Origin of the sequence: Novosphingobium rosa NBRC 15208 (assembly GCF_001598555.1) — a bacterium.
In the GTDB taxonomy this organism is placed as follows: Bacteria; Pseudomonadota; Alphaproteobacteria; order Sphingomonadales; family Sphingomonadaceae; genus Novosphingobium; species Novosphingobium rosa.
Map to the genome: position 1 here is coordinate 1 of NZ_BCZE01000067.1, position 44,562 is coordinate 44,562.

Genomic DNA, 44,562 nt, shown 5'->3' on the forward strand with positions numbered 1-44,562 from the left:
GAGCCACTGGCGGTCGGGTGTGGCGGGCAGGGCGAGCAGACGGTTGCGCTCGGTCAGGGCGCGCTCAAGGTGCGAGGAGGCGCGGGCATGCGCCGGTTCCACCGCCAGCACCATGCGGTCGAGGAAGCGGCGGCGGGCCGAAGGGCTGTCGGTGAACAGGCGGTCCATCGCCGGGGTCAGCCAGAAGATCGAGAGGTGTTCGCTCAGCGCGACGGCGGGCGTGTCCGCGCCGTTGACGCGCAGGATGCGGCGGCCCGGCTTGTCGGGACTGGTGCCGGTGCCGATGCGCAGGGGCTCGCCGCCCGGCAGCACCAGATCGGCCGCGACCGCAAAGGAGCCATCGCCCCCCTGACCGGCCATCTCCGGCAAAGCGGCCCGGCGCAGGCCTCGGCCCGGCGCGAAGAGGCTGATGGCCTCCAGAACATTGGTCTTGCCCGCGCCATTCTCGCCCAGCAGCAGGTTGAACGCCCGCGCGCCGCTCAAGGCGGTGTTGCGGTGGTTGCGGAACCAGGCGAGGCGGATGCGGTCAAGCATGGGCGGGCTGTAACGGGGTTGGCGAGCCGGCGCTATGGTGGAATTTTTGCCAAGCTTTGGGAAAATGCGCGCCGTGTCGTGATGCTGCGCCCCGGATTTGCGCGGTTTTCGGCATTTGGCACAGCTGTTGCGATGCAGGCTGTATCGCCGGGCGGAGATGGTTCGCCCGGCTTCAGATCGTCTCAAGGGGATATCATCATGGCTCTTCCGCAGCGCAAGTCTTTCGCCCTCAGCCGTTCCAACCGCAAGCTGCTGGGCGTTTGCTCGGGACTTTCCGAGTATTTCGATGTCGATGTCATGCTGGTGCGGATCGTCTTCGTGCTGGCTACCCTGCTGGGCGTCGGCGCGCCAGTGTTGATCTATCTGGCGGCGGCTTTGATCGCGGATTGATTGGAAGAAAAGAGGACATGCGAGGGTGTTACACCCTCGCGCTCCCATTATTGTCTGCGTGGCGCCCCGGTTCGGCCTTGCGCAAGGTCTCCGCGCCGCAGGTCAATGCAAGCCCGGGGATGCAGGGGGCGATGGCCCCCTGCTTCATCTCTTTATACTTTAGCGCTGAACGGCGTGAAATTCGTGTGCGTGTCGAACACCTCCACGCCTTCTGCGCGCTTCAGGAAGCCGACCACGGCGTAAGTCACCGGCGTCAGGATCACCTCCCAGCTCACTTTCAGCGCCCAGTTGGTCACCAGCACCTTCACCACCAGAGCGGGCGTCCAGCCCGAGGCCCCCAGAAAGGCCAGCGGATAGAACACGATGCTGTCCACCGCCTGGCCCACCACGGTGGAACCGATGGTGCGCGTCCACAGCTTCTCGCCCCTGGTCCAGACCTTCATGCGGGCGAGGACGAAGCTGTTGGCGAATTCACCGAACCAGAAGGCGCAGACGCTGGCGAAGACGATGCGCGGCACCTGGCCGAAGACGGCGTCATAGGCCGATTGCCCGGTCCAGTCCGGCGCGGGGGGCAGGGTGACGACCACCCACGACATGAACGCCATGAACAGCAGCGCCACAAAGCCCACCCACACGCAGCGGCGGGCGCGGGCGTAGCCGTAAACCTCGGTGAGGATGTCGCCGATGAGGTAGCCCAGCGGGAAGAACAGGATGCCCGCGCCAAAGGGCCAGTCGCCGATGACGGGCAGGTCGACTTTCGCCACCTTGCCCGCGCCCAGCACGTTGGAGAGCAGCAGGATCGCCACGAAGGCGGCCATCACAAAGTCGAAATAGCGCATGGGTTTGTGGGCCAGATCGCTCGCCTCTACGGTGCGGAGGTGGGTCTGGTCGGTCATGCGGGGCTCCGGGTGGGGCAAGGGAATGCGATGGCGGTGAAAAACCACAGTAACCACCTTTGCGCCGGGGGCAAGACATGGCTATGGGAGGGCTTGCCGGATGCTTCGTTCGGCAGGCATGGTGTGCGCCCGTAGCTCAGTTGGATAGAGCACGAGCCTTCTAAGCTTGGGGCCACTGGTTCGAATCCAGTCGGGCGCACCATAAAATCAAAGGTTTAGGCCTTGATGATGATTGGAATTCCAACATTTCCAATGTTGGAATTCCAACATCCCCCAGCCAGATTAGGCCAGAAGTCGGTCAGCAAATACGGTCGGCGTCACCACTTCCAGCGTGCCCGCCTGATGCAGGCCGCCGATATAATCCATCATCGTATTGAATTCCGAAAGCAGCATGTTGGTGCTGGATCCGGCAGCATTGTTCACGCCATGGCCATAGAGATAGAGGTGCGATCCCGAAGCCACCGCCTCATCCACCCAGGCTTGCACCTGCGCGGCCGTCCTGTTGTCGATGTCGCCGGCGCCGGTTGAAAGCAGATCGATGGTGCCCGTGGTGTTGTAGGGCACGCGCTGATTGCCCAGCACGGTACGGCCCAGGCGCACGCCCTTGGCCCGAAGGATCGCATCGCATTGAGCGTTCCGACTGTTGTAGGGATAGGCGAACTGGTCAAGGCTTCGCGTAAAGCCCAGCCCGGTCAGGATACCCACCGCCGTGTCATAGTCGGCCGACAGGTTGCCCGGATTGGCGCCATAATCCAGATGGTTCATCCCCTGGGTGACGACATCCCACCCGCGATCATAGAACTGATGCAGGATCGAGGCGGAGGCCACTGCGCTGTCACCATCGCCCGCGACATAGCCCAGGATGCCATACTGATCGAACTTGGCCAGCTTGTTGGCCACGCTGGTGGCGTTGTCGCCATAACCGTCGAAGCCGATCACCACCATCGGCTTAGCCTTGCCGCCCACCTCGGCATTGTCGATATAGAGATACCGTTCGGCCGCCGGGGTAGCTGCATTCCAGGACACGATCAGATCCAGCTGTTTGATGGTGCCAGCAGCCGGCGCGCCATTGGTGATGACCGCCGTGCCATTAGGCGTGGAAGATCCGAAGATTTTGCCCGTTGGCCCCGAGACCGACAGGAAAGACCAGCATCCACGCTGCTGCCCCTCCGCCGTGAAGTCCATCTCATAGGAGTTTACGGGCGAAACAAGCGGCGGGTTGGCCGCCGGCGTATCGGTGGACCAGCGCAGATTGGTACTCAGGCCACCCGCGCTGTTGACCGGAGACCACAACCACAGCCCTATCGGCCCGGCGCTGTTGATCGCATTGGTGGCGATGCGCATAGACTTGAACACACCACCCGTAGTGCCCGTGCCATCCAGCTTCGTCACATCATAACCAGGGCGACGGCGCATCGTGCTGTCGAGAGAAAGCACCCCCATGCTGGCATCATTCACGCGCCATCCACCTGCGGCGCCAGGCGTGACGTTGCCCTGGGCAAGGATCAGCGAGCGCGAGGATATCAGCGCGGGCTTGCTGATGGCGGTATTCGCGCGGGCCCTTAGCGCCGCCGACCTGGCACTTGCCCCAGCTGCAGCGGCCATGCCCTCGGCCATGATATCCAACGGCATATCAGGACACTCCGCAGATGCTGAAGCTACCGCCAGCGGCGTTCAGCAGCGACAGATAAGATCCGCCCGGCAGCGTATAGCGGCCAGGCGCGGAAATGGTGGAGGTGGTGGCCATCCCCGCAGCCGTGTTGCTTACCGCCGACTGCGCGATCATGTTGGTGCCATCACCAGCCATGATCGTTGCCGGCGCAGTGGGCGCCACCCAGCACCAGATCACCACCGTGGGGAAGGCGGCCATGGGGATCAGCGTACCATCCCATTGCGTGATCGCCGTAAACGCCCCCGGTTTTCCCGGCAGAGCCTGCAATGCATTCGCCATTGATCGTTCCCTTCAAAACAGGCCAAGGATCTTGCGCCGCGCCACCTTGCGCACCGCCGCCGCATCACGCGCCTCGCAGCGCTCCATAATGCCCATGGCATCGACGGTGCGCCCGTTGGCGGCTTCCACATTCGCCGCCTCGGCCATGCCGAAGCCCACCCATGCCTTCAGCTGGGCGAGGGGATCACTCTCCTGCGCCGGCGCCGGTGCATGCTTCACCCCATCCTTCCACGAGGAAGGCACCAGGCTGCTGCAGTCAGGAGGCGGCGCAGAAACTGGCGGAGATGGAACACAGCCCGGCACGGCCAGCAGCGTCAGCGCCAGCACCATCGCTCGCGGCCCGCACAGCAGATTGCGCATTGGTCACCTTTATGTTGAGGTTGGTTTCGGAGGCGGCGCGCTCTTGCACCACGGTGACGGCATCGGCCGCATTGGAGACAGCCGCGCCGGCCACTGCGCTATCCAGCTTGCCCTTGACCTGCGCCGCCTTGCCGCCCGTCAGCGTGGCAACCGCATACCAGGCTCCGCCGATCAGCAGCAGCACGCCGATCACGATGGCCACCGTGCGCAGGGAAGGCGTGGGGATCTTGATCATGCCGCATCCTTCATGCAGATCGCCCGCTCGCGCTGGCGACGGGCGGTCAGACCGGAAACCACGCGGCCACCGGCCCTGTTGAAGGAAAGCAGGGCATCGCAGGCCTCGCGGATATGGCCGGTGTTGATCTTGCCCGGGATGCTGGACCGGCAATAAGCGCCGGTGCCCACATTGTACCCCAGCGAAACCATGGCGGTCCGCACATTGTCACGTCGATAGGCGCCCAGCTTCAGCCCGGGCGTGCAGGCCATCACCCCCTGGGCATGCTGGATCAGGGCATCCTGCAGGCGCGCCGTGCATTGCGCCGGCGTGAAGCGCATGCCCGCCTTGATGTCGGGCCCGGTCAGCCCATCGCAGGCGGTGGGCACCTTCACCATATCGAGATAGGCCACCAGATATTGCGGCCCGCTGACGTTCTGGATCTGGGCCGTGCCATCCTGCGCGATCGAGACCGAAACCTTGCGCCCGCTTTCCTCCGCCGGGATGAGGGTGAACACACCCAGGGCAGAGGCCGCGCCGATCAGCGCCACCAGCGTGCCTTTCCTGGCGCTCTTGGGCGCCGGTTCATTCTGCGCAGGATCAGCCATCGGATTTACCCCCTTGCTTGAGCAGGCGCGCCACGGTGGGCATGCCGAACACCACGATGCCCGCGAAGGATCCGGCCAGCGGCCGCCAAGGATCGGGCACGTAATAGACCAGGCCGGTCAGGATATGCGGATCGCTCACCACGGCGCCCACGCACAGCGCGATCAGCGCGTGAACCCGAACCGACCACAGGCGCCAGAACTGGCGCGCATCATCGACCAAGCGCATCGTCATCCCTCCGGCTGAAAGACGTGCGCAGCCGAAGCACCAGGGCCTGCACCGTCGGCTTCTCCCAAACCGTCAGCAGCAGCACCACCACGCCCAGGATCTGGGCAATCGTCGGCAGCGCATTGATAATTCCAGTCACCAACACCACCCCAAAAGCGGAAAGAAGATCGAGGACGGGGCGCTGCACCGGCAGGCTCAGATCGGAGAGCGGAGCGGACATCAGGCCGTCACCCCGCTGCCCGCCAGCTTCAGCCGCTCGCGCTGTTCATAGGCCATGCGCAGCGCCCAAAATTCATGCATGCGCACCGACCAGATCAGAGCAGGCTTTCCATCCGCATCGGTCTTTTGCCGGGATACCTTGCGCTTGAGCGTGACGGGTTCCATGCGCGGCACGGGATATGTGAGCGGCGCATCCTGCGTGGCCGGGATTTCGCGCCCCACAAAGGTGCCGTCCGGATTGAGCAGGATCTGCCCCGAAGCATCCGTGGCGGCGACAGTGCGGGCGGGAAGGCCCGGAATGATCACAGGGTTTCCGCTTTCATCCAGCACGTCCATCCGGTCATACACCGGCTTGTCGTACGGTACGGAAACCACCTTCTGCACCGGCTTGCCATCCTCGATGACAACCTGCTTTTCCTCCCGCGTGGCCGCCTCTGTGACCTGACGTTCGGTCTGATAGTCTTCCTCGATATCTTCCATATCGGGATCGGTGCCGAGAACGCCCCACTCGAACCCATCGAGGCCATGAGCCTGAAAGCGCTCCTGCACCTGCTGGGCACCGATGCCGGCATGCTTGCGCGCTTCGGCCTCACCCTTCGCCACGATCGCATCGTTGAACTTGAAGGCGATCAGATCGACCTCGCCAATCGCATCCAGCACCGAGGAAAACTGCGCATCGGACAGCTTGCCCAGCACCGTCTTGCGGGTGAGGTCGGAGGTATTGATCGCCGTGGTGGCCGCGTAGACCTGGTCCCAGAGCTTGCTGGGGGCACCAAGGGATGCATAGTTGGTCTGACCGGGCTGGAAAGCAGAGCAATCCACCGAAATACCGCCCTGGCCTTGCGTACCGCCGCCGCCAAAGCCCGTGATGGCTGAGTCGTACAGCCCCGCAGTGGCACCAGAGGATTTGAACTGAAGCCCCACCGAACTGGCCGTGCCAGAGGCGCCCAGGCGGATCAGCGCGCCAGCCGCTGGCTGGATGATGTTACCAACCGTCATCCCGCCCGAGCCATCGACCGCGAAGCCGTTCGATAGAAAGGCGTTCTGGCTGAAGGTGACGCCGTTGAAATTCAGCCCCGTTGCGCAAGATGGAAAATCAAGCGCGGCAATCAGCGTGCCGCCGGTCGAAACACTTTGCTGGCCATTGGCATTGCTGGACACCAGCAGGCCAACGCCAAAGCCCACCGCACCGGCCTGGTTGGAAAGGCTGATGGCAGCATCGTAAACGGTGCCCTGCGCCTTGTCATCCGGCATGCCGACGACCTGCAGGCCGCTCTTATAGGCCACCGTCGCACCGGCACTCGCCTGCACATTGATCTCGGCCGCCGTCAGATTGCGGAGATTTGTCGCCCCCGGGTAGGCCACCGCCAGAGACCCAAAGCCGAAGAACTGGCCTTTGCTGTCAGCCATCGTCAGGGCTGTGCCACCCATGTTGGCGGTGACGCTGGTGAAGAACTGCCGCGAGACATAGTTCTGGTTTTCGCTGGAGACAGCCGGCGCGCCGCGAACCTGCAGATAGTCGATCGCCAGCTGAACGCCGCCCACATGCCCGGCGCCGATATAGGCGTAGGCATTCTTCAGGGTGGTGAAGGATGTGGGATAGGCAGAAATCGGCACCAGCGGAGCCAGCACCGTGCCGAACGGCTCCTGATCACCCACCAGATCCTGAAAAGGGTATGTCGTGCCGGCCAGCTGAGTGAGGAACGTGGTGCCCGCCAGCTGGCGCTTGATGGCCTCAACATTGCCAAGCGTGCTGTTGGCGGCCCCGCCCACCAGATTGACGCCGGTTCCTTGCGCCAGATCCACACGCAGCGCAGCATCCGCCCCGGTGCCGGAGAGCGGCGTCAGCGCGCCCGAGGCATCGCCACCATAGAATTTTCCGGCGAAGACCTCGCGCGCCACGCGGGAGAGCACACCGCCCCGCATCTGCAGCAGATCACCATCGATCAGCCCGGAAATATCAAGGCCCGGAGCCGTTTGCCCCGGCGCCGCCGCCACGGCGGCCGCCCGGGCCACAACCTGCTCCTGCGCCACACGGGTCAGGCGATCGAGCTGCTTTTCAAAGCTGGCCGAAGGGAAGGCTCCGGATGAGGGAAAGCCCGCATCCTGCTCGACCGGCGTGGTCCGCATCATGGTGATTTTCGCGCCGGCCGGCGGAGCTGCATCGAACACGCAACTGCCGCCGATGATGGCATAGGCCATCGCCAGCGGGCTGCCGTTCAGCATGACGGACACAGCCACATCGCCCACGGCACCATAGGTGAAGCCCAGCAGGAAACTGGTGCTGACACCGTCACCTTCATCAAACGTGACAGGGGTTTCGACCGTTACGGTCATAAGGGCCCTCGCTCATGGATCGGTTGAGCGAAGGGCTAGGCCGCGCTGCGGGGCCACTTCTGGCGCTTAACGGCCGCTCGCCGGGTGGACCTCACCAAGGATGCCGGGGCGCATGCGCTAGGCCAGCGCGTGCTATTTCCCATAAGGCGGGTTTGGCGTCAAGGCTGCGGCTCTGGCGCTTTTGTCGCATTGGCAAGATCCGGTGCACGCGCGGGCCCAGCCTCTCCAGGTGCCCAATAGAATTGCGTGCCCTGCTGCTGCGCCGTCTGCTGCATACGTGCCCAGCTCTGCGCATAATTGGGATCTGCCCATTGCTGCAGATGATCGGCCCACAGCCGATTGAAGGCCAGGCGCGTGTACCACAGGTTGCTACCCGGCACCGCACCCCGAAACATGCGCACCGCTTCAGATCCCACGGAGGTTGTCTTGTCTTCGGATGCCCGGGTAAGGTTGCCGGCGACCAGGCTGACAGCAGGATCAAAAATCGAACCCAAGGTAGGCCCAGCCAGAAAACCCGTGACGGGGCCGGTGGTGCTACGCTTGTCAGTCATCCCGGCCGAAAGCAAATCGCCCACGATGCCCAGCCCACCACCGCGCGCGATCGCACGGCCCAGCGATAGCTTCGTCGCCACCGGCGAGGGATCCTTGCCCTGGGCAACATCCAGCATGCCATTCGCCAGAAAGCCGCCCAGCGTCAGGAAGGTGGGCAGCGCCAGCGCATAGGCCACGCGACCCATGCCGCCATTGCCATACATGGCCCGCTGCAGATGGGTCATCATCATGATGACGCTATAGGTTTTGAACTGGTTCATGCTGGTTAGAACTTCGCCCAAAGCAGTGCCCCTGCGGATCCGCGTGGCATTGCCAAACGTCGCCACCGCCGATTGCGCACGCAGGCTTTCGCCCGGCACGCCAAAGCGCGTTTCACTGTCGATCAGGCTCATGAATTTGGTGGCCGTGGCCAGCCCTTCCGCCCCGCCATCGCGCGCCAGATCGCTGGGGCGCAGGATCTTGGCGCCGCCCTGTTCGAAGATCGGCACGGCGCGCAGCGCGTCCCAATCCTGCGCCGTGATGCCATAGCGCTCCAGGCTCTGGCGCTTGGGTGCGGCCAGCTTGTCAAAGCGCTGCCCGGCATGCTCCGCCCAATCCATCATGAAGGACAGGCCCAGCGATTGCTTGGCGGCCACCGTATGGGGCGAAAGCAGGCTGGCGCGCATCAGCGCATCGGCGCCCCGCCGCGTCATCTCATGCACGTTCACATTGCGCCCCTCGCGCCAGATCGCCTCGGCACGCTGGGTCATTTCACCAAAGATCAGCCCCGCGCGCTCCGCCAGCTCGCGGTGGCCGGCATCGAGCGGGTTGAACAGCTTGAGCCAGTTGCCCATCTCGCGCATCACCGGCAGGCCATTGAACCGCGCCGTCATGCCCATGAAGGTGGGGTCGGTCATCACGGCACTGATCGCGGCGCTGCCCAGCTTCGTCATCACATTCCAGTTGCGAAAGCTGCTGAAAAAGCGGGCCGTGCCCCGGAACTCCGGTGGGATCGCGGTCAGCGCGCCGCTGTAGTAATCCCACATGTCGCCCAGCACATTGGCCGCCTTGGTCGCCTTGGCCTCAAGACGGATTTCCTTGCCCTCCGCCATGGTCGGCAGCGCGTTCTGGCGCAGCATGTCAGACACCCATTTCACCGTCTGGGCCGGGTTGGGGCCCAGCACCTGCATCGCCGCGATATCGCGCGTCATGCTGTCGACATGCGCCACGATGGCATCGAAGGGATCGCTGCGCCCGAAACGGTCATTGTATTTCAGCCAGGCATCAGCATCCTTGTAGACGAAAAAGCGGTGATCGCCCCGGCGATTGGCCACCTTGCCGGCACCGCGGAACTGGCCCGGGGTCTGGCCTTCCATCCCCTCGCTGGCGATGTTGCGCCAGGCGTACTCCCCGGCGTCACGCAAGGCCGTCTCGCTGGCGAAGGGCTTGCCCGTCATCGGGTCGATCATCCGCTCGGGATCGAGCAACGGGCGATGAAACTCCCACCAGCTTTCAAACTTGGCCTGGGCAACCGCCAGCGCGTCATGGCTCTGGGGCAAGCCCCAGCCTTCCAGGTGGGCGATATCGCCGCCGGCCAGATTGAACTGCTGGCGCAGCCATTCGAAGGTGTCACCCACGGCCTTGGCCATCTCGCGCGCGCTGGTGTTTTGCGTCGGCTCACCGCGCAGCGCTCGCACCAGCTCGCGCAGCTCGTCACCATGGCGGATGCGCCCCAGCAGATCCCGCTCGAACCGGCCGAGGAAACCACCCATGCGCGACCAGGCCAGGCGATAGAGCGCCCCGCGCGTGTTTTCCACGGCGGGATGCCCGGTGGCCCCTTCATGATGCTCCATGATGGAGGTGGCGACATGCGCCACTTTGCCGCCGCCCTCGATCTGGCCGCGCATGCGCTTCAGCAGCTCCACCTGCTTGCCCACCTGCAGCAGCGCCTGGCGCGATTGCACCAGCGCCTGGCGCTCCAGCGCATCCATCGTATCGCGGCTTGCCGCCTCCGCCGCTTCCACGCGGCCCATCGTCTTGCTGTATTCGCGCGCCAGGCGTTCATACTCGTCTGTCCAGCGCCGGGCGCGCTCGCCATCGATCTTGCCCTCTGCCCGCAGGCGCACCAGACATGCCGTGATACTCATGGATCTTCCTTACATGCAGTCGCGCAGGGCTTTCAGCGCCTCGGCATCGCCCTCGATGCGGGCCAGCAGCTCGGCGGCGGAGATCTGCGCGCCATCGCCAATATCGAAGGTCACACCGTCCAGATCCCCGGCATCCACCATGCCGCGTACATCGTGCATCATGCCGTCGAGCTGGTCGCGCGCGCCGGCGCCGACAGGATCGGACATTTCTCGGACGGCAGGCGGCGGGGCCAAATCCGGTGGAACAAGCCCAGCCTCTGCAGCTGCTGCAGCCGTCGTGTCTTTCGTCGGGGCCGCCGCCTCGGAACCAGCCTCGGCCGGGGCTGCTTCACGCGCGCGGGCCGCCACATGCTCCGGCGATGCATGCTGCAGCATGGTGATCTCATTGCCGAAGTGAACCCGGGCGCCATCCTTCCAGGTCTCGACCGGATAGAGGCCGATATCGGGCCGCGTCGAGATCGGCGCCACCGTGCCCTTGACGATCTTCCCGGCATTCGGGCCATCCGTATACTGCAGGGCCGCATGGCCGCGATCGACCACCACCCGCATGGGATCGCCGCCATGCGCCTGGAAGACGGAAAAGCGCTGCAGATCATCCTTGCCGACATAGAAGGTCTGTTCGGAAGTCGGTTGCCAGCCCCGCTCATGCTCGCCCGGATGCTCCGGCCGGGGCGCCTTGTTGCGCGTGGTGCTGCCGTCCGCTTCGACGCGATAGGTCGAGCCCTTGGAGGTGCTGAAGCCGATCGGCTCGCTGGCTGCAGACTGCTGTTGCGTGGGCTCGCCATCGAGCCCCAGCGCGTCGCGATCGGCCTGCGCCTGGGCAGCCTGATGCGCCTCGGGGATATCGAACAGATCCTCGCGCAGCGGCGGCAGATCCTGCGAGGGATGCCGGTCGGCCATGCCCCCATCGATGCGCGGCGCCAGATCGTCATCCATCGGCGCCGATCGGCGCGCGCCGGCGCCATCGTCGAGCCGGTCGATATCCGCCGTCGCGTCGCGCACCTCGGCATCGGCCGCCAGCACGTCGGTATCCACGGCCGTGCCATCCGGCGCCATGGGCATCTCATCCGCCGAGGCCACCACGGGGGCATCCTCGCCGCGACCCAGCGCCGCCATACCTCGCCGCAGATCGCTGTCGGTCTCCATCCCCGCCTTGGGGCGCATAAAGCGGCGCACATAGGCGTCCAGCGCTTCGGCCTCACCCTTGGCACCCAGCACATGCTTGCCGCCCGGGTCACCGCCCTTCAGCTCTTCCCACAGGAAATCGAGCTGCTGCGCCTTGGTGGGCGCCTGGCCGCCGGTGCGCTCCATCAGCCGGGCCTTGCGCGCGCCCAGCCACTGGCCCAGCCCGGTGGCCCCGCTGGAGGGATTGACGATGCGCGGGTTGCTGCCGCTTTCCGCCGCGATGCCGGCAGCGATGCCGCGCGCCACCTCCGGCGATGCACCCTTGCCGATGAAGTAGCTGACGATTTCCGGATCCAGCCCGCGCACCAGCACGGGCGATCGGGCAGGGCCACCCAGCAAACGCTGCCCGGCCGCCGCCAGGCGCCGCTGATGCATATCCTGCCCGGCATGGGTGTTGGCGTAGGGATTGGCCCCATCCACCTCGACATTGCGCCAGGTGATGTTCAGCGCCGCCGCCTCGTCCGGCGTGCGATATTCCGGCTTCACACCACCCGCGAAGGCAGAGGCTGCCTCGGCATCGCTCATGGGTTCCAGCGGGCGATAATTCCGCACCGTGGGGCCGTTGGCCTGATCGGGCGAGAAGGCGCCGGCGATATCGGCATTGGGCGCCCCGGGCAGATCCATGCCGCCCAGCGCCTGCCCTTCGCGAAAACCGGGCGCAAAGCGATCGAGCGCCGCCGGCACACCCCGGGCCACCGCCACATGCGCACCCGTCAGCAACGCGCCACCGGCGAAGCCCGTGAGCAGATCCTGATCCAGATCCTCGCGCGTGGTGCCAACACCCATCTTTTCGCGGGTAGCCGCCACCGTGGGCGCCATCAGGCCCGAGGCGATGGCATTGCCCAGCCCCTGGCGCAGCACCAGTCCCGCCACCGATTGCGCGCCACCGCCATAGGCGAACAGCGCGGCATGCTCCGGATTTTCAAACAGGTCGGTAAAGCCATGCACAAGCCCGGGCGCGATCGCGGAGCCGATGCCACCTTTCGCGGCGGCGGCCAGATCTGCCGCGCGGCCGCCCTGCCGCCCGCGCACCCATTGCTCAAAGCCGCCCTGATCCTGCGGATAATCCTTGAAGAGGGTCGGATCCTTGCGGCGCGCGGCGGCGATATCGGCCCACACCTGCGCGCGCCGTTCCTCCGGCACGTCATAGGTATTGCCCAGGATCGTATGGCCTGCCGGGCGATAGCGATCGGCCGCATAGCCCAGCGACACCAGCGCATCAGCAGCGGTGTTGTAACCGTCGACCAGATTGCCCAGATTATGCGCCGGATCATCATCATCGGCCACGCGCCAGTTGGCCGCTGCCGCCTGCCACCAGGGCGTGGGCTTGGCGTCGCTATCGCTGGCCTGGCCTTTGGGGGCCACGCCCCATTGATCCACGCGCGGCTGCATCGCGCCAATCACGCCGCCCATCAGTGCTGCCCCAGGCGCGTGATAAAGGGCTGCTTATCCTTGCCCATCACCACGCCGCTGGTGGTTTCCCAACGATAAAGCCCGTCACCGATCAGCACAGGATGCGCGCCGTTGAGATCGAAGGGCGATCCATCAGGGTTCACCGGCCCCTTGCCAAGGCTATCCTGCACCCTGCGGTTGCCGATGATGGCCCGCGCGAAGTCACTCGGCCGCATCGTCTCCGGCACCACCACGAAGGAGCCATCGGCGCCCCAGCGCCCGACACCACCGAACTGCTGACCATCCTTGATCCGGCCACCCAGCGCATAGGTGGTGGCCTCTTTCAGATCTTCTGTCGTGATCGCGTGCGCATTACTGCGCCCTGCCGCCGCGAACTTGCCAGAGAGGTAATCGCGCATGGTCTGTTTTGCCGCCTGTCCCTCTTCCGGCGCCATGGCCCGCAAGGCATAGGAAAGCACATTGTCATAGTTGGAGAGCTGCTGCGCGGAGTAGGCCTGTTTGGCGTCGCGCGGGGAAGGCGAGGGCCAATAGCCCTGGTTTCCCTTCTGCGCCTCGCGCCCATGGTGGATCATCGCGCGCACATCAGCATCCACCTGCGCCTCATGCTGAAACAGCTTGTCATTCGGCATCAGCTGGCGGGCGGCCATCACGCGATCGGTAGGCGAAAGTGCATCGAGCGTGCCCAGCGCCTGCATGCGCCCGGCATCCCCCTTGGCCACCGCCTGGCGCAGCGGCACCAGCTCGGCATCGGAAAACATCGCGGCATCGGGCATCCCGCTGGCCTGGGCAATGTTGGCGCGCCAGCTGGCCCGCGCCTGCAGCGTCTGCGGCTGATCGAAATTGATCGGCGGGGGCTGTGTGCCAGGCGCGCCGAACTTGGCCATATAGCCCACCGGATCGCCCGTGAAGTTGGAGACCAGGCCGCCCGGATGCTCACGCGCCCAGGCCAGCTCATGCTGATCGGCCGCGCTGGGATTGGCCTTGGCCGCCAAAGCCGCCACATGCTGCTGCAGCGCCACCGGATTGGTGGCCATGGTGCGATAGACCTTAACATAGGCCTGATCCTCCTGCAGCTTGCCCAGCTCCTGTGCCTTCACCGGCTCACCCAGCGCCAGCGCCTGTTTCGCCAGCCCGGAAAGCGTGGGCATGTCGATATCCTCACCAGCGGCAGCGCGGCCCTTCACCAGCTCCACCTGCTGGTTGAAGGCCGCCTTGGCCACCGCTGCCTGCTGGCGCGCCTGCGCCTCCTGCATGCGGATCTGCGCCTGCGCGGCCCGCTCGATCGCGTGCATGTCCTGCCCGGGCAGCCCCAGCTTGGCGAAGGTGCCATCCTGCAGCCACGTCATCGCCTGGTGGCCGTCACGCTGGGCAACGCCCTGGGCGAAGATCTGCGCCTTGCCCTGCACATCCTCGATCGCGGCGGCATGGCGCGTGGCCACCGGCAGATCCTGCATCGAATGATAGTAATCGGCCGATTGCGCCTGGATGGCCGCCAGCGCTTCTGGCGTCTGTGCGGCATAGGCCTGCTGGTCGCTCAGCGATTTGAAGGTCTGGGCATTTGTGGCAGCGATCTTGCCAAGGTTCATCGTCTGCCAGTTGCGCGCGCCCTCGGAGGTTTCCGCGCGCATCTGCCCCAGCTGCGCCATCAGCTGGCGCTGCACCACCGTGCTTTGCGCGCTGCCCGCGATATTTTGTGAGAGCTGATCGAATTGCCCCATCACCGCATCGTGGTACTGGCGCGGATCCGCATTCCCATCACTCTGGATCGCTTGCTGCGCCGCCGCCAGCTTGTCGCGCAGTTGGGCGATCTGCACCTGGCCATTGGCGTTTTCCGCATCCATGGCATTTTTCAGGTCGATGCGGTGGCGCGCCTCCATGGCATTGCCCACCGTATCGGCCAGTCCGGCGGCGGCCTGCGCGATATCACCACCAAAGCCCGATGGCGTGGCCACCATCGGCATGGCGGGTGTGGCCTGCGGCCCGGGCTCCGGCGCGATGCTCATATCAGCCATGGCAAATCCCCCTTAAAGATCGATGGCGCCTGCGGTGCCCCACAGGTTGCCCATGCCCATGCCGATCTGCCGATCCAGCGCGTCGCCGGTGCCCATCGCCGTGGCCGTGATCGCGCCGCTGGCATCGTTCGGATCGCCATAGCCGGCGCCCGCATTGGCATTGGCGTAATCCATCTTCCGCCCCAGAAAGGCGCTGGTGCCGTTGATGATGCCGCCGATCAGCTTGCCGGTCGCCGATGCTCGCGCGGCGGAGGCCTCATTGCCATAGGCCAGCGACCGGTTCTGCGCCTGCTGGCTGATCTGCATCGCCGCGAAGGTCTGGTTGATGCGGCTCTGGTTGATGGCGTCCAGCATGGATCCGGTGCCCATCTGGAAGCCGCTGCCGCCCTGTGTCGCCAGCTGCTCCCCGATCGCCGCACGATAGCGGGCATTGCTGCTGGCCTGCGCCTGCGCGCCATCCACCAGCGCGATATGGGCGTTCTGATCCGCGATCTGGGCATTGGCCATGCCCGCGCGATAGGCGGTAACGCCCTGCGCCACCTGGCCCAGGCCGCTTGTAAAGGCGCCAAGCCCGCTTCCACTACCGAGGCTCTGCATGCTTCACCACCTCAAACAAAACCATCGTTTCGCAGGATGGCCCGTGGTTGCGCAGCACCGCGGCTTGCGAAAAACCACAGGCCCGCGCAAAGCGCCCCTGATGCGGGCAGGCCGCCCGCGTCACCGCCTCGATGCGCAGCCACGGCGCCACCGCCATCTGCCAGCGCACAAAGCTGATGATCGCCCGGGCATGCTCGCCCAGGCCATTGCCCATCAGGGCCCAGGCCGAAGCCTGCGTTTCGAAGATCCGGCTGAACCCCGCCGCGCCCACCACCTGGCCGCGCGCACTGATCCCGGCCCAGCATGGCCCGGTGCTGATCAGCTCGGCCGCATAGGCCTGCGTCAACTGCGGCGTCCAGACGCCGAAGGCCCCGGCCTGATCGGGGTTCAGATCGATGCGCGGGACGTGATGGGGCCGCAGGGGCACGAAGGTGATCAATCCTTGTCCTCCGGCTGAAAGAAGCTGCGCACCATGCTGATGGTGGCGGGCAGGGGGGCGCGGCTTTCCAGGCGCCATTGGCCATCCCGATCGGTGTTGCCACCGGCCGTGATTTCATCGGAGGAACCCTGCGCCAGCGGCGATGCCGTATCCATCGGCGTCGAGGCCTGCCGGCGGAAAATCTCTTCCAGGCGCGACGCCCCCTGCGATCCGAACCAGACGGCGCCCGCATCCACCACGCGCATCACCACCGCCTTCATGCGGCGCTTCAGCAGCTCCAGAAAGCCGCCGCTACGCGCGGGCAGCTTCGAAGGCAGGCCCACCATCCAGGAGAGATAGAACAGACCCAGCACCACGTTCGATGCCGCAAAGGGCAAGGTGACGCTGCCATCGCTGGCGATCACCAGCCCAGTCGCATACTGGCCATCCAGCAGCCCCGCCACGCTCTGCCCTGCCCAGCTGGTGGGGAAGCCCGTGCCCCCGGTGCCGATCACCGTGGCCTGTGCCCCCGAATAGATGATCGAGCCATCCAGAAAGCGCGCATCGGTGATGGGCGCTTCATCGGTCCACCAGTCGGCCAGATACTCCACGGTTTTCAGATTGCCGCGCTGCACCAGCATCCACAGCATATCGGGCGCGCCTGCAGGGGCCGGGATGCAGCAGATATCCAGCACCACCGCATCGGCCCCGGCAAAGCCCGCGATGTTGGCCTGGGCAAAGCCCTTCACCTGCTGATCGGCGCTTTCCGCATGCATCAGCAGCCGGCCATCGGTGCGCAGTGCCCAGAGCGTTTCCTCGCTTTCCTGCTGATAGGCCAGGCGCTGGATGCCCACCTGCACCAGGTTGCGGCACCACACGGCCAGGTTGGGCGCGGTGTAGCGGTTTTGCGTATACTCATACCCGGCGGAGCGCAGCTTGCGCCCGCCGCGCTGCACGAAGATGGTGCGCAAGCCGATCTGCATCGGGCGGATCTGGACCGAGCCATAGGTGCTTTGCCGCGTGATCTGCATGTTGGTGGCAGATGGGCCGGTCTGCGCGTTGAGCGAGCCCATGGTCCATTCCGCCCGATCGGTGGACAGCAGAAGCTGCAGATCCACTACCGCCCAATTGATCGGATTGGCGCCCGTGATGCGGAAGCGGAAAGCCAGATCGGCATCCTGCCGCCCCGTGTCGTCAAAAGCCGAATAGTTGTAATAATCCCCGACAACCGATCCCATCACCTCGAAATCGGTGAACAGCACGATGCGGTTGTTCCAGATCTTGACGAGCTTGGGATAGCCGTTCTGCGCCGAAAAGCGCCCGAAGCTCCATCGCCAGGTCGCGCGATCCGGCGTTGTCATATCCGGGGTAAGCGCCCGCACGATGGTAGCGGTGGCCGTGTTCGATGCGCCGCTGGCATTGCCCGTGGCCGTGATCTGCAGCTGCCCATATTGATCGCACAGATACTTCCAGGCCACGCCATAGGCATTGCCGTTGACATCGGTGGTCCGTGATCCGTCCTGGGCAATGCCATAGGTGTGGGTGGGCGGGGTCTGCCCGGTGATCGTGCCATCCACATTCTGATAGATCTGGCCTTCCCACCGCCAGGCATTCCCGGTGCCCGAATGCATGCCCGGCTCCCAAAGCGGGAACGGTTCGAAATCCACGGCCTGGAGCTGGATGAGGCCGCCGATATGGCCCGGCAGGAAGATGGGACTGCTGGCCGTCAGCGTCACCACATTGCCAACAACGGTTCCGCCCTCGGAAGCAATCGTGATGGTGCGGTCTGAATTCTGATCCTGGAATGGGCCGCCACTCAGCGTCACCGTCTCATAGGTGAAGGCCGCAGCCCCCACGCGGGAGATCTTCGCGAAGGGATAATTGGGATGCGCCAAGTAAAGCACATCGGCCGATTGCTGGTAATCGATTTGCGGCACATCGGCCAAGGCATAGGGCACAGCCAGAACGATCGGCGCGCCGACCCCATCCACGATCAGCGCACCGGAGTTGCTGTAGAACCGCACCTGCCCATTGCCAAATTCCAGCACATAGGCCTGTTTCGAATTGAATTCGAAAGGCATCAGGTTGGATGCCGTGGGTGCTGCCTCCGCCGCGATGATCGAGCCGCTGCGCTTGAGTGCGGGCCCTTCCACCGTGGGCGCGAAATTGACCATTTCCGAAAGGGCGATGTCATAGATCGCAGCATCGGTACGGCCATGCAGGCGCTTTGAGACGGCGCCGCCATTGAAATTCTGGATCAGGTTGTGGGTGGGCATGCCTTACCGCCCGTGGAAGCCGTAGGCCAGCGGGCCACCGCCGCCGCCCATCCAGCGAGCATTCAGCCAGCTATCCGTGTCGAACTCCTGCGGAGGGTTCTCCACCGCATCGATCGCCTGTGCCTCGCCGGATCCGCCCTGGAATTTCTTCTCGCACCATTCGGCCACATTGGCGTCGCCGGTGATGTTGATGGCGATCTGCGCCGCCAGCTTCCAAGACATGTTCTCGGCGAAACTGTCATCCCACAGGGCGACATTGGTTTCATCGCGCACATAGAGGATATCGAGCGGCGCGCGATTGGCCATCAGCACGCCGCCCTGCAGCACCCAATCCCGACTGTCGGCCATGCTGCCCACCACATCCACCAGGCGCACGAAGTCGTCCGGCAGAATGAACTTGTGGCGCCAGGTGTGCAGGGGGGCTTCATTCATCGGGGCCAGCCGCCCCTGATGCACCGCGAAATTCCAGTTGTTGCCGCGCAGGGCGGCGCGGCGCGCCATATCCCACACCACTTTGCAGGCGCGGATCAGTTTGGTGTCATCATCGGGATCGAGGATTTCCTCATCCTGCCCCAGGTGCTGGGCGACCAGCTGGAAGATCGTCAGGCGCGAAGCCATAGCGCGCCCCTTACGCCGGCGGGAAGTTGTGCGAGATGATGTACTGGCGCAGCCGCTCGATGATCACCTCCATATCGCCCCGCCGGATCGGCAGCGCGGGATCGAAGGTCAGCGCCACATCGCCCGATGCGATCGCGGGCGCGCCGGTGCCCGTGGTGAAATCCTTGGGCTGCATGCCCAGCGATGCTTTGACATAGATCTGGGCCATGACAGGCTCCTGTGCAGGGGAGGGTGCTGCCCCGCCCGATCAGGCAGGGCAGCGAAATGCCGCGCCGGTCAGTTGACCGACTGGAACGACAGCTCCATTTCGGCATTGAAGGCAGCCGGCACCGCCGCACCCGTCACGGTGACGACGATGATTTCCTCGGCCGCGTACTGCCCGGCCATGCGCACCGCCACGGGCCGCAGCGTGTAGAGCGTGTTCGCCGCCGGCGCCGCGATCGAGCCGTACTTCGTCGGATTGGAGGCGGTGCCGAACTGCAGCGTGCAGCCGGTGAAGACCGTATCCGACTGGAAGCTGATGCTGTTGAACAGCGCGCCGCGCGGGAAGGAGCCCAGCACGATCGTGTCATTGACGGCGCCCACGGCCTGCGACACCAACGAGGCCCCGGTGATGAACATGCTGGACCGGCGCGCGCGCGAACCAGTGATGGCGCCGTCACCCATAAGGACAGGAACCGTGCCATCGAACACCCCCAGCGCCTGAAGCGAATAACCCTTTGCCATTGTAAAATCTCCCGATTGTGTGGGACTTGCAGGGCGGCGCGCGGATGCCGCGCGCCGTCAGGTCAGCCTTCGCGACACTCGATATAGCCGCTGTAACCGTCCTGGGTGCGGGTCACGCCCACGCAGCTGCGCGCATAGACCTGCTGCTCGTAATGCAGGTCGGCACGCACAGAGATGTCCGTGAACAGGCGCTCCCACCAGCCCGCAGCCACGCCTTCCTTCACCCAGAAAGGCAGGCGGCGCGACGTGCCTCCGCCGGCATCGGCCCCGGTGGTGGGAGCCTTGTTGGCATAGAGCGGATCGCCCAGGTTCTTCTTCACCATTTCGAAGCCCAGGAAGGAGACCAGGTGCTTGTTGTCTTTCGACATGCGACCGCCCATCGCGGTGAACTCGCTGCTGGTCACCTGCACTTCGCGCAGCAGATCCGTTTCCTGCTTGGGCGTGATCATCATGCAGGCCAGCGTGTCGGAATAATCGACGTTGCCCAGGCCAAGGATCTCGCGCGCGATCAGGCACTTTTCCACGCTGTGGCGATAGGTGCCGCCGGCGCCGAAACCGGTGTTGTAAGGCACCACCTGGCCGCTGGGGAACGGCACCACGATGGTGCCCTTCTTGCCGGTCTGGCGCGGCCCGAAGAAGCCGTTGATCCACTGCCGATCCCAGTAGCGCCGGATCGCCGCGCTGCCCTGCATCACATAACCGCCGGTCAGCTGCACGCGCGCCATCAGCTTGTCCTGGCTGTTGACGGGGCGGTCATAATAATCGGGATCGGGCTTGCCCAACCAGAGGCGGTCCTGCGGCGCCTCGGTCGGCGTGATGGGCACATGGCGGTCGCGGATGGTTTCGGTATCCGCCGCGCCGAAAATATCGTCCAGTTCGGCTAGCTCGCCTTCGAGATCCTGCTCCAGGCACAGACCCATCAGGTCTCCGCCCTGGGGCTGGAGAGCCATGCGCATATTGCTTTCATACGTGACAACTGCGGTCGTATTGACCTGATCGACCATAACGGCCTCCCGACATGATGAGGAACATCAGATCGAAAGGCTAGGCCGCAGCAACGCGGGGCCGTTTCTAGCGCTTATCGTCCGCTCGACGGGTGATCCCACCACGGGGCGCCGGGGCCGCTTATGGGGCGGCTAGGCCAGCTGTTGACGGGCGCCTTATCCCATCGGGAACCGGCGCCCGTCAAGCCCATCATCAACCGCCTTTGCGCTTGGCGTCACGCGCGGCGGCAAGCTGCTGGATCAGGCGCTGTTGCTCCGCCTTGACCGAGGCGTCACCATTGCGCAGCAGCCGGACCTTATCGGGGTTCTTGCTGAAGGCATCCATCTGCGCCTGGGCGTCGCCTTCCGACAGGGTAAAGCCCTGGCCGCCGCCAGCGCCCACCCCGCGCAGCATATCTTCGCTGGTCATGCTGCCCAGCTTGTGCAGGGCCTTGATGGTGGTGTCGATGCCCGCACCGCGCCCCCAGGCATCCAGCACCGCATTGTCGATCCCCAGAACCGTCATGCCGCGCCGCGCCACCTCCATCTTGGCGTTGAACTCACCGCCCCATTCGCTGCGCAGGGCGGCCTTTTGCGCGGTCTGTGCCTGTGCTTCCCCGTGCAGGCTGCTGATCGTTTCGCTGTTGTACCAATCCACCAGGGCGCTGGCCTGCTTGCCGCTGGCCCCGATCTCGAACAGCTTGTCGCGGAAGCGCCCGGTGAAGGCGTCATTCACCTCGAAACCTTCGGGCGCCTTGATCTCGTAACCGGCGGCGGTTTCCGGGCGCCCCATCTTCGTCCAGAACTGCGCCCACTTTTCCGGCGGATCGGTTTCGGCCGGGAAAGCGGTGCGCAGCGATCGCTGCGCCTCGCGCGCAGAATGCACCACCGCGTCCAGATCCTTGAAACCGGCTTTGGCGACCCAATCGCGTGGGCTCAAGCCGCCATCCTCGCCAGCCTTGTCCGAAAAGGACATCATCCAGTCGGCATAGGTCAGCGCCTCACCACCGCCCTGGCCGCCAGCACCGCCATCGCCACCACCAGCGCCACCACCAGCGCCGCTGCCTGCAGCAGCAGCACCGCCATCACCGGCGCCGGCGCCGCCACCCGCACCAGCATCCGCGAACAGCGACGAAGCCCCGCCGCTATCGCCGCCGTCCTGGCCACCATGGCTGCCCGCACCACCATCATTCCCCGAAGTATTCATCATGCGTCTCCAAAAAATCCCTGTATTGCGTTTCGTCGAAATTCAGATTGGCCTGGATGAATAGCCACACATCGCGCCGCCCGATCATGCGGTATGTGGCCTCTGGCGTGTCACCCACTGTTGCGCTCCTGGCCATGCAATAGTCGCGCAGCGCCGCCAGAACGCGCTCTGCGGCCAGGCCATGGGCGCCTTCCTGATCGGCGTCGAAGACCAGGCCGAAGTAATACTTGCGCCGCCGCCAGATATGAACGCTGGCGCGCATCACGGTCCATGCGTTGCGCCGCGCCACTACGCCGCCCCCGAAAGCTGGCGCGCCTTGGCCATGTTGAGCATGGCTTGGGTGGCCCCGGGCGCAGCATCGGCCAGCTGCGCGGCCTCCTGGTTGCTCTGCCGCTGCTTGCGCTTGGCGGCCACCTGATCGGGCGTTGCCATCCAGTCGGCACGCACCCCCAGAGACTCCATGATCCCGCGCGGCGCCGCATCCGTATCGATCACATCGAAGACAGATGGATCGACCTGCGCCACCGGCTCCAGCATCTGCAGCCCGCTCATGAAGTTTTGGGCATCGGCCGCCTGCGCCGCCCGCGTCAGCGGATTGTCGAACTTCACCGCAACACCGGCGCCAGCCTCATGGAACACCGGCGGCGGCGGATCAATCTGGCCGGCATGGATCAGGATATCCAGCTCGCGTGAGACCTGGGGGCCAAGCGCTTCCTGCATCTGGCGGCCCACATTGGGTGCCTGCAGCAACATGGCCTCGCGCTTGCGCCCCAGAAATTCGGTGGCCGTCTGCCGGTCGATCGGCTCGTTCATGATCGCGAAGACATGGACGAGGAAGGCCGCATTCACGACCATCTGCCGCCGCTCGAACATCTTGTCGGTGTAGGAGATGTTGACGCCCGCCATATAGGGCTCGATCATGCGCCTGCCATTTTCCATACCGCCCGGGATCGGCGCCCCGGGCGTCATCTCCATGCGGTTGATCGTACCGTCGCTGGGCATCAGGATCGGGGGAGAAAGGCCGATATGCTGCGCCTTGACGACATCGCGCTCCATCATGTTCAGCATCTTGATGCTGCCGATCGTCTTGCCTGACGGGCCGATGCCATAAACGCTGTTGGGCGAAAGCGCGTAGCGCGAGAAGGACAGCGGCATGGTGCGATAGCCGCCCGCCGCGATCAGCTCCTTGCCCTCTTCCAGCATGTAGATCGACTGGATCGGGAACCGCCCCGCATCGATGCGGCCGGGCTCCCATTTGGAATTGGGGCGCAGCACCTGGATCAGGTGGAACTGATCGTCCGGCTTGTCGTTCGCCAGCGCCTCGCGAACGCGCGAGGGCAGCTGATCGTCATGAAACATCTGGGCGATGTGGCGCGCCTTCAGGCACCGCGCCCGATGGATGGTATCGGTGGTGCCCTTGAAATCATCATCGACAAACAATTCGGAAGGATGCACCGACTGATAGAACAGGCCGCGCCCGATGTTGTCATCGGTCCAGAAGCCCTGGCCGCCATAGAGCCCCAGCATGCGCCAGCGCAGGGGGCTTTGCGCAGCAAAGCCGGTATGCGGGGCGTTGCGGCAGGCGTGCAGCCGATCCGATGCCTTGACCAGCCAGCGCTTCATGGCCGGATCTTCGTTCAGGCTCTGATCGGTGGTGGTCAGAGGTGTGGTCTTTTCCCCCTCAGGCGTCAGCATCGCATCCATGGCCGCGACGAAGGTTTCCAGGCCAAGCGTCGCGGTGTCATCCGTGATATGGGCATCGCGCTGGCCACCCGGAGTGCGCTGCCAAAAGCCACCTTCCTGATGCGGATCAACCCAGCGTTCGCATTCGCGCCACAAAGCCTCGAAAGAAGAGCGCTTCGTTTTCAGTTCCTCATGGCGCGAAAGGATCGCGCCCACCTCGTCACGCAGGTCGGGCATTGCAGATCCTTTCAGGGCTGGGTTTCAGGATCGGTTTCGGACTGCCATTTGGGCACCACCAGAAACCGGTTGAGCTGCATCTGCGTGTAGGGCTCCAGCACGATCGGCGCGGGCGGGATCACATCGACCTTGAGCTGTTTCACCCGCAGCTCGAAGGCTGTGATCGTCACCGGCTCCTTCCCCTCAAAAGGGGGAAGATCGACACGCATTTCCAGCATGGCACCGCCCGGCCATGCCAGGTTCCAGAACTCTGGCTTGGCAATCACCTTGGGCCATGCCGCCAGGTGCATGTCGCCGGCGATGGCCGTGATCACGACATCGGCCTTTTGCAGGGCGGCGAACATCGGGTTTTCCTTGGGCATCATCAATTCCCCAGCACAGTCTTGGGCCCAGGCATCTGCTGGGTGATCCCGGCATCGCCGTTCAAAATATCGCTGGCTCCGCCGCGACGGGCGGCCAGCTGGTCATTCGCCTGCAGCAAAGTGCTGGCGTCATCGCGCGTGACGGGCAGCACCGGCTGATTGATCTTCTGCCCGCTGCCCGCGATGGCATAGGCGGTGGATCCAACGGCGGCGGCCGCACTGATGATCATTGCAACGGGCGCTAAGGCGGCCATGTCTATCTCCTTCAGTTGAGAGTGGAAAAGGGGTCATAGTCAGTCACCACCGTGACCTTGCGCTGGGCGTTGCCGACATGCCCGCGGATCTCCGCGATCACATTCTCGCCTTCCAGCGCGGCATACTGCTCGGCATCGGCCACGTTGTGGTAGATGGTCTCGGCGATCTCCAGATTGGCCTTCGTCTCGCCGGTGCTCAGCGTTTGCTTGGCATAGCGGTAACCGCCCACGTGAGCCTTGATCAGGGTGCGGCAGCAGGGATCGACGCGATAGCCGCCGCGTTCCTTATGCGCCCGCCAGATCGCCTCATTGCGTAGGCCCTGCCGGTTGGATTTTGCACGGAACACCGGGAAGCCCAGCGCCTTCTGGAAGGCCAGTCGCCAATCCTGTTCATCATCCTCGCGGTCATTGGCCGCGAACATGGCTGGATCGCCCACCACCCGGATCTGGTCGGGGTGCAGGCCGGGAAAACGCTCCATGAGGAAGTTGCGGCATTTCTTGCCAAAGGCAGTCGGCCCAACCTTCAGCAGGCTCTTGCCGTCAGGCGCCAGATTGACAACCTCGCCCAGCACGCGGATCTGCCCCAGCTCGTTTCGGTAGAGCAGCACCGCTGCAGCGAACAATCCCTGGTCAACACCGAAGATCAGCTTGCGCCGCTTGTCCCACATCACGGATGCGACATGCTCACGATGGACGAAGTCGGGATTGACCGGCAGGCCGTACATGATCGGCACCGGCTTGTTGTCGACCATGCGATCGACATAGCCGGGTTTGTGTTGATTTGCTGCCACTTGCAAAATGTAATAACCGCGCCCGCCGGGCAGGTTATGCAGGTTTTCCGCATCGGGTTCGCGGCCGCCAGGCTGCACGAAACAGTCGATCAGCGGGCGCCCGTTCAGCGCCTTTTCCAGCTCCGCCTTATCCTCATCCGACAGGCCGGACAGATCCCGATCCATCAGCAGGACATAGATATGGTTTTCGATGTCGGGCATGTTGAGCGACAGGATGATGGTGGGGTCGACCACCAGCGACGGGTCCAGATCGCTGAAGCGGCCCACGCGGCCGGTCAGGAAGGGCACCAGGTCGGCAGGCTGGATATCCGCCTCGTCCACCACCACCACATTCACTTCCCAGCCACGGCAGGCCATTTCCACACTCTGATCGCCGATCGCGCGGAACTCGATCTCCACATTGAGGATATCGGTGGGCTGGCCGGTTTCGGGATTGCGCTTCAGGATCTTGCGGAAGATGTGCGTGTAGGGCGCCTTGGCCGAAAACTTGCCCTCTTCCTTGGGCACGATGTTGAACCAGCTCTTCAGGATCGTACTGTCGATTGAGGGATAGCTTTCGCGGATCACGCCGATGCGTGCCTTGCGCTGGATAATGCCGTTGTCATCCACGACGCCCAGCTGCTGCGCCGCGATGCGCAAGGCCTTCTGCAGCGCGGCCATCGTCTTGCCGCTGCCCACCGGCCCGATGATCCCGCAGATGAAGGCCCTGCTGCGAATGAACTGATCCGCGACGGGGCCGGGCGAGATCAACTTGCGCGCCGCGCGCTGGGCTTTCGTCTGCATCAGCCAGGCTCCCCATCGGAGCCATCATCGTCATCGTAATCCTCGACAGGCATGAACTCCGCGTCGAGGATATCCTGCACCTCCTGGTCGGTATGGGTGACGCCCGCCATGATCAGATCGGAGACGCCCGAGAAGCTCATATCCATCGCGGTGGGCATCTTGCTTTCCACAAAGGGTAGCACGCTTTCGGCGCACCGCGTCCGCAGCGCCTGCGCCCGATCGTATGACATTTCCTCGACATGGGTGAAGACCACGCCGTTCTTGTCCTTGCGCAGGTATTCGCGCCGCGATGCCGCCATCAGCAGTTCCGGAGGCGTGCCCTGGATCTGCATCAGGGTAACCGCCGGGTGCTGATGGCCCAGCGACAGCAGCCAGTTGCGGAAGTCATTGGTCCGCCGGTTCTTGGCGCCCTTGGGCCGCCCAGCACGCCGGCGCGCCTCGGCTGTGACCGCCAGAGCGCCCGCATTCGGCCCCAGCACTTGGCGCGCCTCGGCCACGGCCTCAGGCGAAGGCACGCCCAGCAGCTCCAGCTGCTGCGCCTCTGCCCTGGCCCCGTCCTCGACCAGGCGCTTGGCATCCGCCAGAGCCTCCTGGGCAACCTCGGTGGAGAAATCATCATCGGGGTTTGACACGTTAGCGGAACCCTCCCATCGTCTGACACGCGACGGAACGCACCGGCAGGATGCCACCCCGACCCGTCGCCCAACCTACCACATTCGCGGCGCCCCACCCCGACCCGTTCGTGGGCCCACCACATTCCGCGTCCTCGGCAAGGGCGGCATCCCCTGATGAGCAGGGCAAACCAAATTCAGAAAATCGGGAGCGCCAGCGGGCGACGAGATCGGCGCGGCGGTTGGGGGAGCCCGCCCCCGGCGCGGCCAGATCGACCCCCCGGGGGCCGTCCGCGCGCGCCCAGGCGGGGTGCGGCACGAGACTGGAAAGCATGTGCCCAGACCGCGCAGAGGCCTGATAAGGCTGGCCTTTCCGCCACCCTTCCAACATCACCCTTCCAACACGCGCGCCCAGCATCGCCGAAAACCGCAGAAATCCGCCATTCTCGCGCGGCCAGGTCGAGCCGCCCGCCACCGTGCCACCAGCCCGGCCGCCAGCGCCGCGCAGCCCAAAAGTTTCGCCGCGCTGCCCCTGTCCAAAGCCCCTGATCCGGCCCCATGAGTGAGGCAGGCGAGATCCGAAGGCATATCGCCCTGCCAGAATATTCACTCTAGCGGCATGCGCACTGGCGGGCTGCATGGTGCGAATGGACGGTTGCACCGCAACCTTCACTGCAACCGCAACGCAACCTCTATCTAACTCATACATATAGATATTTTTGAATGGTTGCGGAGTTGCGGTAATTTCCCCTCGCGTATATGCGCATGTGCACGCACACACAGGCACGCGCACATCACGCGAGGCCAGCGGGCGCAACTCCGCAACCGGCGAGAAAAAAGCTGAAAAAGCAATGACTTGGAGGTTGCGCCATGGTTGCACCGAGGGTTGCACCGCAACCCCACCCCTGACCCTGCACGGGCCGAAACCATGGACGGCTATCCTCTTGGCATGGCCACGGGTCGGGGGCAAGACAAAGCCTGCCTCAGGCCCCGCTGGAGCCACCACAGCATCGCTTAGCCCCCCGGGCCGGGGTGACAAAGGAGCGAGCGCGCACCGCTCCGGCTGCGCCTCCGCTGCGCTCGCATGTCGGCGCCAGGCGGCATGCTGAAGGCCCCACATCAGGCGATCGCTCACGGGGCCAGGGGAGCGATAATGAATGCCCGCGCACCGCATCGGCTTCGCCGCTGCTGCGGGCATATTTAGGGACTTGACATGGCTGTTATCTGCCATTTCAAGCGCCTTCATTTTTCCGCTTGACGCGATTTTATGTGTCAATATATTTACACATACAACGGTGCCGGCACAGGCCGCGCCATGGGTCACGAAAGGACCATTCACATGACCAAAGATCAGGCCATCGCAGCAGGCTATACCCAGCCCGTATTCGCCACCACCGGCACGCTCGATCTTGAGTTGCTGATCCGCCCTGGCACAGACTATGACAGCGCCTTCGGCGCCTACGATCTGAACGAGGGCGAGATGCTGAAAGTCAACGGCTGGAACTTCGACTTCGAAGACATGACCGAGGAGGCCTGATCCATGGACGCCAGCCTGTCCCTCCCTGCCGCCTGCGCCGTCATTGACGGCTACGGCATGGGCGACAACACGATGACCGCCATCTTGCACTGCTGCAAGGATCGCGGCCTGATCCGCGACGGCCGCATCATGCAGAGCCAGCTGGACGAGGTTATCCAGGCGCACCGCCTGGTGCGCTAACCCCACCCCCAACCCTTTTCTGGCAGACCGATGGGCCGGGGCGATCACGCCTCGGCCCTTTCCGTTTCCTCGGCAATCCACTTGGCCATCGCGCCAGGCTTGCTCATGTCCTCCAGCTCGGTTTCGTCCAGAATGTGATACAGGGGCACCAGGACGCACCTCTGCGCGGCTCCGGCCATCTTGCAGGTCACCCCAACGTGAGCGCCATCGAAGCGCCCCAGCGTCTGTTTCCAGACACCCTTGGCCCACTTGCTTTCCTTGAAGTAACCGTTCAGCGCCTGGTGAGTATTCGCAACCGCCAGATAGGCCGGGAGCGTGGGCAGATATTGCACGCTTCCCCACCGAGGCGGCTTGCCATCCTCGCTCTTGTTGAGCCGCGCATTCACGATGCGCAGGCCGATCTGCCCCAGCTTCTTCTGCGCCAGGCCAGCCACCTTTTCATCGCGGTGCAAGGCCTCGCGCATCCAGGACGACAGCGCCTCACGCTCGTCACCCCCGCGCGACTGCACCATGGTGGTGGTCAGCAGGTTGATGCAGGCCTGCTCATCGGCAGTTTCCTCGTTCACCTCCATCAACCCCTCAGGGTGGCAGAGCTGCGCCCAATGCGCCACTTCCTCGTCATCGGGCAGACCATCCTTGGTCTGCCAATCATTGATCAGCAGATCCGCACAGGCCAGCAGCGTGCCGAACTGGTCGCAGGCGCGGCTGTCATGGCCGCAGGCGGCCAGGGCCAGGTGAAACTTGCGCTTCGTGGGCCGCAACCGGTGCCAGCCATCGATCATGCGGCGCATCATCATGCGGCCCAGGCGAGGCAAATTCATGCTGTCTAGGTCCAGCATATCACCGCCCGGACGCAGCTTGCGCACCTGCAGCAGCGCCAGGCGCGAAAGATCCGCCGGTTCCATCGGCGGCACCAGAATGGAGCTGAACCAGAACAGGCTGGCCAGCGTGAACTCATGCGCCTTGTGGTCACCACCGCCGCGCGTCAGATCGTCACCGCTGGACGACACGCGCGCCAGCTCGATCACGTCGCGCGCGTAGCGATTGTCACTCTCCAGCTCGTCGAACATCACCGGCAAGGTGGCGTTCTGCATCTTCTGGCGAATGCCCGCTGCAGAGGCATTGCCGCTGCGCACGCAACCATCGCCCATCAGCCGATGCAGCAGGCCCTTCTTGCCGTTCAGGCTGGACTTGCCGGTGCCACGGCCGCCCGTGATCCAGATGTTCGGGCGCCAGGGCAGGGCGCCCCCGATCAGGCTGGCGCCGATCGCGCCCAGCAGAAAGCGCGGATCCAGCACAGGCCGCACGAAATTCCAGGTCCGGATATGCTTCAGCAGATCCTCGGCCGGCTTCGTGCCCACCGATGTATGCCAGGGCATCGGCACCGCAGCGCCGGCCACATAGACGTTGCCATCGATCTCGCCCGGATCCAGCCAGACCCAATCCTTGATGGTGCCATCGGCTTTCAGGCTGCTCACCAGCACCTGCTTGCCGCAATGGAGCGCCAGGCCGATCCCATCGCCCAGATTATGCGCCCCGCGCCCGCGCATCCGCCCGGCAGGATCGAACACGCCCTTGCGCGCGCATTCCTCGATCAGCGCGCGCGCCGCCTCGGCCTGGTCGAAGCCCACGATCTCGCTGGGCTTCACCAGCGTGCGTTCCTTGCCGCGCCCCTCATAGACCGGGGCCGACCATTGCGGGAAATTCTCTTCCAGCCAGTTGGAGGTGGGGCCGAACATGGCGATCAGCCCCAGCTTGCCGTGGCGGTTGTTCGCCTCCAGCCCGTTCAGCTGCCCGTTCCAGTCCAGATAATAGCACTTCTGCTGGCCGGAAATGTTGTTGTCCACGCCCAGCGGGGTGACAGGGCAACCGTCAGGGAAGGCGGGGCGCTTGCCCTTGTCGCGCTCCTGCGCGGCGCCATTCTCCACCTGGGGCGATGCGGCGGTGGGATTGTCCAGAGCCGCGGCGATCGGGTTTGATGCCATCAGCGTGCCCCCGCCTTGGCGCCCTTCAGGGGGCAGCGGGGCTCGATGCAGTCACGGCCAAAAGTGTCGGGCACAAGAAATCCATCTGAACAGCGGCACGTGGTCATGCCGGGGCGCGGGGGCCGGGGCGCCACCTTGGCGCGCACAATGTCGAGCTGCTGCTGGGCGCGCAGATCCATTTCGGATGGCACCAGGCGCAGATCGATCAGGCCAAGGCTGGGCGCCCGGCGGCGGGGAAGGGGGGCCGTCTCTCCGGCTGTCACGCCGCCTGTATCGCGAGGGCGTTCACGCGTCTGGTCTCTCTGCGCCAGCTGCAGGCCCGTCCGTGGACCTTTATTGGCTGTCTTGGACGGAGCCGAGGTCATCCGGCCATCTTGTTCCGGCGCCGTCTCTCCGGCTGTCACGTCCATGATCTCAGACGTTGCAGCCGCGCTCCGCCGCGCGGCGAGCCTACTCACACCCTCTTCCGTGGCTTCCCTCATATGCGCCACCACGGCCTCAACAGATGCTTTCGCGTGGATCTCGATATGGCTTTCGCTGGCATTCGCGGGGGGACCATCTTCCTGCCGGGCCCCGCTTGTTCCTTCCGGTGCCAACGCTTCGCAGCCCATGCCATCGCGGGCTGTGTGCAGATCCCCGGCAAAACTATCGCCCCCACCGGCGAATGGAGCGCCGGTGGGAGCTTGCACCGGAGTACCGGACAGGGGAGGCGTTCCCCCGGTGCAATCCTCGATCGTCGGCGCCGGCGCATCCGGCCAGCCCGACAGAATATCCAAATTCAGGACCAGATCCGACCCCACATGCTCCACATCGGGACGCAACAGGCGCGGCCCCACCCACACCGGGGCCAGGCCGCGCGCCCGCCTTACGCTGGCGCGAAAGAAGGATCCCGCGCTCATGCCGCAATACCCGCTGCCGTCAGCCGGAAACGGACAGATTTCTTGCCGTTCAGATCGACATACTCAGCCAGGCCCGCATCGATCAGCCGCTTGGCCGTGGCGGGCAGGAAGGGCGCATAATCGCCTTGCGACATGAAGACGCGCCCCCCGCCCTTGACCCGGGCCACGGCAACATCGCTGCCATGCTGGCGCATCCATTTCAGGGCTGCAGCCATCGCATCTGTCATGCCGCCATCTCCCCGGCCGCCCTGATGGCGCGCCACCAATCGTTGAAATCCTTGATCCCCTCGGGCGGCATCACATGCTTCACCTCCAGCCCGCGCGCCTGCTGCTGGCTGATCGAGCGCTGCAGCGCTTCCATCGCCGCCGGCTTCACGTCGCGGTCGGCACAGATCACCAGCTCGCGCACGGTGTGCGGCAACAGCACGGCGCCGATATTGCCCAGAGAGACGGTGGTGATGATCCGGAACACCGGGCGCATCATCCGCACCACCAGCGCATCCTCGATCCCTTCGCAGGCATAGACCGGCTCACCCTCGGCCGCCTGGCTCATGCTCTTGCCGCTGGCGCCCTTGTGGATCGGGATGAACCCGCCCCAGAACTTGCCCAGCACCTTTTTGGGCTTTTCCACGCCCAGCTTCACCCACTGGCCGCGCACCTCGTCCAGATAGGTGCGGTGCGTGCCGATCTGCATGCCATCGGCGCGATAGATCGGCGCCAGCATCGCCGGGCGCTTGTCATTGGTGGCCGCACAATAGATGGCGGGATGAAAGCGCAGCCCACGCGGCCAGGCGCGCGCGGGCCCGGGCGTGATGTCGCGGCCGCGCAGATAGAACTCCACCGGCCCGCGCTCGATCGGGCCGCCCTGCAGATAGAGCCGCTTGGCTTTCCTCGCTTCTTCGATCAGCTCTTGCTGCGCCTTCGCCTCGCGGCTTTCGCGCCGCGCCCGGGCTTCATCGGCCAGCTGCTGGCGCTCCACCTGCGTCAGCTCGCGCGGGCGGCCCTTGAACGTATCCTCGATCCCAAGGATCTCTTTCGCCCGAGCCACCGCCGCGCCCTGGTCGCGAAAGCCGCCTTTCAGGCGCAGCAGGTCGATCATATCGCCCCGCTCTTCACCCGCCCGGGCATTGCCCATGTCGCACCAGCGGCCGATCTTGTCGCCCGTCAGATGGACCCACGCGCTTTCGCTGCGCCCGGTGTCATCAATGCCGCTGAACATCCAGCGGGTGCGCTTGTCGGAATAGCGCCCGTTGGGCAGCAGCTCGGGCGCCAGCTGGGGCGCCAGCTCGTTCAGCTTTTCAGCGATATCCGCGACTGTGAGCATGCCCCCCGCGCCCATCTAGGTGGCGGCCCGGATCAAGGCATGGGCCAGCGCGATCGCGTCGCCCTTGGTCAGGGAAAGGGCCTTCCGACCTCCGGCGAAGACATCAACCCACCCGCCGCCAGTGCGCACGCGCAGATCGTCCGAGGGCGAGTAACCGAGGGGCTGTGAGGGCGTGGATGCATGAACACGCGCCCGCTCCGCCTGCCGAGCATCCCATAAAGCCTCACGTTGATCAGCGTAATGGTCGCCCATTACTTTGGTCCCATTTCGGAACAGATCGCGTCAGATTGTGCGTGTGGACCACCCTTGACGCAAACGTTCGCAAAGGATTCTTTGGAATTCCCAAGACAATACAGATTCTTGGGTGCGGGAGCGCCTTTATGAAAATAATATGCGGCGGCCATCATGCGGCCTCACCGAAGCTGGGGAAAAAGTCATCTGCGGACACAGCCCCCTCCGTAAGGTCTCGGATGCGCGGCATGAAGGTCGCGCCAGGGCGGTGGCAGCCGCGCTCCCAATCGGACCACACCTGACGAGAGGTGCCGATCTGCTGTGCGCACTGCGCCAGCGTCATTCCCTTGGCTTTCCGCCATTTCCTCAGCGGATGATCGGATAGGTGCTGTGCCATGCGCATGATGTAAGGCAAAACCTTACGTCTTGACAAGGCCTAGTAAGGAAATCAGAGATTGGCCATGTCAGCCATAGTCTTACAATTCGTGCCTATGGAAAAGGCCCCCAATCGCATCCGATTTTACCGCAAGCGGGCTGATCTCAGCCAGCAGGCGCTTGCTGATGCCGTGGGCGTCAGCAAGATGACGATCAGCGATTTGGAGAATGGCAAGATCAGCCTGTCGCTGCACCATATGCGGCGCCTGGCTAAGACCTTTGGCGTCACACCGGTCGACCTGCTGAACGAGGAAGATCAGAACGAATTCCTCCGCGCCGAAGAGATGGAGTTGATCCGCAATTTTCGCGCCGCAGATCCGACGCAACGCCAGATGATTAACCGCGTGGCCGAACCGCGCGAGATCATCGACCTTCACCCAGAGAAAAAATCGGTCGCCTGATGGACGGGGCGGCAGCCCTATTTCTCCAGGTCACGCTTGCGTTGCTGTCGGTCGCGATCGCGATCTATGCGACGCACATTTACGAAAAATTTGCAGAGCCTCGCCGCAAGCCGGGTGAGCAGGTGCCAGTGTGGCCAGGCCTCTTGATTTTCTGCTCCGTAATGTTTGCTATGTTGTACATCTTTTTCCTAGGTGTCGAGGGGATGATGCCCGGGCGCTAATGGCGCTTGTACGGAAAAATCTTATTTACTGTCTTGACGTGTAAGACGAAACCTTACAAATAATGCCCCGTTCCAACGAACGGAGGCTTTCCCATGGCCAGTTCCCATCAGCAGGCGTTCCGGCGCGATCCGGCGCCATCCTGTGACCTTGCCTATATCACCCGCGCGCTCGGGCTGCCCCTTATGGGCTCGCGCGCGCTTATCGCCCGTATCGATGCCCTGATCGCCCAGCGCGGCTTTCCCAAGCCGCTGCCCAGCATGCGCCGGCGCCGCCCGGGCGAGGCCACCGGCCAGCTCACCGACGAGGTGACCACGCGCAGCACCTGGCTGGTGGCCGCTGTCACCGCCTGGCTGGACAATTACATGCCGCCCTCGGCGCAGGCCGCTGTCGATGCCGCATCGATCCGCGCCGCCGCCATCGAAATGGACGGCAACGCCCGCCGGCTCAAGCTGGTCGGGGGAGGGCGGGCATGAGCCAGGCCAATGATCGCAGCAGCATCATCATGACCCTTCTGATGATGGGCGCTCCGCGCGCGGACGCGGAGCAAGCCGTGGATCTGGGCTATCAGGCGCGCGATGCTGCCGTGAAGGCGATCGAAGCGATCTTCGATCAGGCCTCGCCGCAAGTCCGCAGGGGCGCCGAGATCATCGGTACGCAGCTTTTGGCCAATGCCATGAACGCCCGCTACCGCCGTATCCAGGCGATCGCGATCAAGAATGGCGTGCCGATCGCCGGCGTCTTTCAGTCGGAGGTGCAGGCCGATGGCTGACCTCACCACCAGCTGCCAGCCCGACGGCGGCCTCGCCCTGTTCCACAACAGCTGGCTGATCGGCATCCTGCCCCCCAACAGCCTGTGCAAGGCAATGCCCTGCAGCGCGGGCGACACCGCCAGCTGGGCACACGATCACTATCTCCACGGCGGCATTCCCGCGCTGCTGCTGGCGATGCTGTTCATCTCGATCGCCTTCGCGGCGGGCGCATGGTTCAACGGCTGCCACAGCGACCCGATCTCGCCCGAAGAGGACGAGGCCCAGATGGCCTATCTGCGCGCCTACTGCGCCCGCGTCCACCGGGAGGCGACCGATGCCTGATCCCCGCCTCACCGATCCGGCGCTTGATGCGCTCTGCGCCCGCCTCTGGCCCATCGCCGACGTGCTGGCGCTGCTGGCGCTCACCCTGATCGCCGCCGCCATCGCCTACCACCTGGCGCTGGCCGCCCTCTTCGAAAGGATCCCGGCATGACCGGCAAAGGCCTGAAACGCTGCATGGGGGGCGCCCGCTGCAACCACGCCCCGGGCGAATGCACCGCCCAGCCCATGGTGGATCGCATCTATCCCGAGCCGACGCTGTTCCGCCGGGAAGACCGCTACATCGTCATCAAGCGCAAGCACCTCACGCCCTTCAAGGAAAGGGCGATCCGCGACCAGCTCGCCGCGCTTGAAGTCTCCACGGTCGAATGCGTGGCGGTCGAAAGCGACTGGCCCGAATATGAAACCGTCTGGGGCATGATTGAGGCGCGGGTGACGGGCAAGCAGCCTGCATTGGCGGCATTGAGCACCTTGCCTGCAGGATGCCCCGTCAAGGCCGTCGGGATGTCCGTCAGCCCTAATGGCTTTATGCGCTGCCATTACACCAATGCGCGCGGTCAGGCGATCTCCCTCGCGCCCGAAGATCACTGCAAAGCCAATCTCTGCGCCCTGTTCGGCCCCGATATCGCCTGGCTGGAGGCGAACTTCCCCCGTTGGTCAAAGCCGATTTACAGCGAGGACTGCCTTCATCGCCAACTTGTGCGCCCCGCAGAGATCATCGGGTTCGATACGGCAGAGGTAGCCGCCGCCCTGATCATCGAATGCACCCGCAAGCCGGAGATGCATGCATGACCGCCCCGCTGTTCTACACCATCGCCACGCACCGCGCCGATGGCGAGCCCCAGCTGCTGGCGGTGTTGCGCAAGGGCGGCGCCACCCTGCATGGCCGCCTGGATGACACCACGGTGAACATCCGGCGCGGCGCCTGCGCCGGCCACTTCGCCACCCCCGCGCAGGCCCGGCGCGCCCTGACGATCGCGCGCCGCGTGCATGACAACCACCGCCGCGCGATCCTCAAGGCCCGCATGGCTCTGGAAGACGCCACCTGCGCCCGCAAGCGCGATCTGCACAGCAAGCTGGCCAAACTCTCCACACCTTCAGCCCCGCAATTGCCCCAGCCAGGAGGCCCCAGCGATGCGTGACACCACCACGCCTTCACCTGACCCTGCCGGGAAGATCACCCGGATCGCCTCCGAAGAACCGGCAGGGCAGGGGGAGGGTGCGCCCACCGGGTCGACAGCGAGCGCCCCGGTGGGCGCATGGCCTTTCCCTCCCATCTCCAGTCTCGTGCATCCCCGTGTCGCGTTGATAAGCGTCGCTCCGGGCGCGCACGAATACAACCTTCTGCATATCGCCCCCACCATCCCGATCCAGGCTGTGATCGATGTGGTGGCGGAGCGTGCCCGCCAGATCGTCGAATTCGGCCACACGCCGCAGGCAGACGCCCAGCAACCCATCGCGGATCTCTACGCCGTGGTGCGCCGCTACGCGAAGGGCCTGGGCGAATACGCCAGCCACCACGGCAACCCGGGCGCCCGCGCCGCGATGCGCACCTATGCCGTCAAGCTGGCCGCCGCCCTGCTGGCCTTCATCGACCGCCTCGATGCGGCGCCCTCACCAGATCGGGACTGATCCACCCCGAAGCCGGGAAGCCGCAGCTTCCAACTCACAGCCTCCCGGCGCTGTTCGGATCACAGCAAGAGGTTATTACCATGAACGACACCACGCCCCAATTCGCGCTGACGGCCGAAACCGCCAGCGAATTTGACTTCATCATCGGCCTGGATGCGTCCGGCTCGATGAGCAAGCCCTCGAAGCGCTTTGTGGGCAAGACCCGCTGGGAAGAAGCGCAGGAGACGATCTACGGCATCGCTCACACGCTGAACAAGATCGACGCGGATGGCATCGATATCGTCGTCTTCGGCGGATCCACGGACTGGTATGAAGGCGTCACCGCCGACAAGGTCGAGGATCTGTTCAACACGCGCTCGCCCAATGGCGGTACGCCTCTGGCAGCCGCCCTCACCAAGATCGTCGCCAAGCAGAAGACCAGCGGCAAGAACACCGTTGCCATCATCTTCACCGATGGTGAGCCGGACCAGGAACCGCCGGTCGAAAAGGTGATCGTCGATGCTGCCAACAGCCTGGACAAGGACGAGGCGCTGACCTTCCTCTTTGTGCAGATTGGCGACGATGCCGGCGCCGCGAAGTTCCTGGCCCGCCTGGACGACAATCTTCCCGCCGCGAAGTTCGACATCGTCGACACGGTTTCCGCCGCCGAGGCCGAGACCATGCAGCCGCTCGATCTCATCAACAAGGCCATCAACGACTGATCGCCGGGCGGGGGCTTCTGCCCCCGCCAACCTTCGGGGGAAACGCCGTGGACGGACTTTTCGCACTACTCCAGGTCATCATGATCGACATCATCCTTGCGGGTGACAATGCGCTGGTGATCGGCGCCCTTTCAGCCCGGCTTCCCGCCGATCGGCGCGGCCAGGCCGTTGCCCTGGGCATCGCGGCCGCGATCGGGATCCGCCTTTTCTTCACCGCCACAGCTGCCTGGCTGATGCTGATCCCCGCCATCGGGTTGATCGGCGGCCTGCTGCTGTTCTGGATCGCCTGGAAGCTGTGGAAAGAGCAGCAGGCAGATGCGGCTGCGCCGGACGGCACCGCCGCCCCCACCAATTTCCTCGCCGCCGTGCGCGGCATCATCCTGGCCGACATCTCCATGTCGCTGGACAACATCCTTGGCGTGGCCGGCGCCGCGAAGGGCCACGCCTTTGCGCTGGTGATCGGCCTGGTGCTGTCCATGGTCATGATGGGCACCGCCGCCAACTGGATCGCCGGGCAAATGAGCAAGCGCCCCTGGCTGATCTACATCGGCATCGCCGCCATCGTGCTGGCCGGCGGCAAGATGATCGTGGAGGCGTTCTAGCTCCCTAACCAGTTAACCGAGGGGCCCTCAAGGCTCTTCCGGTCGCACGCCCCGGTCACCGTCACAGACGGGGCCGGGGCACCCCAACCACAGGAGATGCTGATGACTGAAATCCTGTCCAGCAACGCGGTGGCGTTCCTGAATGCCAATGCCGAAAGCCCCGTGGTTTCGGGCAGGGCGATCCAGCAGGACGCAAGCAAGCCTGCCGAGGGCGTCGTCTACCGCCTGAAAGACGGGCGGAGCTTCACCCTCTCGCCGGGAGACTGCCTGCAACTGCCATTGCCCCGCTGGGATCTGCCCGCATGACCGGGCTGTTCACCCCCAGGCGCTTCTACGCCAGCAACACCAGCAAGGGCTGGGCGGTCATCTATGATCGCTCACCCACCAGCATGGCCTTCCCCGTCCTGATCGTCAGCGACCTGGTCACAGATCCGGAAAGCGTTGCGGGCGACGTGGCACAGATCCTCAACCAGCACTGGATCATCAAATGACCACGCCTACCTACGAGGATTTCGAAAAGCTCAGCGAGCAGGCGCGCGAGAAGATCCGCTGCCAGATGCTGGCCCACATCAACGCCTCGCGGGCGATGCGCCCCAGCGACATGACCACCGCCATCATGGCCACCCTGGGCGGCACGCTCTGCGCCTGCGCCCAGATCATCGCGGATCTGGTCGAGCATCACAGCCTCCCGCGTGAGCATGTCGAGCAGGAGATGATCAAGCATTTCCAGCTCGCCCTCAAAACCACGCTCAACCCCAACACGCCGCACTAGCGCGGCCGCACAGTTCCCCGCCGGGCGCATCCCGCTGCCCGGCGCCTGGAAGGAGAAGTAAGCATGAACCTCCCTGAAGATGGCACGGACGCCACCGGCGCCAGCACTACGGTGGATACCGGTGCCACCGGCACCGGCACGGCCGACAGCAGCACGTCGACCAGCTCGCCCAACACCGGCGAAGCTGGCGCGATCACCGGCTTCACCCCGGGCACCTCGGCCAGCACGGGCGATGGCACCGGCACGGCCGCTGGCACCGCCAGCGATCTCACCCCGGCGATCGGCACCCCCGCCAACCCGGCGCCCTGCGCCCAGCTCGATACCAACCACGAAAAGGCAGGCCAGGTCGGCAATGATGCAAGCGCCCAGCTGGCGCGCGTCCGGCACACCCCCGCCAATGATCCCTGGATGGTGCTGGAAGTTCGCAAGTTCGCCCTGGAGCGCGCCATCGAGCGCAACGGCGATACGGACCAGATCCTGGCCGCCGCCAGCGCCTTCACCGACTTCCTGTTGAACGGGCCTGCATCCACCCCGGCTCCAGAAACCGAAGCCGCCTGATCCACCCAGCGGGGCGGCCCCGGCCGCCCCGCCAACCTCAAGGCAGATCCATGAGCAAGAAAGATCCGGGCGAGGGCCACAACAGCGAGATGGCCGCAGACGATCGCCTGCGCCTTCTGATCGAGCGCATCGAGCGCCTGGAGGATGAGAAGAAGGGCATCTCTGACGACATAAAGGATGTCTACCTTGAGGGGAAGGCCACCGGCTATGACCCCAAGGCGATGCGCCGCGTGATCGCCATCCGCAAGCAGGACCCCACACAGCGCCGCGAGTTCGAGGCCATCGTGGATGTCTACCTCACCGCCCTGGGCATCAGCTGATGGAAGACATTTACATCACATCGCGGCAAGACAGCGCAGAGAACAACATCTTCGCCGGGCTTGCCGAAGATGCCAAAGGGCGCATCGTTATCCATGTAGACGACAAGTCATTTGCGCTCAATGAAGGCCAGACAAATGAGCTTGTCGGCGCCCTGATCAAATGGAACAGCGAACGCCGCGAAGAGTGGCGCGAACCATTCACCTGCGCGACAGAACTCTATGCCGCAGAACGCACTCTCCGCATCATCGAAAACGCCACCAAACAGGGGGATACCATCTCCGCCGAGACTGTAGAGGCGCTCCATTCCTTGGTTTTGAAAGCCGGGCCCGATCTCGCCAAAGGATCGATCCGGAAAGACCACCCTTTCTGATGCCCCCCTTCGCCGCGATCGCCGCCGAGCTGGCCCGCGAACTCGCCTCCCGGCGCGAGAATTATCCGCGCCTGGTCAGCAAGGGCAACCTCACCCAGCAGCAGGCCGACCACGGCATCCTGATGGCGCAGGCCTGGGCGGAAGATTGCCAGCGCTATTCAGCCGCGGCGATCGCGCGCCAGGCGTTCCTGCAGAGCCATCACGCCTCTGCAGGCGCCCCCGCCTCGATCGACGCCATCGCCAAGGCCGCCCGCGATGTGCCGGCGCAATGCGGCGCGCCCTACCTCACACAGGATGCGCGCCGCTATCCCATCGCCAACAAGGGCGCGTTCCCGTGGGCCACCCGCTGGCGCGCCCTGCAGGACGAGCTGCGCCGGCGCGAGAAGCAGTACCCGAACTGGATCAAACAGGGCCAGCTCGACCAGGCCGATAGCGCCCAGCGCATCGAACGGCTGACCGAGATGCTGCATCTCTATGATGAGATGGTCGACTGGCAGCCGCGCAACGGCACCAGGCCGCGCCCCTTTGCCGCCAAGCAGACACCGGCCGAGCGCGAGAGCTTCGACGAGGCCGCGCCCTACCTCTGCGACATCATGCTGCGCCGCCACTGGATCACCCTGGACCAGGCCCGCATCGACTTCCCCCACCACGCCCCTGCAGAGCAGAAGGAGCTATCAGCATGACCACCGAGACATCGGCCCCTATCTGGCCTGCATCCGGCGACGGCATCGAGCAGAACGCTTTCGAGGCCTGGGCAAAGTCCCAGGGCATGAACATGTCCAAGCACCCGCTACACTGGCTGTTCCTGGACGGAAGCACCTATGCCGCCCGCCAGGGCTGGAGCGCTGGCCTGCTGCATGCCACCACGCGCGCCTTGGGCCCATGGAATAACTTCTGTGGAGATCTGCCGCCATATGACCATGCACTGCGCAGCGTCTTTGAGAGCGGCATCCAGTATGCGGTCAACCTGCTGGCCAAGGAGCTGGGCGATCCTGATTATACCCCCTGCGATGGAACCGAGGAGTTTGACGGCGATCTCGGCGGCACGCTGATGAACATCGTTTCGGCGTCCCTGCCTGTGGATGCTGATGGCGAACGCATGTTCCCGAGGGATGTTCACGCCGCCATCTTTCACCGCGATGAAATGGCTTCAGCCGCGCAGCACCTTCTGGAGGTGGGCGAGTTTACGCGCACCGATGACACCGAAAGCGCGGTCCGCCGCCTGCGCGCTGCCGTCGATCGTCGCGAAGACGGCGCATAACAGCTCCGCGCCGGGCGGCTTCCCGGCATCACCTTAGGAGGCACCATGCCCCAGTTTCGCAAACGACCCATCGTTATCGAGGCCGTCCAATTCGACGGTTTCGAAAATGAGGATGAAGATACGCCAGCCCCTATGTTCAATGGCAGATTTCATGCTCCTGACTGGATCCTGGACGCCCTCGGTAAAAACGAGGGTGAGGAAGGCGCTATCTACCATGGTGACGAAGACCTCATCGAAGACCTCATCATCGTGACCCTTGAGGGCAACCTCATCGCGCGCCCAGGCGACTGGATCATCAAGGGCGTGCAGGGCGAGATCTACCCCTGCAAGCCTGATATCTTCGCCGCAACTTATGACGAGGGTGGCCAGCAGGATGTGGGGATCGGTAAGAACCCCTTGTATCGCGGCAATGACATGACCTTCGGCCAGGCCCTCGACGCGCTCAAGGAAGGCCTGCGGGTCGCCCGCGCGGGCTGGAATGGCAAGGGCATGTTCCTTTTCCTCGTGCCCGGCAGCCGGTTCAAGGTCAATCGGCCTCCGCTTCTCGGCATCTACGAGGAAGGAACCGAGATCAACTATCACGCGCACATCTACATGAAGACTGCGCAGGATACCGTTGTTCCATGGCTTGCCAGCCAAACGGATGCGCTTGCCGAAGACTGGACCGTCATCGACTAACAAGATCCCGGTGGCGATTTTGGATCGCCACCGGTTGACCTCGCCCTCTAACCGATCCCATAAACACCACCGGCGCCGGCACCAGGCCGCGCCATAGGTCAGAAAGGACCAGCCCTATGGGCCAACCCATCGAACCCGAAAACCAGCTCGCGCGCTTTCGCGAGGCGGTCGCCCTGCTGGGCGGCCAGCGCCCCGCCGCCCGCGCGATCGGCATCAATGAGCGCACCATGCGCGCCCTGCATGCCGGCGAACGCTCCCTTCACATCGGCTTCCTGCAGGACACCGCCAAGGCGCTCCGCCTCCATGCCGAGAAGTGCAAGATCCTCGATCGCTACCTCGCCCCCGAATTCAAGGCTAACCTCACCGAGGCACAGGCCACAAAGCCACCCAGGCACAACACCCTGATCGCCCGCAAGCGGAAGGAGACTTGAGCAATGGTAGACCTTACTCAATTCGATGCGCTCCCGCAGAATGAGCAGGTTGCATTTCTCGCCTTTTTTGCTGGCGCCCGTGGCAACCTGCAGGTTTCCCGGCGAGGCGATACCGGGGAGGAATTTGTCGGCTTCGGAAAGGCCGAATGCGAATGGGTGCCATTCCGCGAATTCTGGCAGCACAAGCTTCCCGCTCTTGGCTGGACCACGTTCCAGGAAAGCGAGCCAAGCGAGGCGCGCGGGATGTTGCCAGGCTCAACGTTCACCCGGGTGCAGATCCGCGCGACAGATCTGGGCAGATCTATCCGCGACGGCTACTGGGAACGCTTCAGGCAGTCGAGGAGCAGCTGATGGCCAAGATCTCCATCCCCTGCCTGGTCGGCAAGACCAACAAGGCCGGCGTCACCAGCTGGTACTGGCAACCCTCCGCCACGCTGCGCAAGGCCGGCTTCGAACCCGAGAAGCTGGGCAAGGATCAGGGCGCCGCCATGCGCCGCGCCGATGACCTCAATGCCCAGGTCGAGCGCTGGAAGGGCGGCGCGGACATCCTCGACCAGATCAAGCCACGCACCATGCCGGGCACCTTCACCGCCCTGATCGAGCGCTACCGCAAGGATAAGGTCAACGGGATCGATCCGCTCACCGGTGAGCGCTACATCAAGCAATCTACCGCTGACACCTATGAGGTGCAGCTCAAACGCCTGGAGATCTGGGCGGGCAAGCACCCCATCAGCTACATTACACCCGCCCGCGTCAAGGCGCTGCGCAATGCCCTGGTGGATCCGGAGGATGGCATCGGCCACTCGGCCGCGCACAACACGCTGAAGGTGCTGCGCCAGATCTTCGCCTTTGCCGAGAGCGAGGATATCATTCCCAAGCGCAGCAACCCCGCCACGGAATTCGGCCTGGGCGCGCCGCCCTCGCGCAAGGGCGTGTGGGAGGCCGATGACGAGGCCGCCTTTATCAAGGCCGCTTATCACCTCAACATGCCCTCCATGGCCTTCGCCATGAAGCTGGCGATCTACTCCGCCCAGCGCGAGGCGGATCTAATCAACTTCACTGACACCCAGCTCGCGCAGCTGGAGATCCATGACCTCAATGTGATCGCGCGCATGGGTGACAAGAACGGTACTGTGATGGGTTGGGACATGGCCCAGGGCAAGAGCAACGGCACCACCCTGATGGAGATCCCGTTCGAGCCCGGCATCCTGCGCGAGACACAGAATTTGCTGCGCACCAACCGCGCCCGCGATCGCGCAGCCGTGCCGCCGCGCCTTGAAACCTATGTGCTGGTGGACGATGAAACCGGCCTGCCATGGCACCTGTGCCAAGATGGGACAGTGCGCACAGGATCAGGCCCGCGCCGCGCCTTCCATAAGGCCTGGTCCAGCGTGGCGGCCAAGGCGGCCGAGCTGACAGGCCGCAAGCATATCCTCAAGCTGGTCTGGCACGATCTGCGCCGCACCCGCGTGGTGCGCTTGCGCCGGCGCGGCATGTCACCAGACCAGATCGCCAGCATCACCGGCCATTCCCCCAAGTCGATCGAGATGATGCTCAAGGTCTATGGCCCCGTCGATCCGACCATCACCGCCGCCGCAATCGCCAGCACGCTGCCGGTGCCGGTCAAGAAGCCGGCAAGGGAGGCAAAGAAGCCTTCCAACAAAAGGCAGTTTAAGGGCTGATATTGGAAAGATTTTGCAAAGAAAATCGTTTGAAAACAGTAATGGAATAATTCTTCTAAGCTTGGGGCCACTGGTTCGAATCCAGTCGGGCGCACCATTGTTTTTCAGAGATTTTCCCGAGCTTGCGGGCCGCCGAGGCGACGACTGCGGCTGAGCTTTCGTCCGTGCCGCAAGTCGCGCAATTTACGATCTTATTTGAGGGTCTGCAGATAGTCGATCACGGCCTGACGGCGCTTGGCGTCGGGAATCGCGATCACCATGCGGGTGCCGGGCACGGCCTTGGTGGGTGCGGTGAGGAAGCGGTCGAGGTTGGCCTTGTTCCACACCAGACCCGAAGCTTTCAGCGCCGGCGAGTAGCTGGCGAAGCCCGAACTGGCCGCCTTGCGTCCACCCACACCGAACAGATTGGGGGCAAGCGTGGGTTTGGCATCCTTGCTGCTGACGTGGCACATCTGGCACTGCTGCTTGAAGATGGCGGCGCCGTCCTGCGCGGATTGCGCGGCGGCCATGCCCGGCAGGAGCATGGCGCCAAGGGCCGTTGCGGCCGCGATGGTCTGGGCGAATTTCATAAGGTTCTGGCCTTTGCGGTGGGTTCGGTTTGCGGGGCTTGTGGCGATCACAGGCCCATCAGCTTTTGGTTGAGGGTGCGATCGGCGCCGGATTTGGCGAAATCGTCGAAGGCG

The 44,562-nt window shown here is 64.5% G+C and carries 58 protein-coding genes, 1 tRNA gene and 1 pseudogene; 26 read left to right on the top strand and 34 right to left on the bottom strand.

Annotated elements, in window-relative coordinates:
- A pseudogene (locus tag SR3_RS22335) lies at nucleotides 1-534 on the bottom strand (DNA replication/repair protein RecF); the annotation flags it as partial.
- A gap of 198 nt (nucleotides 535-732) precedes the next feature.
- Between SR3_RS22335 and SR3_RS22340 the strand changes: the two are divergent.
- Nucleotides 733-924, top strand: coding sequence for a PspC domain-containing protein (locus SR3_RS22340; RefSeq protein ID WP_068090975.1), 192 nt, complete (start codon nucleotides 733-735; stop codon nucleotides 922-924).
- A 152-nt stretch (nucleotides 925-1,076) separates the two neighbouring features.
- On the opposite strand, the gene SR3_RS22345 is transcribed toward SR3_RS22340, so the two are convergent.
- Nucleotides 1,077-1,820, bottom strand: coding sequence for a queuosine precursor transporter (locus tag SR3_RS22345; RefSeq protein WP_068090870.1), 744 nt, complete (start codon nucleotides 1,818-1,820; stop codon nucleotides 1,077-1,079).
- A 125-nt stretch (nucleotides 1,821-1,945) separates the two neighbouring features.
- Here SR3_RS22345 and SR3_RS22350 point away from each other — a divergent pair.
- Nucleotides 1,946-2,022, top strand: a tRNA-Arg gene (locus tag SR3_RS22350).
- 80 nt (nucleotides 2,023-2,102) lie between these two features.
- Here the strand turns inward: SR3_RS22350 and SR3_RS22355 are convergent.
- The 26 genes from SR3_RS22355 to SR3_RS22480 form a co-directional block, all read right to left on the bottom strand.
- Complete coding sequence (locus SR3_RS22355; RefSeq protein ID WP_068090872.1) at nucleotides 2,103-3,452, bottom strand: polysaccharide deacetylase family protein; 1,350 nt, start codon at nucleotides 3,450-3,452, stop codon at nucleotides 2,103-2,105.
- A gap of 1 nt (nucleotide 3,453) precedes the next feature.
- Nucleotides 3,454-3,771: a hypothetical protein gene (locus tag SR3_RS22360; RefSeq protein ID WP_068090873.1), complete on the bottom strand. Its 318-nt coding sequence runs from the start codon at nucleotides 3,769-3,771 to the stop codon at nucleotides 3,454-3,456.
- A 12-nt stretch (nucleotides 3,772-3,783) separates the two neighbouring features.
- Entirely contained in the window at nucleotides 3,784-3,990 is a 207-nt protein-coding gene (locus SR3_RS22365) for a hypothetical protein (RefSeq protein WP_068090875.1), read from the bottom strand.
- Between the two features lie 37 nt (nucleotides 3,991-4,027).
- On the bottom strand, nucleotides 4,028-4,366 hold the full coding sequence (locus SR3_RS22370; RefSeq protein ID WP_068090876.1) for a hypothetical protein: 339 nt from the start codon (nucleotides 4,364-4,366) through the stop codon (nucleotides 4,028-4,030).
- Complete coding sequence (locus SR3_RS32240; protein WP_068090878.1) at nucleotides 4,363-4,953, bottom strand: lysozyme; 591 nt, start codon at nucleotides 4,951-4,953, stop codon at nucleotides 4,363-4,365. Before SR3_RS32240 ends, SR3_RS22370 begins: the two co-directional genes overlap by 4 nt.
- The gene (locus tag SR3_RS22380; RefSeq protein WP_068090880.1) at nucleotides 4,946-5,179 is read right to left on the bottom strand and encodes a DUF7940 domain-containing protein; all 234 of its coding nucleotides are present in this window, start codon (nucleotides 5,177-5,179) and stop codon (nucleotides 4,946-4,948) included. The genes SR3_RS32240 and SR3_RS22380 overlap by 8 nt, the downstream gene beginning before the upstream one ends.
- Nucleotides 5,163-5,399: a hypothetical protein gene (locus SR3_RS22385; RefSeq protein WP_068090882.1), complete on the bottom strand. Its 237-nt coding sequence runs from the start codon at nucleotides 5,397-5,399 to the stop codon at nucleotides 5,163-5,165. Before SR3_RS22385 ends, SR3_RS22380 begins: the two co-directional genes overlap by 17 nt.
- On the bottom strand, nucleotides 5,399-7,735 hold the full coding sequence (locus tag SR3_RS22390) for a tail fiber domain-containing protein (protein WP_068090884.1): 2,337 nt from the start codon (nucleotides 7,733-7,735) through the stop codon (nucleotides 5,399-5,401). Before SR3_RS22390 ends, SR3_RS22385 begins: the two co-directional genes overlap by 1 nt.
- Nucleotides 7,736-7,893: 158 nt before the next feature.
- Entirely contained in the window at nucleotides 7,894-10,413 is a 2,520-nt protein-coding gene (locus tag SR3_RS22395) for a hypothetical protein (RefSeq protein ID WP_068090886.1), read from the bottom strand.
- Between the two features lie 9 nt (nucleotides 10,414-10,422).
- On the bottom strand, nucleotides 10,423-13,011 hold the full coding sequence (locus tag SR3_RS22400) for a phage tail tip lysozyme (protein WP_068090888.1): 2,589 nt from the start codon (nucleotides 13,009-13,011) through the stop codon (nucleotides 10,423-10,425).
- Nucleotides 13,011-15,023 carry a hypothetical protein gene (locus SR3_RS22405; RefSeq protein WP_157099034.1) on the bottom strand — a complete coding sequence of 671 codons (2,013 nt, stop codon included), beginning with the start codon at nucleotides 15,021-15,023 and terminating at the stop codon, nucleotides 13,011-13,013. Before SR3_RS22405 ends, SR3_RS22400 begins: the two co-directional genes overlap by 1 nt.
- 12 nt (nucleotides 15,024-15,035) lie before the next feature.
- Nucleotides 15,036-15,620, bottom strand: a complete 585-nt coding sequence (locus tag SR3_RS22410) for a hypothetical protein (protein WP_157099035.1) — start codon at nucleotides 15,618-15,620, stop codon at nucleotides 15,036-15,038.
- On the bottom strand, nucleotides 15,604-16,047 hold the full coding sequence (locus SR3_RS22415; protein ID WP_157099036.1) for a hypothetical protein: 444 nt from the start codon (nucleotides 16,045-16,047) through the stop codon (nucleotides 15,604-15,606). Before SR3_RS22415 ends, SR3_RS22410 begins: the two co-directional genes overlap by 17 nt.
- A gap of 8 nt (nucleotides 16,048-16,055) precedes the next feature.
- On the bottom strand, nucleotides 16,056-18,314 hold the full coding sequence (locus SR3_RS22420; protein WP_068090896.1) for a hypothetical protein: 2,259 nt from the start codon (nucleotides 18,312-18,314) through the stop codon (nucleotides 16,056-16,058).
- A 3-nt stretch (nucleotides 18,315-18,317) separates the two neighbouring features.
- A complete protein-coding gene (locus tag SR3_RS22425) occupies nucleotides 18,318-18,932 on the bottom strand; it encodes a hypothetical protein (RefSeq protein ID WP_068090897.1) in 615 nt (204 codons plus the stop codon).
- Nucleotides 18,933-18,942: 10 nt separating this feature from the next.
- Nucleotides 18,943-19,140 carry a hypothetical protein gene (locus SR3_RS22430; RefSeq protein WP_068090899.1) on the bottom strand — a complete coding sequence of 66 codons (198 nt, stop codon included), beginning with the start codon at nucleotides 19,138-19,140 and terminating at the stop codon, nucleotides 18,943-18,945.
- Nucleotides 19,141-19,208: 68 nt separating this feature from the next.
- A complete protein-coding gene (locus SR3_RS22435) occupies nucleotides 19,209-19,658 on the bottom strand; it encodes a hypothetical protein (protein ID WP_068090901.1) in 450 nt (149 codons plus the stop codon).
- A gap of 62 nt (nucleotides 19,659-19,720) precedes the next feature.
- Nucleotides 19,721-20,662, bottom strand: coding sequence for a phage capsid protein (locus tag SR3_RS22440; RefSeq protein WP_068090903.1), 942 nt, complete (start codon nucleotides 20,660-20,662; stop codon nucleotides 19,721-19,723).
- A gap of 193 nt (nucleotides 20,663-20,855) precedes the next feature.
- Nucleotides 20,856-21,581: a hypothetical protein gene (locus SR3_RS22445; protein WP_157099038.1), complete on the bottom strand. Its 726-nt coding sequence runs from the start codon at nucleotides 21,579-21,581 to the stop codon at nucleotides 20,856-20,858.
- Nucleotides 21,582-21,634: 53 nt separating this feature from the next.
- On the bottom strand, nucleotides 21,635-21,832 hold the full coding sequence (locus SR3_RS22450; protein ID WP_068090906.1) for a hypothetical protein: 198 nt from the start codon (nucleotides 21,830-21,832) through the stop codon (nucleotides 21,635-21,637).
- Nucleotides 21,829-22,137, bottom strand: coding sequence for a Bbp19 family protein (locus tag SR3_RS22455; RefSeq protein WP_068090908.1), 309 nt, complete (start codon nucleotides 22,135-22,137; stop codon nucleotides 21,829-21,831). The genes SR3_RS22450 and SR3_RS22455 overlap by 4 nt, the downstream gene beginning before the upstream one ends.
- Nucleotides 22,137-23,768: a portal protein gene (locus SR3_RS22460; RefSeq protein WP_068090910.1), complete on the bottom strand. Its 1,632-nt coding sequence runs from the start codon at nucleotides 23,766-23,768 to the stop codon at nucleotides 22,137-22,139. Before SR3_RS22460 ends, SR3_RS22455 begins: the two co-directional genes overlap by 1 nt.
- Nucleotides 23,769-23,779: 11 nt before the next feature.
- The gene (locus SR3_RS22465) at nucleotides 23,780-24,133 is read right to left on the bottom strand and encodes a hypothetical protein (RefSeq protein WP_068090911.1); all 354 of its coding nucleotides are present in this window, start codon (nucleotides 24,131-24,133) and stop codon (nucleotides 23,780-23,782) included.
- The gene (locus SR3_RS22470) at nucleotides 24,133-24,384 is read right to left on the bottom strand and encodes a hypothetical protein (protein WP_157099041.1); all 252 of its coding nucleotides are present in this window, start codon (nucleotides 24,382-24,384) and stop codon (nucleotides 24,133-24,135) included. Before SR3_RS22470 ends, SR3_RS22465 begins: the two co-directional genes overlap by 1 nt.
- A gap of 11 nt (nucleotides 24,385-24,395) precedes the next feature.
- The gene (locus SR3_RS22475; RefSeq protein WP_068090915.1) at nucleotides 24,396-25,958 is read right to left on the bottom strand and encodes a hypothetical protein; all 1,563 of its coding nucleotides are present in this window, start codon (nucleotides 25,956-25,958) and stop codon (nucleotides 24,396-24,398) included.
- On the bottom strand, nucleotides 25,958-26,590 hold the full coding sequence (locus SR3_RS22480) for a hypothetical protein (protein ID WP_068090917.1): 633 nt from the start codon (nucleotides 26,588-26,590) through the stop codon (nucleotides 25,958-25,960). Before SR3_RS22480 ends, SR3_RS22475 begins: the two co-directional genes overlap by 1 nt.
- Before the next feature lie 1,318 nt (nucleotides 26,591-27,908).
- On the opposite strand from SR3_RS22480, the gene SR3_RS22485 reads away from it, so the two are divergent.
- On the top strand, nucleotides 27,909-28,106 hold the full coding sequence (locus tag SR3_RS22485) for a hypothetical protein (RefSeq protein ID WP_068090919.1): 198 nt from the start codon (nucleotides 27,909-27,911) through the stop codon (nucleotides 28,104-28,106).
- 3 nt (nucleotides 28,107-28,109) lie between these two features.
- Nucleotides 28,110-28,286, top strand: a complete 177-nt coding sequence (locus tag SR3_RS31520) for a hypothetical protein (protein WP_157099042.1) — start codon at nucleotides 28,110-28,112, stop codon at nucleotides 28,284-28,286.
- A 44-nt stretch (nucleotides 28,287-28,330) separates the two neighbouring features.
- On the opposite strand, the gene SR3_RS22490 is transcribed toward SR3_RS31520, so the two are convergent.
- From SR3_RS22490 to SR3_RS32845, 5 genes are all read right to left on the bottom strand, one after another.
- Entirely contained in the window at nucleotides 28,331-30,271 is a 1,941-nt protein-coding gene (locus tag SR3_RS22490; protein ID WP_068090921.1) for a hypothetical protein, read from the bottom strand.
- Complete coding sequence (locus SR3_RS22495; protein ID WP_068090923.1) at nucleotides 30,271-31,170, bottom strand: hypothetical protein; 900 nt, start codon at nucleotides 31,168-31,170, stop codon at nucleotides 30,271-30,273. The genes SR3_RS22490 and SR3_RS22495 overlap by 1 nt, the downstream gene beginning before the upstream one ends.
- Nucleotides 31,167-31,397, bottom strand: coding sequence for a hypothetical protein (locus SR3_RS22500; RefSeq protein ID WP_157099043.1), 231 nt, complete (start codon nucleotides 31,395-31,397; stop codon nucleotides 31,167-31,169). The genes SR3_RS22495 and SR3_RS22500 overlap by 4 nt, the downstream gene beginning before the upstream one ends.
- The gene (locus tag SR3_RS22505) at nucleotides 31,394-32,494 is read right to left on the bottom strand and encodes a DUF7146 domain-containing protein (protein WP_169805694.1); all 1,101 of its coding nucleotides are present in this window, start codon (nucleotides 32,492-32,494) and stop codon (nucleotides 31,394-31,396) included. Before SR3_RS22505 ends, SR3_RS22500 begins: the two co-directional genes overlap by 4 nt.
- Nucleotides 32,495-32,897: 403 nt before the next feature.
- Complete coding sequence (locus SR3_RS32845) at nucleotides 32,898-33,128, bottom strand: helix-turn-helix domain-containing protein (RefSeq protein ID WP_157099044.1); 231 nt, start codon at nucleotides 33,126-33,128, stop codon at nucleotides 32,898-32,900.
- A 58-nt stretch (nucleotides 33,129-33,186) separates the two neighbouring features.
- On the opposite strand from SR3_RS32845, the gene SR3_RS22520 reads away from it, so the two are divergent.
- From SR3_RS22520 to SR3_RS22625, 22 genes are all read left to right on the top strand, one after another.
- Nucleotides 33,187-33,561 (top strand): helix-turn-helix transcriptional regulator, encoded by a 375-nt coding sequence (locus SR3_RS22520; RefSeq protein WP_245654059.1) that lies wholly within the window; start codon nucleotides 33,187-33,189, stop codon nucleotides 33,559-33,561.
- A gap of 314 nt (nucleotides 33,562-33,875) precedes the next feature.
- Nucleotides 33,876-34,256: a hypothetical protein gene (locus SR3_RS22530; RefSeq protein ID WP_068090936.1), complete on the top strand. Its 381-nt coding sequence runs from the start codon at nucleotides 33,876-33,878 to the stop codon at nucleotides 34,254-34,256.
- A complete protein-coding gene (locus SR3_RS22535; protein ID WP_068090938.1) occupies nucleotides 34,253-34,552 on the top strand; it encodes a hypothetical protein in 300 nt (99 codons plus the stop codon). Before SR3_RS22530 ends, SR3_RS22535 begins: the two co-directional genes overlap by 4 nt.
- On the top strand, nucleotides 34,545-34,874 hold the full coding sequence (locus tag SR3_RS22540; RefSeq protein ID WP_068090940.1) for a hypothetical protein: 330 nt from the start codon (nucleotides 34,545-34,547) through the stop codon (nucleotides 34,872-34,874). Before SR3_RS22535 ends, SR3_RS22540 begins: the two co-directional genes overlap by 8 nt.
- The gene (locus tag SR3_RS31525) at nucleotides 34,867-35,025 is read left to right on the top strand and encodes a hypothetical protein (protein WP_157099045.1); all 159 of its coding nucleotides are present in this window, start codon (nucleotides 34,867-34,869) and stop codon (nucleotides 35,023-35,025) included. The genes SR3_RS22540 and SR3_RS31525 overlap by 8 nt, the downstream gene beginning before the upstream one ends.
- Nucleotides 35,022-35,663: a hypothetical protein gene (locus SR3_RS22545; RefSeq protein WP_068090942.1), complete on the top strand. Its 642-nt coding sequence runs from the start codon at nucleotides 35,022-35,024 to the stop codon at nucleotides 35,661-35,663. The genes SR3_RS31525 and SR3_RS22545 overlap by 4 nt, the downstream gene beginning before the upstream one ends.
- Nucleotides 35,660-36,013 (top strand): hypothetical protein, encoded by a 354-nt coding sequence (locus tag SR3_RS22550; protein WP_068090945.1) that lies wholly within the window; start codon nucleotides 35,660-35,662, stop codon nucleotides 36,011-36,013. Before SR3_RS22545 ends, SR3_RS22550 begins: the two co-directional genes overlap by 4 nt.
- Nucleotides 36,006-36,503 (top strand): hypothetical protein, encoded by a 498-nt coding sequence (locus SR3_RS22555; RefSeq protein ID WP_068090947.1) that lies wholly within the window; start codon nucleotides 36,006-36,008, stop codon nucleotides 36,501-36,503. The genes SR3_RS22550 and SR3_RS22555 overlap by 8 nt, the downstream gene beginning before the upstream one ends.
- A gap of 80 nt (nucleotides 36,504-36,583) precedes the next feature.
- On the top strand, nucleotides 36,584-37,204 hold the full coding sequence (locus SR3_RS22560; RefSeq protein WP_068090950.1) for a VWA domain-containing protein: 621 nt from the start codon (nucleotides 36,584-36,586) through the stop codon (nucleotides 37,202-37,204).
- Nucleotides 37,205-37,251: 47 nt separating this feature from the next.
- A complete protein-coding gene (locus SR3_RS22565; protein ID WP_157099046.1) occupies nucleotides 37,252-37,806 on the top strand; it encodes a YjbE family putative metal transport protein in 555 nt (184 codons plus the stop codon).
- A 102-nt stretch (nucleotides 37,807-37,908) separates the two neighbouring features.
- Nucleotides 37,909-38,112, top strand: coding sequence for a hypothetical protein (locus SR3_RS22570; RefSeq protein ID WP_157099047.1), 204 nt, complete (start codon nucleotides 37,909-37,911; stop codon nucleotides 38,110-38,112).
- Nucleotides 38,109-38,297: a hypothetical protein gene (locus SR3_RS22575; RefSeq protein WP_068090955.1), complete on the top strand. Its 189-nt coding sequence runs from the start codon at nucleotides 38,109-38,111 to the stop codon at nucleotides 38,295-38,297. The genes SR3_RS22570 and SR3_RS22575 overlap by 4 nt, the downstream gene beginning before the upstream one ends.
- Nucleotides 38,294-38,578 (top strand): hypothetical protein, encoded by a 285-nt coding sequence (locus SR3_RS22580; RefSeq protein WP_068090957.1) that lies wholly within the window; start codon nucleotides 38,294-38,296, stop codon nucleotides 38,576-38,578. The genes SR3_RS22575 and SR3_RS22580 overlap by 4 nt, the downstream gene beginning before the upstream one ends.
- Before the next feature lie 63 nt (nucleotides 38,579-38,641).
- Complete coding sequence (locus SR3_RS22585; protein WP_068090959.1) at nucleotides 38,642-39,136, top strand: hypothetical protein; 495 nt, start codon at nucleotides 38,642-38,644, stop codon at nucleotides 39,134-39,136.
- 50 nt (nucleotides 39,137-39,186) lie between these two features.
- Nucleotides 39,187-39,456, top strand: a complete 270-nt coding sequence (locus SR3_RS22590) for a DUF2312 domain-containing protein (protein WP_245654057.1) — start codon at nucleotides 39,187-39,189, stop codon at nucleotides 39,454-39,456.
- Entirely contained in the window at nucleotides 39,456-39,827 is a 372-nt protein-coding gene (locus tag SR3_RS22595) for a hypothetical protein (RefSeq protein WP_068090961.1), read from the top strand. The genes SR3_RS22590 and SR3_RS22595 overlap by 1 nt, the downstream gene beginning before the upstream one ends.
- Entirely contained in the window at nucleotides 39,827-40,510 is a 684-nt protein-coding gene (locus SR3_RS31530) for a hypothetical protein (protein ID WP_068090964.1), read from the top strand. Before SR3_RS22595 ends, SR3_RS31530 begins: the two co-directional genes overlap by 1 nt.
- Nucleotides 40,507-41,088 carry a hypothetical protein gene (locus SR3_RS22605; RefSeq protein WP_068090965.1) on the top strand — a complete coding sequence of 194 codons (582 nt, stop codon included), beginning with the start codon at nucleotides 40,507-40,509 and terminating at the stop codon, nucleotides 41,086-41,088. The genes SR3_RS31530 and SR3_RS22605 overlap by 4 nt, the downstream gene beginning before the upstream one ends.
- A gap of 45 nt (nucleotides 41,089-41,133) precedes the next feature.
- A complete protein-coding gene (locus SR3_RS32490) occupies nucleotides 41,134-41,766 on the top strand; it encodes a DUF2829 domain-containing protein (RefSeq protein WP_245654058.1) in 633 nt (210 codons plus the stop codon).
- A gap of 116 nt (nucleotides 41,767-41,882) precedes the next feature.
- The gene (locus SR3_RS22615; RefSeq protein ID WP_068090967.1) at nucleotides 41,883-42,197 is read left to right on the top strand and encodes a hypothetical protein; all 315 of its coding nucleotides are present in this window, start codon (nucleotides 41,883-41,885) and stop codon (nucleotides 42,195-42,197) included.
- Nucleotides 42,198-42,200: 3 nt separating this feature from the next.
- The gene (locus SR3_RS22620; protein WP_068090969.1) at nucleotides 42,201-42,548 is read left to right on the top strand and encodes a hypothetical protein; all 348 of its coding nucleotides are present in this window, start codon (nucleotides 42,201-42,203) and stop codon (nucleotides 42,546-42,548) included.
- Nucleotides 42,548-43,879 (top strand): hypothetical protein, encoded by a 1,332-nt coding sequence (locus SR3_RS22625; protein ID WP_068090971.1) that lies wholly within the window; start codon nucleotides 42,548-42,550, stop codon nucleotides 43,877-43,879. The genes SR3_RS22620 and SR3_RS22625 overlap by 1 nt, the downstream gene beginning before the upstream one ends.
- 191 nt (nucleotides 43,880-44,070) lie before the next feature.
- Here the strand turns inward: SR3_RS22625 and SR3_RS22630 are convergent, their stop codons facing one another.
- The gene (locus tag SR3_RS22630) at nucleotides 44,071-44,448 is read right to left on the bottom strand and encodes a c-type cytochrome (protein ID WP_068090973.1); all 378 of its coding nucleotides are present in this window, start codon (nucleotides 44,446-44,448) and stop codon (nucleotides 44,071-44,073) included.
- Nucleotides 44,449-44,562 lie beyond the last annotated feature (114 nt).

What these genes read in the sequence shown, in the direction of transcription:
- SR3_RS22500 (WP_157099043.1), bottom strand. Translation starts at nt 31,397, where the DNA reads ATGACAGATGCGATGGCTGCAGCCCTGAAATGGATGCGCCAGCATGGC.
- SR3_RS22360 (WP_068090873.1), bottom strand. Translation starts at nt 3,771, where the DNA reads ATGGCGAATGCATTGCAGGCTCTGCCGGGAAAACCGGGGGCGTTTACG.
- SR3_RS22630 (WP_068090973.1), bottom strand. Translation starts at nt 44,448, where the DNA reads ATGAAATTCGCCCAGACCATCGCGGCCGCAACGGCCCTTGGCGCCATG.
- SR3_RS22370 (WP_068090876.1), bottom strand. Translation starts at nt 4,366, where the DNA reads ATGATCAAGATCCCCACGCCTTCCCTGCGCACGGTGGCCATCGTGATC.
- SR3_RS32845 (WP_157099044.1), bottom strand. Translation starts at nt 33,128, where the DNA reads ATGCGCATGGCACAGCACCTATCCGATCATCCGCTGAGGAAATGGCGG.
- SR3_RS22555 (WP_068090947.1), top strand. Translation starts at nt 36,006, where the DNA reads ATGCGTGACACCACCACGCCTTCACCTGACCCTGCCGGGAAGATCACC.
- SR3_RS22460 (WP_068090910.1), bottom strand. Translation starts at nt 23,768, where the DNA reads ATGCCCGACCTGCGTGACGAGGTGGGCGCGATCCTTTCGCGCCATGAG.
- SR3_RS22340 (WP_068090975.1), top strand. Translation starts at nt 733, where the DNA reads ATGGCTCTTCCGCAGCGCAAGTCTTTCGCCCTCAGCCGTTCCAACCGC.
- SR3_RS22605 (WP_068090965.1), top strand. Translation starts at nt 40,507, where the DNA reads ATGACCACCGAGACATCGGCCCCTATCTGGCCTGCATCCGGCGACGGC.
- SR3_RS22545 (WP_068090942.1), top strand. Translation starts at nt 35,022, where the DNA reads ATGACCGGCAAAGGCCTGAAACGCTGCATGGGGGGCGCCCGCTGCAAC.
- SR3_RS22585 (WP_068090959.1), top strand. Translation starts at nt 38,642, where the DNA reads ATGAACCTCCCTGAAGATGGCACGGACGCCACCGGCGCCAGCACTACG.
- SR3_RS22405 (WP_157099034.1), bottom strand. Translation starts at nt 15,023, where the DNA reads ATGGCTGATATGAGCATCGCGCCGGAGCCCGGGCCGCAGGCCACACCC.
- SR3_RS22465 (WP_068090911.1), bottom strand. Translation starts at nt 24,133, where the DNA reads ATGATGCCCAAGGAAAACCCGATGTTCGCCGCCCTGCAAAAGGCCGAT.
- SR3_RS22485 (WP_068090919.1), top strand. Translation starts at nt 27,909, where the DNA reads ATGACCAAAGATCAGGCCATCGCAGCAGGCTATACCCAGCCCGTATTC.
- SR3_RS32490 (WP_245654058.1), top strand. Translation starts at nt 41,134, where the DNA reads ATGCCCCAGTTTCGCAAACGACCCATCGTTATCGAGGCCGTCCAATTC.
- SR3_RS22450 (WP_068090906.1), bottom strand. Translation starts at nt 21,832, where the DNA reads ATGATGGTGGTGCGGGCAGCCATGGTGGCCAGGACGGCGGCGATAGCG.
- SR3_RS22490 (WP_068090921.1), bottom strand. Translation starts at nt 30,271, where the DNA reads ATGGCATCAAACCCGATCGCCGCGGCTCTGGACAATCCCACCGCCGCA.
- SR3_RS22400 (WP_068090888.1), bottom strand. Translation starts at nt 13,011, where the DNA reads ATGGGCGGCGTGATTGGCGCGATGCAGCCGCGCGTGGATCAATGGGGC.
- SR3_RS22470 (WP_157099041.1), bottom strand. Translation starts at nt 24,384, where the DNA reads ATGGCCGCCTTAGCGCCCGTTGCAATGATCATCAGTGCGGCCGCCGCC.
- SR3_RS22385 (WP_068090882.1), bottom strand. Translation starts at nt 5,399, where the DNA reads ATGTCCGCTCCGCTCTCCGATCTGAGCCTGCCGGTGCAGCGCCCCGTC.
- SR3_RS22560 (WP_068090950.1), top strand. Translation starts at nt 36,584, where the DNA reads ATGAACGACACCACGCCCCAATTCGCGCTGACGGCCGAAACCGCCAGC.
- SR3_RS22535 (WP_068090938.1), top strand. Translation starts at nt 34,253, where the DNA reads ATGAGCCAGGCCAATGATCGCAGCAGCATCATCATGACCCTTCTGATG.
- SR3_RS31520 (WP_157099042.1), top strand. Translation starts at nt 28,110, where the DNA reads ATGGACGCCAGCCTGTCCCTCCCTGCCGCCTGCGCCGTCATTGACGGC.
- SR3_RS22595 (WP_068090961.1), top strand. Translation starts at nt 39,456, where the DNA reads ATGGAAGACATTTACATCACATCGCGGCAAGACAGCGCAGAGAACAAC.
- SR3_RS22550 (WP_068090945.1), top strand. Translation starts at nt 35,660, where the DNA reads ATGACCGCCCCGCTGTTCTACACCATCGCCACGCACCGCGCCGATGGC.
- SR3_RS31530 (WP_068090964.1), top strand. Translation starts at nt 39,827, where the DNA reads ATGCCCCCCTTCGCCGCGATCGCCGCCGAGCTGGCCCGCGAACTCGCC.
- SR3_RS22440 (WP_068090903.1), bottom strand. Translation starts at nt 20,662, where the DNA reads ATGGTCGATCAGGTCAATACGACCGCAGTTGTCACGTATGAAAGCAAT.
- SR3_RS22580 (WP_068090957.1), top strand. Translation starts at nt 38,294, where the DNA reads ATGACCACGCCTACCTACGAGGATTTCGAAAAGCTCAGCGAGCAGGCG.
- SR3_RS22620 (WP_068090969.1), top strand. Translation starts at nt 42,201, where the DNA reads ATGGTAGACCTTACTCAATTCGATGCGCTCCCGCAGAATGAGCAGGTT.
- SR3_RS22520 (WP_245654059.1), top strand. Translation starts at nt 33,187, where the DNA reads ATGTCAGCCATAGTCTTACAATTCGTGCCTATGGAAAAGGCCCCCAAT.
- SR3_RS22420 (WP_068090896.1), bottom strand. Translation starts at nt 18,314, where the DNA reads ATGCCCACCCACAACCTGATCCAGAATTTCAATGGCGGCGCCGTCTCA.
- SR3_RS22475 (WP_068090915.1), bottom strand. Translation starts at nt 25,958, where the DNA reads ATGCAGACGAAAGCCCAGCGCGCGGCGCGCAAGTTGATCTCGCCCGGC.
- SR3_RS22390 (WP_068090884.1), bottom strand. Translation starts at nt 7,735, where the DNA reads ATGACCGTAACGGTCGAAACCCCTGTCACGTTTGATGAAGGTGACGGT.
- SR3_RS31525 (WP_157099045.1), top strand. Translation starts at nt 34,867, where the DNA reads ATGCCTGATCCCCGCCTCACCGATCCGGCGCTTGATGCGCTCTGCGCC.
- SR3_RS32240 (WP_068090878.1), bottom strand. Translation starts at nt 4,953, where the DNA reads ATGGCTGATCCTGCGCAGAATGAACCGGCGCCCAAGAGCGCCAGGAAA.
- SR3_RS22590 (WP_245654057.1), top strand. Translation starts at nt 39,187, where the DNA reads ATGAGCAAGAAAGATCCGGGCGAGGGCCACAACAGCGAGATGGCCGCA.
- SR3_RS22505 (WP_169805694.1), bottom strand. Translation starts at nt 32,494, where the DNA reads ATGCTCACAGTCGCGGATATCGCTGAAAAGCTGAACGAGCTGGCGCCC.
- SR3_RS22625 (WP_068090971.1), top strand. Translation starts at nt 42,548, where the DNA reads ATGGCCAAGATCTCCATCCCCTGCCTGGTCGGCAAGACCAACAAGGCC.
- SR3_RS22380 (WP_068090880.1), bottom strand. Translation starts at nt 5,179, where the DNA reads ATGCGCTTGGTCGATGATGCGCGCCAGTTCTGGCGCCTGTGGTCGGTT.
- SR3_RS22430 (WP_068090899.1), bottom strand. Translation starts at nt 19,140, where the DNA reads ATGGCCCAGATCTATGTCAAAGCATCGCTGGGCATGCAGCCCAAGGAT.
- SR3_RS22345 (WP_068090870.1), bottom strand. Translation starts at nt 1,820, where the DNA reads ATGACCGACCAGACCCACCTCCGCACCGTAGAGGCGAGCGATCTGGCC.
- SR3_RS22570 (WP_157099047.1), top strand. Translation starts at nt 37,909, where the DNA reads ATGACTGAAATCCTGTCCAGCAACGCGGTGGCGTTCCTGAATGCCAAT.
- SR3_RS22495 (WP_068090923.1), bottom strand. Translation starts at nt 31,170, where the DNA reads ATGAGCGCGGGATCCTTCTTTCGCGCCAGCGTAAGGCGGGCGCGCGGC.
- SR3_RS22540 (WP_068090940.1), top strand. Translation starts at nt 34,545, where the DNA reads ATGGCTGACCTCACCACCAGCTGCCAGCCCGACGGCGGCCTCGCCCTG.
- SR3_RS22395 (WP_068090886.1), bottom strand. Translation starts at nt 10,413, where the DNA reads ATGAGTATCACGGCATGTCTGGTGCGCCTGCGGGCAGAGGGCAAGATC.
- SR3_RS22355 (WP_068090872.1), bottom strand. Translation starts at nt 3,452, where the DNA reads ATGCCGTTGGATATCATGGCCGAGGGCATGGCCGCTGCAGCTGGGGCA.
- SR3_RS22530 (WP_068090936.1), top strand. Translation starts at nt 33,876, where the DNA reads ATGGCCAGTTCCCATCAGCAGGCGTTCCGGCGCGATCCGGCGCCATCC.
- SR3_RS22575 (WP_068090955.1), top strand. Translation starts at nt 38,109, where the DNA reads ATGACCGGGCTGTTCACCCCCAGGCGCTTCTACGCCAGCAACACCAGC.
- SR3_RS22435 (WP_068090901.1), bottom strand. Translation starts at nt 19,658, where the DNA reads ATGGCAAAGGGTTATTCGCTTCAGGCGCTGGGGGTGTTCGATGGCACG.
- SR3_RS22615 (WP_068090967.1), top strand. Translation starts at nt 41,883, where the DNA reads ATGGGCCAACCCATCGAACCCGAAAACCAGCTCGCGCGCTTTCGCGAG.
- SR3_RS22425 (WP_068090897.1), bottom strand. Translation starts at nt 18,932, where the DNA reads ATGGCTTCGCGCCTGACGATCTTCCAGCTGGTCGCCCAGCACCTGGGG.
- SR3_RS22410 (WP_157099035.1), bottom strand. Translation starts at nt 15,620, where the DNA reads ATGCAGAGCCTCGGTAGTGGAAGCGGGCTTGGCGCCTTTACAAGCGGC.